Here is a 57,671-nt window from a genome sequence, read left to right as displayed (position 1 = left end):
GTGCTCGAGGCCATCTCGCAGCTGTCCGCGCTCGCGCCACTGCACAATCCGGCCAATGTGGTGGGTATCGAGAGCGCCCGCGAACTGCTACCGGGTGTGCCGCAGGTGGCGGTCTTCGACACCGCCTTCTTCCACGGTCTGCCCGCGGCCGCCAAGACCTACGCCATCGACGCGAAAGTCGCCGCCGCGCACGGTGTCCGGCGCTACGGCTTCCACGGCACCTCGCACCAGTACGTCTCCGGACAGGTCGCGGAATTCCTGGGCCGGGAGCCCGCGGAGCTGAATCAGATCGTGCTGCACCTGGGCAACGGCGCGTCGGCCTCCGCCATTCGCGGCGGTAAGGCGGTGGACACCACCATGGGCCTGACCCCGCTGGAGGGTCTGGTCATGGGAACCCGCTCCGGTGATCTGGATCCCGGCATCATCTTCCATCTGATCCGTACCGCGGATATGGATGTGAACGATGTGGATGCTCTGCTGAACCGGCAGTCCGGTATCAAGGGCCTGGCCGGGGTGAACGATTTCCGCGAACTCGGCCGTCTCATCGACACCGGTGACGCCGCGGCGCGGCTGGCCTTCGACGTCTACATCCACCGCCTGCGCCGCTATATCGGCGCGTATCTGGTGGAACTGGGCCGGGTGGACGCCATCACCTTCACCGCCGGTGTGGGCGAGAACGACGCCCGGGTCCGGGCGGCGGCGCTGGCCGAGTTGGAGCGCTTCGGCATTCGGGTCGATCCGGCGCGCAATACCGCCAAAGATCGCTCGGCGCGGTACATCTCGCCGGACGACGCGGAGGTCGCGGTGCTGGTGGTGCCCACCAATGAGGAGCTCGCCATCGCCCGCGCGGCCGCCCGCCTGGTGGGGTGAACCGCACCGCGCGGCTTCATGAAAACATCACGGAGGCGCTGCGAGAGTGGTCCCCGGATCCACTCCCGAAGGGACCCCGGAACCCGTGTCGCATACGCACAGCTGCGGTAGGTACTGACCGTCCCTCGCCAGTTCCTGCTACCTCTCGGCTGCCCCCGAAGGACAGCTGCGGCACGGGTATTTCCGGTGTCAGAACCAGGATTTGGCGCGCACCGCATTGGCCAGGTCGACCAGCGCGTAGCGATGGGTGCGCCCGGGCGCCGAGCGCGCCAGCCCGCGCAGTCCGGTCTCGATACCCCGGCGCAGCTCGCGTTCGTTGAACTGCGCGCCGAATATCTTGGCGTCCGAGGTTTTCGGGGTGTGCCCGGCTCGCAACCAGCCCAGCGCGGTCCCCAGCACCAGAATGCGCAACTGCGCCGTGCGGCTCTCCCCGGGTGGCAGCGCCTGTACCCGGGCCGCGGCCACGTGCAGGGTGGCCTCGTCGAGCTGTTCGACCGGGGCGCTGGTGAGCAGCATGAGCACCGCGGTCATCCGGGCCTCGGAGTAGTGCCGGGAGGCGGGCGGCACCTCGTCCAGCGCGTGCACCGCATCGGCGGTGCGCCCGGCCGCGGCCAGTTGCCGGGCCAAGCCGAAGGCGGTGCTGACCACGCCGCGGTCGGTGCGCCAGACGGTGGCGTAGTACTTCTCGGCGTAGGCGCGCCACTCCTCGGGTTCGGGGGAATCCCAGTGTTGCAGAATGAGTTCCGCGGTCGCGGCGAGCGCGAGTTTGGGTGCGATCTCGCCGGGGATGGCCTCCAGGACGGCGTCGAAGCGGGCGAAGGCGCGTTCGTAATCCTGCTCCAGCAGTTCGGCCATACCGAGATACCAGTCGGCGCGCCAATCCTCCGAGGGCGGCTGCTCGGTGCCGGTGAGCCGGCGCAGCAGCATGCGGGCGGCGGCCGGTTCCTCCAGATCCAGGTGGGCGCGGGCCTCGGCGAGGGTGACCTCCAGCTCGAAAGTCTCTGGCGCGCCGCCGGGTTCGGCCGCCGCACGCTGGCGGGCGTGCCGCAGTTCGTCGAGGGCGTGCCGGGCCTCGGGATGCGCCGCACCCGCCAGCAGCGGTGCGGAGGGATCGGTCGGATCGACCAGCGGCACCGGGAGCGCGGCCACCACGGCGCGCGGATCGAGCAGGGTGCCGCGATTGATGCCGTCGATGATGCCGTCGGTCTGCGCCACGAACTCCTCGGTGCCGAAGCTGGTGCGCGGCGGACTGAAAAGCGTTGACAGCTGCGGATGTTCATTCCCGGTCTCGACCGCGAGGATCTCGCGCAGCACACCGGTGAGCTGACCGCCCAGCAGTCGGGCCGAGGCGAAGCGGCGGTCCGGATCCGGATCGGTGGCGCGCAGCAGCAGCCGGTGGAAGAACTCGTGCCGGGCCAGCACCGGCTGATCCTTCGCCGCTGGAATGCCCTCGCAGTACGCGCCCTTCTCCATCGGCATGTTCAGCGTGAGCACGGCCAGGGTGCGCCCGACCGTATAGATGTCCGAGGCCACCGTGGGGCCGGTCCGCGGAATCTCGGGAGCTTGGAAACCCCTGGTGCCGTACAGGTTTCCGTACGCCTCGAAGGGCGAGGTCGCGCCCAGGTCGATGAGCTCCACCCGGTCGGTGGTGACCATGATGTTGTCCGGCTTGAGATCGTTGTAAGCCAGTCCCACCGAGTGCAGATAGTCCAGTGCCGGAAGGATTTCCAGTACATAGGCGATGGCCTCGGTGACCGGCATCCGCTCCGGGCGCACATGCTGTTCGAGCAGATCGCGCAGGGAGTGACCGCCGACGTACTCCATGACGATGTAGCCGACGGGGGAGCCGTCCGCGTCCGGATGTTCCACGAAATTGTGGATCTTGACGATGCTGGGGTGCACCACCTCGGCCAGGAATTGCCGTTCCGCCACGGCCACCGCCTGCGCTTCGGCGTCACCGGCGTGCAGCAGGCCCTTGAGCACCACCCAGCGGTCGCTGACATTGCGGTCGATGGCCAGATAGATCCAGCCGAGTCCGCCGTGCGCGATACAGCCCTGGATCTCGTACTGTCCGGCCACCCGATCGCCCTGATGCAGTGACGGCCGGAAATCATAAGGCGCACCGCAGGTTTCACAGGTGCCCGCGGTGGTGGCCGGATGCGCGGCGGTGGCGCGGCCGACCGGTTTCCCGCAGCGCCAGCAGAATCTGCGCCCCTCGGCCACCACCGGATCGGCGAGCACCTCCGCCTCCGGATCGACCGGTTCCACGGCGGGAATCGGCACCAGTCCCGCGCCGAGCCGCCGCACCACTGGTCGCGGCCGGGACATGCGCGCGGTGCGCTGGGACGGCCGGGTGGGTGTGCGCGTCTCGCCCTCGGATTCGCCCGAATCCCCCTGCGCCCCGCTCGATTCGGCGGCCTCGGGTGTGGCGGAGCCGCCGATCTCGAAGCGTTCGGTGGCCTCGGTGCGCGGAAACCCCTGCGTGCCGGGGACAGCGGCGGTCGCGGCGATATGCCCGGTCGCCTGGGTGGCGGGTCCGGCCACGCCCCGATCCTTCGACAAGCGTTCGGTGGCCTGGGTCCGGGTGCCCCCATCGCCCGTCCGCTCGGTGGCGCGGGTGGCGTCCGGTTCCTCGGGATCGGTCATCTCAGTCCTGGTACCTGGGCGGCGGCGGAATGGCGGCGTCGCCGAGTTCGGTTGCCAGCCAACGGTGATAGAGGCGGTTCCAGGTGCCGTCGGAGCGAATGCGCTCCAGTGTGCCGTTGACGAAGCGCACCAGATCGTCCGAGCCCTGGGAGATGCCGATGCCGTACTGCTCGGTGCTCAGATTCGGCCCCACCACCTCGGTGGCCGGATCCTGGACCGCCAGCCCCGCCAGCACCGTGTCGTCGGTGCTGATGGCGTCGACCTGCCGCTGCTGCAACACCACCAGGCAATCCGCCCAGCTGGGCACGGTGAGAACCGAGACCGCGGGCTGCTGGACGCGAATCAGATCCAGCGAGGTGGTGCCGCGCACCACGCACACCCGTTTGCCCGCCAGATCGGCGAGTCCGCCGATGCCGGAGTTGTGCACGGTGAGCACCCGCTGATGCGCCTGCAGATACGAGGTGGAGAAGGTGACCCGTTGCCGCCGTTCACAATTGATGGTCATGGTTTTCACCACGACATCGACGGTATGCTCCTGCAACGCCTTCTCGCGGTCCGCCGAGCCCAGGATCCGGTATTCGATGGAGTCGGGATTGCCGAGCAGATCGCGGGCCAGTTCCCGGGCGATCTCCACATCGAATCCGGCCAGCGCACCGGTGGTCGGATCGCGGAAGCTGAAGAGATTGCTTCCCGGATCCAATCCGACGAGCAGTCGCCCGCGCGCGCGAATGGCATCGAGATTCGGGGTGCTCGCACCCCCGCCCGGGCGCAGGCTCGCGGTCGGATCCCCGCAGTTCGCCGCGGCGGGTGGCAGCGGCGCGTTCGCCTGTGCCGTAATGGCTCCCGAGGGCAGCGGCGGTTCGACATAGCTCGGTGCGCGGGTGGAATGCGGTGCGGGCGCGTCCCCGTCGGCGCAGCCGGCCAGCGCCAGGGCCAGCACGCCCGCGACGGCGGCGGGCAGCAGTCGAATCAGGCCGCGGTTCATCGGTACTCCCGTAGTCGCGGCCACAGTCCCGCCGCCACCAGCACGGCCGCCGCGGTGCTCAGCACCAGTGCGCCCGGGGCGAGCAGATCCAGCGTGCGGGCGGCGTGAGAGGTGTTGCCGCGCAATTCGTCCCGGGTATCGGTGATGCCATTGCCGAGCGCGCGGTCCAGGGCGTCCACCTGGGCGGAGGCCTCGTTCGCGCCCGGTCCGGTGGCCACCGCGCCCGCACCGATGAAATCGCCCTTGGAGAGCGCGTCGTTCATGCGCTGATGCGCGGCCCGCCAGCGATCCAGGGCCGCGCTCGCGGTCTTCACCTCGCCCGCGCCCGGGGCGTCCCCGTCGTAGCCGGCGAAGATATCGCGCAGCCGGGCGGTGGCCCTGTCGTAGGTGTTGTCGTATTCGGTACTGGTATCGCGCCGCACCAGTTTCAGGGTTTCGGCGGTGCGGGCCTGCTGGGCCAGGATGCGGCTCTCGGTGAGCGCCGCGGTGGGGATACTGCCGCTGTCGCGGGCGTCGGTGGTGTCCACCGCGGAGATGAATCCGGCGACCACCGTCCAGCCCAGCAGCACCACCATGGTGCCGGTGGCCAGCAGCAGGCCGGGGTTGAGCACCCGATGCCAGCGCCGGGACAGGAACAACTGCGCCGCGACCAGCGCCGCCACCGCCAGCAACGGGGTCGCGATGGCCGACCACGGCGGGCGCACATGATTGCGCTGGGTGGCGGTGATGGCCGCCGAGCGGTGCTCCTGCAATTCCTGCGCCATGGGCAGCAGGGTGCCCTGCATGAGATTGGACGCCTCGCTGAGATAGGCGGCCCCCAGCGGCAGTCCACTGCGATTGTCCGCGCGCGCGGTCTCCACGATCCCGCAATAAACCGGAAGCCCGGTGGATATGCCGGTGCGCAGATGGGTATCCGCGTCGCCGCCACTGCGATTGGACTGGGTCACCAGTTCCGCCGCCGCCTCGCCGACGGCCTGGTTGTAGCGGTCGCGCACGGCCTTGGGCTCGAGTCCGCCGGAGATGAAGGCGGTGCCCGCTGAGGCGTCGGCCACCGACAGCGAGGTGTACAGCCGCTGCGCCGAGTACGCATCCGGCTCGGCCTGATCCAACAGCACGTCCAGGGCGTGCTGGCGGTTGTTCACCGCGTTCGCGGTGACCACCCCGGCGGCCAGGCACATTCCCAGCAAAACCAGTCCGACGGCTATCAGTTTGGCCGGTGAGGAGTGCGCGAACAGTCGCATCTCGGTGCTGGAGAGCCGTTCCCGCACCGCGGCCGCGGCAGCGCGGGGGGACAGCTCGTCGAGCCGCAACTGCTCGGTGCGAACCATTTCACCTCCCACTGACCGAAACCGAACGATCGACTTGTTGATGTCGAATGAGCTTATTGTGGACGTACCTGTGCCGTGACGCGGGAACACCCGGAGGTCTGTGCGGCGCGGTCCGAGGATGGGATCGAAAGTATGCGTGGTGACGGCGACGGCTGGGCGGAGAGCCCCGATGGCACCCGCCAATGGGGTCGTTTCGGAGCTGCCGGACTGTTGCTGCGCGCCCCGCTCGCCGATGGCGGGTCGGCGGTGCTGCTGCAGCATCGCTCGGCCTGGAGTCATCAGGGCGGCACCTGGGCGCTGCCCGGCGGGGCGCGGGATTCGCACGAGTCGAGCGTGCACGCCGCCGTCCGCGAGGCCGAGGAGGAGGCGGGCATCGTCGCCGGATCCATTCGGGTGCGGGCGCAGCGGGTGACCGCCACCGCGGCCAGTGGCTGGACGTACACCACGGTCATCGCCGACGCCCTCACCCGATTGCGCACCCGGGGAAATCCGGAGAGCACCGAATTGGCGTGGGTGCCCGAGACCGAGGTGGACGCCCGGCCGCTGCATCCCGGTTTCGCCGCCGCCTGGCCGCTGTTGCGCGCCACCCCCGCCCGGGTCAGCCTGGACGGTCTGGCGGATCCAGAGACGGTGGCGGCCGCATTGCCACGCACCCTGGAGATACCCGGCGCGGAGTTCCTCTGGCTGCGTTCGGACGGCAATGGCGATGCCCGCGCGGCCCGCATCGGGGCGGCCGAATCGACCCCGGATGTGGCCGGAAATGTGTTGTACCTCACCCTGGACCAGGTGTTGTCTTGAGGGCGTGAGCCAGCGTGAGATCCCCACGTACTGTCGAATCTGCGAACCGCTCTGCGGGCTGATCGCCACCGTCGAGGACGGGAAACTGGTGCGGCTGCGGGCGGACGGGGAACATCCGCTCTCCCGGGGCAACGCGTGTCCGAAAGGTATCGCGTTCACCGAGATCCAGAACGATCCGGATCGGGTGCTCTATCCTTTGCGTCGCACTCCGGACGGCTTCGAGCGGGTCACCTGGGATGAGGCGCTGGACGATATCGGTGCGCGGCTGCGCGCGATCATCGCCGCGCACGGGCGCGAGAGCCTGGGGTGGTATTTCGGCAATCCGTCCTCGTTCTCCTATTCACATACGTTGTGGCTGGTGGGTTTTCAGCTCGCCGCCGGACTGCGGCACGTGTACTCGGCGGGCTCGCAGGACATCAACAATCGCTTCGTGGCCAGCGAACTGCTGTACGGATCGCTGACCTCGGTGCCGGTCCCGGACCTGGACCGCACCGATTTCCTGCTCATGTTGGGCGCGAATCCCGTGGTGTCGCACGGCAGCGCGATGAGCGTGCCGCGAATTCGGGAGAAGCTCATGGCGATCACCAAGCGTGGTGGGCGCGTGGTGGTGGTGGATCCCCGGCGCACCGAGACCGCGCGACTGTTCGAGCATGTGGGCGTGCGGCCCGACCGTGACGCGTGGCTGCTGGCCGGCCTGCTCCAGGTCATCTTCGCCGAAGGGCTGGAGGATGCGCGGGCGCTGCGCGCGCAGGCCGCCGGTGTCCGCGAATTGCGCGCTGCCGTAGCACGATTCACCCCGGAGTCGACCGCCGTGCTGACCGGTCTGGAACCCGATGCGGTGCGGGCGCTGGCCCGCGATCTGGCGCGCGCGAACTCCGCCGCCGTCTACGGCCGCACCGGCACCTGCCTGGGCCGCCACGCCACCCTGGTCGCCTTCCTCATCGACGCGCTGGCCGTGGTCACCGGCAATCTGGATGCACCCGGCGGCTCGGTCTTCGGTAGGGAGCTGGTGGCGGTCTCGGAGTTGAACGCCCGCCTCGGCCTGATCAAATACGGTAAGAACCGTTCTCGCATCGGCGATTTCCCCGATGTGCTGGGCACCTTCCCCGCCGCGGTGATGGCCAAGGAGATCACCACGCCGGGCCCGGGTCAGCTGCGCGCCCTGTTCACCTCGGCGGGAAATCCAGTGTCCTCGGTGCCGAACGGCCGCGAATTGTCCACCGCCCTGGCGCAACTCGATCTCTACGTCTCGATCGACCTGTACCGCAACGATTCCAACAGCACCGCCGACTACATCCTGCCCGCGACCACCTTCCTGGAGCGCGATGACATCTCGCTGCCGTTCACCGCGCTCGCGCCGACCCCGTACACCCAGTACACCGAGCGCGTGCTGGAGCCGTACGGCGAGGCGCGCGAGGAGTGGCGCATCATCGATGCCATCGCCACTCGAATCGGCGTGCAGCCCTTCGTGATCGGGCCCAGGGCGGCAGGCCGTCTGCTGAGCCGCCTGCGCGGGGTTCCCGGTGGCCGCTCCGCGCGTCCCACACCGCCCCTGCTGGTCGATCTGGCCCTGCGCACCGGTCCCTACGGCGATCTGTTCGGGCTGCGCCGCGGCGGCCTGAGCCTGAGAATGCTCCGCCGTCATCCGCACGGCGTGGTGCTGGCCGACGCCATCACCACGGGCGTCCTGCGGGATGTGGTGCGGCACAAGGACAAACGAGTTCATCTCGCCCCGGCCGAAATCCTCGCCGAACTCCAGGATCTGACCGCCGCCCCGGTCGACCCGTCCTATCCGCTGCGCCTGATCGGTATGCGCGAACTCAAATCGCACAATTCCTGGATGCACAACTCCGAATTCCTGATGCGCGGCGACCGCGTGCAGGCTGCCCGCATCAACCCCAAAGACGCGGCGGTGGCGGGGATTTCCGACGGCTCCCGCTGCCGGGTGACCTCACCCCACGGTTCGATCGAGCTCACCGCCCACCTCACCTCGGATATGACCGAGGGCGCGGTGGCCATCCCGCACGGCTGGGGGCATACCGGCGGGTGGCGGCGGGCCAATGCCGCGGGCGGGGTCAACCCCAATGAACTCATGTCCACCGATCCGGCCGATATCGAACCACTCGCCGGAATGTCTCATCTCAACGGCGTCCCGATCCGCCTGGACCCGGTCCCGCCGGGCTGAGACCGCTCAATTCGCGAGGTTGTCCAGCACCCGCTGCTTGAGCGCACGCGCCGCCGATTCGGGGTCGCGGGCCTCGGTAATGGCCCGTACCACCACGATTCGGGTCGCGCCCGCCGCCAGCACCTCGGGCAGGCGCTGATCGTCGATGCCGCCGATGGCGAACCAGGGGCGCGCGGTATGCGATTCGGCGGTGGAGCGCACCAGGTCGAGGCCCGCGGGCTGCCGCCCGGGCTTGGTCGGCGTCGCGTACACCGGGCCGGTGCAGAAGTAGTCGATGTGCTCATCGATGGCGGCCAGTCCGGCCTGTGCGCGATTGTGCGTGGAGCGGCCGATCACCACCTCCGGGCCGAGAATATTGCGGGCGTACCACGGCGGCAGATCGCCCTGACCGAGATGCAGGACGTCCACACCCGCGGCCAGTGCGATATCGGCGCGGTCATTACAGGCCACCAGGGCCCCGTGCCTGCGCGCGGCGGCCTTCAATTCGGCCAGGGCCCCGAGTTCGGCCTTGGCCTCGAGCGGTCCGAATTCCTGCTCACCGGCCGAGCCCTTGTCCCGCAATTGGATGATGTCGACGCCCCCGGCCAGGGCGGCGTCGGCGAAGGCGGCGAGGTCGCCCCGGTCCCGGCGCGCATCGGTGCACAGGTACAGGCGCGCATCGGCCAATCGCTCGCGCGGTGTGGCGGGCCGGTTCACGTGGGAGGGTTGCACGCCCCCGACGCTAGTCGCGCTACCGTTGGGACGAAACGGGCGGTGCGGTGAATTCCCGCCGCACCCCGATCCGCGGCCTCCCGCGCCACGATCGGCTCGCGTCGGCCACGCGACCCACACCTGGCCGGACCGTCGACCCCGAAGTCCGCGTCCGCAGGCATGCGGCGTGGCACCGGGGAGTCCGGGCCGCGGCCGTGACGACCGTGACCCGGGCCGCGTGCGGCGGCACAATGAGATCGACCCCGCGCCGCGAAGAGCGGCGCAAGAGATGCAGTGCGAGGTGGAAACGGTGCGGACCCTGGCCGTCGTGGGCGGCGGTGTGATCGGGCTTTCGGTGGCATGGCGTGCCGCAGAGGAAGGCTGGACGGTCACACTGTTCGATCCGGCGAGCGGATCGGGGGCCTCCTGGGTCGCGGGCGGCATGCTCGCGCCGCTGTCGGAAGGCTGGCCGGGGGAGTCGGCCGCCCTGGAGTTCGGCGCAGCCTCCCTCGCCCGCTGGCCCGACTTCGCCGCCCGGCTGCAAGCGCTCACCGGCGCCGAACTCTTCACCGCCACCCGTACCCTCACCGTCGCCCTCGACGCCGCCGACGCCGCCGACCTGCGCACCATCGCCGATTGGTTGGACACCCAGGATGTGCCGTTCCTGCTCGGCGATCCGGGCGATGCCGAGGATCGGTTGCCGGTCCTGCTGGATCGGGCCGGAGTGCGCGCCGCCGAACCCGGGCTGGCGCGGACGGTCCGGGCCGGGCTGCTGTCCGCCGCGGAGCCCGCGGTGGACAATCGCGCGCTGGTGGCGGCCCTGCGTGCGGCGTGTGTGGCGGCGGGTGTGGAATTCCTTGCCGTACAGGTGGTTTCGTCGGAGTCATCGAGCGCTGCCGGGGAACGGTCCACGGAATCGGTACGGCGCCTGGGCGATCTCCGGCACGATCGCATCGTGCTGGCGGCGGGCGCGGCCACCGCCGAATTGTGGCCCGGTCTCCCCGTGCGGCCGGTGAAGGGCGAGATCCTACGACTGCGTCGCAGACCGAGCGCGCCCCCGCCGCCGCAGGGCGTGATTCGTGCCCGGGTGCACGGCCGCCCCATCTACCTGGTCCCGCGCAGCGACGGAATCGTGCTCGGCGCAACCCAATACGAGCAGGGCTTCGACACCACCGTCACCGTTGCCGGGGTACGCGACCTGATCAATGACGCGGAAGCCATCCTGCCCGGTATCGGCGAATACGAATTCGCCGAGGCCATCGCGGGCTCCAGGCCCGGCTCCCCGGACAACATGCCGTTGATCGGCTATCTCGACGATCGGGTGATCGTGGCAACGGGCCACGGCCGCAACGGAATTCTCGACACCCCCGTCACCGCCGACGCCGTCCTTGCCCTGCTCGCCGACACCGACCTCCCGCAGGCCCGGGCCGCCACCCCCGCCCGCTTCGGCCGCGATCCGCGCCCCCTCACCCCCGCCGAGACGCGGCGGTTGTCGCAGACCCGATATTGGACCGCTTCGCCCACAACGCTTCCCTCAGGAGGAGTCCGATGACCGCAGTTCCCGTTGGTATCACCGTCAATGGTGCGGACCATGAATTCGCCGAGGCGCCGACGGTGCGTCAGGTGCTGGAGCAATTGAATCTGCCGTGTCAGGGGGTGGCGGTGGCGGTGGATGGTGCGCTGTTCCCGAAGTCGCGGTGGGATGAGCCGGTCGGGCGGGGCTGGGAGCTCGAGGTGCTGACGGCGGTGCAGGGTGGCTAGCGCGACGGATCCGCTGGTGATCGCGGGCCGCGAGTTCGGGTCGCGGCTGATCATGGGCACCGGCGGGGCGGACAATCTGGCCGTGCTGGAGGAGGCGCTGATCGCCTCGGGCACCGAGCTGACCACGGTCGCCATGCGCCGGGTGGACGCCGCGGGCGGTACCGGTGTGCTGGATCTGTTGAAGCGCTTGGAGATCGCCCCGCTGCCCAATACCGCCGGATGCCGCACCGCCGCCGAGGCCGTGCTCACCGCGCAGCTGGGCCGCGATGCCCTCGAAACCGATTGGGTGAAACTGGAAGTCATCGCCGACGAGCGCACCCTGCTCCCGGATGCGATCGAATTGGTCAGCGCCGCAGAGCAATTGGTGGACGACGGTTTCACGGTGCTGCCGTACACCACCGACGACCCGGTCCTGGCCCGGCGCCTGGAGGACATCGGCTGCGCCGCCGTCATGCCACTGGGCTCGCCCATCGGCACCGGCCTCGGCATCGGCAATCCGCACAATATCGAGATGATCGTCGCGGCCGCCGGTGTCCCGGTCATCCTCGACGCCGGTATCGGCACCGCCAGTGACGCGGCCCTGGCCATGGAACTCGGCTGTTCGGCCGTCCTGCTCGCGACGGCCGTGACCCGGGCCCGTGAACCCGCGCTGATGGCGACCGCCATGGCCAACGCGGTCCAGGCCGGTTGGCTGGCCCGGCGAGCGGGCCGCATCCCCAAGCGCTTCTGGGCACAGGCCTCATCCCCGGCGCTGTGAACCTGGGTGCCCCCTCGGGGGCCGAGTCATCCTCGAGGGGTACGGGACGCGCGACCTCTGATCGATAGTGCGTCCGCACAACTCGAGGAAGACTGGTCCCATGATCGAACTGAGGGGCCTGACCAAACACTACGGGCAGACCGTCGCGGTGTCGGATCTGTCGTTCACGGTGCGTCCGGGGTTGGTGACCGGCTTTCTCGGCCCGAACGGGGCGGGTAAGTCGACCACCATGCGGATGATCCTGGGATTGGACGAACCGACCGCGGGCACCGCGCTCATCGACGGTAAGCCGTACCGCGATTTGAAGCGCCCGCTGACCGAGGTCGGCGCGCTGCTCGATGCCAAATGGGTGCATCCGAATCGCTCCGCGCGCTCGCATCTGCGCTGGCTGGCGGCATCCAATGACATTCCGGCGGCCCGCGTGGAGGAGGTGCTGCGCCTGGTCGGCCTCGCCGAGGTAGCCAATAAGAACGCGGGCGGGTTCTCGCTCGGCATGTCGCAGCGGCTCGGTCTGGCGGGTGCGCTGCTGGGCGATCCGAAGGTGCTGCTGTTCGACGAACCGGTGAACGGCCTCGATCCCGAGGGCATTCTGTGGATTCGCCGTTTCATGCAGCGGTTGGCCGCCGAGGGCCGCACGGTGCTGGTCTCCAGTCACCTGCTGTCCGAAATGGCCCAGACCGCAGAGCATTTGATCGTCATCGGGCGCGGCCAGCTGATGGCCGACACCACCACCAAGGATTTCATCGAGAAGGCGTCGGAACAGTCTGTGCGCGTGCGCAGTCCGCAGCTGGATCAGTTGCGCAGCCTGCTCACCGCCAACGGTATGACGGTGCGCGAGGCGGGCGCGGACGCCGAGGGCGCGGCCCTGGTGGTCGCCGGTGTCGCCTCCGACGCGGTCGGAAAGTTGGCCGGCGCCAATGACATAACGCTCTTCGAGCTGTCGCCGCAGCGGGCCTCGCTGGAGGAGGCGTTCATACAGATGACCGGTAGTGCGGTGGAGTACCACGGCGAAGGCTTCGACCAGGTGATGGGAGGTGCGCTCTGATGGGCGTGCTCGCGGCGGAACGAATCAAACTCACCTCGACCCGGTCGCCGTGGTGGTGCTCGGCAATCATCGTGCTGCTGGGTCTGGGCTTCGCGGCCTTGGTCGCGGCGGTGAATCGCTCACCCAGGGCCGATACCCCGCCCCTGCACGTGACCACCGTCGTGGGTGGTGTGAGCGGCTTCGGCGTACTGGTGCTGATGATCTTGGCGGCGCTGGCGGTAACGAGTGAATACCGCTTCGGAACCATTCGCAGCACATTTCTAGCAACCCCTGCGCGCGATAAAGTCCTGCTCACCAAAGCGCTGCTGATCGGCGCCTTCGGAGCGGTGCTGATCGGCGTGCTGACCCTGCTGGCATTCGTGCTGGCCAAGGTGATCAGCGGTGCGGAGGGCGGCGCCGATCTGGTGCTCACCAATGCCGACAACGCCCGCGCCATCTACGGCGTCCCGATCTACGCCTTCCTGTCCGTGGTGCTGGCCGTCGGGGTCGGCATGCTGGTGCGCCAGACCGCCGCGGCCATCTCGCTCATCATCCTGTGGCCCACCGTGCTCGAGTCGCTGCTCAGCGCATTCGGCAGCTTCGGCCGCAATGTGGGAGCATTCATGCCGTTCGCGAATGCCGGACACTTCTACTCGGCGTCGGCGTCGGCGGACGCGGCCGGATCGAACTGGCACTGGGGCCCGTGGGGCAGCCTGGTGTACTTCGCGGTGTTCGTCGGAATCGTGTTCGGAGCCGCGCTGTTCGTGGTGAACAAGCGCGACGCATAGACCCTGCCCGGGGATGCCGCCGGCCACTGCCCGGTTCGGCGGCGAGAATCGGCCCGATACGGAGCGATCCGTATCGGGCCGATGTCGTTTCCGAGGCCCCGGAAAACACTGTGTGAAATGTGTCAATTCCGTTCGGAAGCGCCTGGCGGACCCAACTGGTCATCTGTAGCATCGGCCCAGCAACCAAAACACTCATAACATCGGCGGGTCCAATGATGTGGCCGCTCGTACCGATCGGAAGGTGTCAGGTGGCAGTCATTAATCCATCCGGAGATCAAGCCCTGAGATACGCTCTGGGCGTGAGCGAACGACCCTCCGACGGCGGCGAGCGCGCATCCGACGCCTCCCGCTCGGAAGGATTGGGGACCGATCGCAACCGGTCGCGGGAGGCGAACGGGTCTCGTGCGCGTGAGTCGCGGGCACCCCGTATCGATCCCGACCTGGTGATCCCGCTGGTCCCGACCGAAATGGCCGACGAATCCGCGGACGAATCCGGTACCGCGCCCGGCCGCCGCCGCTTTCCCGGCGGGCAGCTCTCGGCGCTGGTCAATGCCGCGAATCAGCGCGGCGATCTGATCGGCCTGGTGCGCAAGGCGCGCGAAAACCTGCCCGGCGACCCGGCTTTCGGCGATCCGCTCTCGGTCACCGGACCGGGCGGGGCGCGCGCGGTGGCCCGGGCCGCCGATAAGTTCGTCGGCGATTCGCCCAGTGCCGCACGTGAATTGGGGCTGGGCGCGCTACAGGTCTGGCAGGCCATGCTGGAGCGGGTCGGCAAGGGCCGGGGCACCCAGGACGTGACCATCATGTTCACCGATCTGGTGGCCTTCTCCAGCTGGTCCCTGGCCGCCGGTGACGAACGGACCCTGGAACTGCTGCGCCGGGTGGCCAAGGCCATCGAGCCGCCGATCGCCGATCGCGGCGGTCAGGTCATCAAGCGCATGGGCGACGGTCTGATGGCGGTGTTCCCGTCCGCGGATCGCGCGGTGCGTGCGGCGGTGGCGGCCAAGGAGAATCTGACCACCGTGAATATCGACGGGTATCGCCCGCGGATGCGCGTGGGCCTGCATACGGGTACGCCCCGGGAGATCGGCGGCGATTGGCTGGGGGTCGATGTCACCATTGCCGCCCGGGTGATGGAGGCGGGCGGCAATGGCAACACCATGCTGTCCAATGCGACCCTGGACGCGCTCGGACCCGAGACCCTGGACGAGCTGGGTTTCGGGGTGAAGCCCTATCGGCGCAGTTTCTTCGCGGCTCCGCTCAGCGGGGTGCCGGAGGATCTGCGCATCTTCCGCCTCGAAGCCGAATAGGTCCGTAGGACCGGCTAGATGAGGTAGAGCACCGCGCCCGCGACCGCCAGCACCCCGGCAAGGCCGAGCGCGAGGGCGAGCGGGCGCATCGTCTTCCAGGTCGAGTAGGCCCCGCCGAGCAGGAATCCGGCCAGGGCTAGCAGAACGATCACGGCGACATCTTTGGACACGGCGATCATTTTGCCCGGTGAGCTCGGGGGCGGTGGATCCGACCGGCCAATTAACAAGCACGCAGGCTTGATTTTTTTCTGACCCGATGTGACCCTTGAGCGGACCGCAGCGAGGGCGCTGCGCCGCGCGGTGCACAGGAGGTCAGCAATGAGTCAGCTCGGCGAGGATCCGGAGCTGCTCCGGATCGGCAACTGCTCCGGCTTCTACGGGGACCGGATGAGCGCCATGCGGGAGATGCTCGAGGGCGGGCAGCTCGATGTGCTCACCGGTGACTATCTGGCCGAGCTCACCATGCTGATCCTGGGGCGGGATCGGATGAAGGACAGCACCCTCGGCTACGCCAAAACCTTTGTGCGACAGCTGGAGAGCAATCTCGGACTGGCCTTGGAAAAGGGCGTGAAGATCGTCGTCAACGCGGGCGGGCTCAATCCCGCCGGATTGGCGCAGCGGGTCGGCGAGGTCGCCGAAAAGCTCGGTCTCGCACCGAAGATCGCGTATGTGGCCGGTGACGATCTGCTGCCGCGCGCCGCCGAACTCGGACTCGGCGCACCGCTCACCGCCAATGCCTACCTGGGCGCGTGGGGTATCGCGGCGGGTCTGGACGCGGGTGCGGATATCGTGGTGACCGGTCGCGTCACCGACGCCGCCCTGGTGGTCGGCCCGGCCGCCGCCCATTTCGGCTGGGGCCGAACCGATTACGACGCGCTCGCGGGCGCGGTGGTGGCCGGACACGTCATCGAATGCGGTACCCAGGCCACCGGGGGCAATTTCGCCTTCTTCACCGAGATCGCCGATCTGAATCGGCCCGGCTTCCCGATCGCGGAGGTGCGCCGGGACGGCAGCAGTGTGATCACCAAGCACGAGGGCACCGGCGGCGCGGTCACCGTGGATACGGTCGAGGCCCAGCTCATGTATGAGATCCAGAGCGCGCGCTACGCCGGGCCGGATGTCACCACGCGGCTGGACAGCCTCACGCTCAGCCGGCAGGGTCCGGATCGGGTGCTCATCAGCGGCGTCACGGGCGAAGCGCCGCCGCCGCGGACCAAGGTCTCGCTGAACACCATCGGCGGTTTCCGCAATGAGATGGAGTTCATTGTCACCGGCCTGGATATCGAGGCCAAAGCCGAACTGGCGCAACGACAGCTGGAATCCTGGCTGCCGGTGCGGCCCGCCGAGATGGACTGGACCCTGGCCCGGCTGGACCGGCCGGACGCCGAGACCGAGGAGCAGGCCAGCGCGCTGCTGCGCTGTGTGGTGCGCGATCCGGATCCGAACAAGGTCGGACGCGGATTCTCCAGTGTGGCGGTGGAATTGGCGCTCGCCAGCTACGCGGGCTTCTCGCTGACCGCACCGCCCGGAAACGGCGGGCCGTACGGGGTGTTCTCGCCCGGCTACGTGGATGCGAAGCAGGTTCCGCATATCGCGGTGCTGCCCGATGGCACCACGGTGGACATCGCCCCGGCGGAGGAGACCCTCGAACTCGCCGAGGTGCCCGAACCCAGACTGCCGCAGCCGCTTCCGCAGGGCGAGACGCGCCGCGTCCCGCTCGGCACCATCGCCCTGGCGCGCAGCGGTGACAAGGGCGGCAATGCCAATATCGGCGTATGGGTGCGCACCGACGAACAGTGGCGCTGGCTGGTGCACGCGCTCACCGTGGACGAGCTGCGCCTGCTGCTGCCCGAGACCGCGAAACTGCCGATCACCCGGCACGTGCTGCCGAATCTGCGTGCGATCAACTTCATTGTCGAGGGTCTGCTCGGGGAGGGCGTGGCCTATCAGGCGCGTTTCGATCCGCAGGCCAAGGGGCTCGGGGAATGGCTTCGGGCTCGGCACATCGAAATTCCTGTGGAGCTACTGGCGTGAGCGGTCAGGGCTCGGAGGCCGGAGCTTGCGTAACCACGCGGAGCCCCCGGTCATGCCAGAAGGAGATACAGCCATGAGCACTGCCTTTGTGAACCCCTGGGAGACGCCGGAGCGTCGCGAATTGCGCGCCACCGTGCGCGGATTCGCCGAGCGCGAGGTGCTCCCGTACCTGGACGGCTGGGAGCGGGACGGTGAGATCCCGCGCGAACTGCACAAGAAGGCGGGCGCGCTGGGCCTGCTGGGAATCCAGTTCCCGGAGTCAGGAGGTGGTTCCGGCGGCGATCCCATCGACGCCGCCATCGTGTGCGAGGAGATGCATTACGCGGGCGGTTCGGGCGGGCTGTTCGCCTCGCTGTTCACCTGCGGAATCGCGGTGCCGCACATTATCGCCTCCGGAAACGCCGACCATATCGAGCGTTTCGCCAAGCCCACCCTGGCGGGGGAGAAGATCGGCTCGCTCGCCATCACCGAGCCCGGCGGCGGCTCCGATGTCGGGCATCTGCGCACCACCGCGGTGCGCGAGGGTGACGAGTTCATCGTCAACGGCTCCAAGACCTACATCACCTCCGGTGTGCGCGCGGACTATGTCGTGACGGCCGTACGCACGGGCGGTAGTGGCGCGGCGGGTGTTTCGCTGCTCATCGTGGAGAAGGGCACGCCCGGCTTCACCGTCAGCCGCAAGCTGGAGAAGATGGGCTGGCTGGCCTCGGACACCGCCGAACTCTCGTATGTCGATGTGCGCGTACCGGTCTCGAATCTAGTCGGTCCGGAGAACTCCGGATTCGCGCAGATCGCCAATGCTTTCGTGAGCGAGCGGGTGGGGCTGGCGGTGCAGGCGTACGCGCAGGCCCAGCGCTGTCTGGACCTGACGCTGCAATGGACCCGTGACCGGGAGACCTTCGGCCGTCCGCTGATCAGCCGTCAGTCGGTACAGAACACCCTGTCGGAGATGGCGCGCCGGATCGATGTGGCCCGCGTCTACACCCGGCAGATCGCCGAACGCTCCTCGCGCGGTGAGACCGATCTCATCGCCGAGGTGTGCTTCGCCAAGAACACCGCCGTCGAGACCGCGGAATGGGTTGCACACCAGGCGGTTCAGCTGTTCGGCGGACTCGGCTACATGCGCGAGTCCGAGGTGGAGCGGCAGTACCGCGATGTGCGCATCCTCGGCATCGGCGGCGGCACCAACGAAATCCTGACCGCCCTGGCGGCAAAGCGATTGGGGTTCCAGTCTTGAGTATTCTGCGCAGCACCGTGGATCCGAAGTCGGCCGATTATCAGGCCGCCGCCGAGGCGATGACGGCCAAACTCGACGAGGTCGAGGCCGAGTACGCCAAGAACATCGCGGGCGGCGGCCCGGACAAGATGGCGAGACATCGCAAGCGCGGCAAGCTGACCGCGCGCGAGCGCATCGAACTGCTCCTGGATGAGGATTCCCCGTTCCTGGAGCTGGCCCCGCTCGCGGCCTGGGGCAGTGACTTCCATGTCGGCGCGAGCGTCATCGCCGGTATCGGCATTGTGGAGGGCGTCGAATGCATGATCGTCGCGCCCGATCCGACCGTGCGCGGCGGCACCTCGAATCCGTGGACGCTGCGCAAGAACCTGCGCATGAACGATATCGCGCTGGAGAACCGGCTCCCGGTCATCGGCCTGGTGGAGTCCGGCGGCGCGGATCTGCCCACGCAGAAAGAGGTCTTCGTCCCGGGTGGTCGCATGTTCCGCGATCTCACCCGTTTGTCGGCGGCCGGAATTCCCACCATCGCACTGGTTTTCGGCAACTCCACCGCCGGTGGCGCGTACATCCCGGGCATGTCCGACTACACGGTCATGATCAAGGAGCGCTCCAAGGTGTTCCTGGGCGGCCCGCCGCTGGTGAAGATGGCCACCGGTGAGGAATCCGATGACGAATCCCTGGGCGGTGCGGAAATGCACGCCCGCACTTCGGGTTTGGCGGATTTCCTGGCTGTGGACGAACAGGACGCCATTCGACTCGGCCGCTCCATCGTGCGCCGGTTGAACTGGCGGAAGAAGGGCCCGGCCCCGCGCCCGGCCGCCGAGGTCATCGAACCGCTGTACGACCAGGACGAACTGCTCGGCATCGTGCCCGGCGATCTGAAGATCCCGTTCGATCCGCGCGAGGTCATCGCGCGCGTGGTGGACGGCTCGGATTTCGACGAGTTCAAGCCGCTGTACGGCTCCAGCCTGGTCACAGGATGGGCTGAGCTGCACGGTTATCCGATCGGCATTCTCGCCAACGCCCGGGGTGTGCTCTTCTCCGAGGAAGCGCAGAAGGCCGCGCAGTTCATCCAGCTGGCGAATCAGTCGAACACCCCACTGTTGTTCCTGCACAACACCACCGGCTATATGGTCGGCAAGGAGTACGAGCAGAAGGGCATCATCAAACACGGCGCGATGATGATCAACGCGGTCTCGAACTCCAAGGTTCCGCATATCTCACTGCTGATGGGCGCGTCCTACGGCGCGGGGCACTATGGCATGTGCGGTCGCGCCTACGATCCGCGCTTCGTCTTCGCCTGGCCCAGCGCCAAATCCGCCGTCATGGGCGGCGCGCAGCTGGCGGGCGTCATCTCCATCGTCGGCCGGGCCGCCAATGAGGCGCGCGGCATCCCGTTCGACGAGGAGGCCGACGCCGGTATGCGCGCCATGATCGAGGCGCAGATCGAGGCCGAATCGCTGCCCATGTTCATGTCGGGCCGCCTGTACGACGACGGCGTCATCGACCCGCGCGACACCCGCACGGTATTGGGAATGGCGTTGTCCGCCATCCACAATGCCCCGATCAAGGGCGCCGAGGGCTTCGGCGTCTTCCGAATGTGAGTGCCGGTATGGACATTACGAACGTTCTGGTGGCCAATCGTGGTGAGATCGCGCGGCGCGTTTTCGCGACCTGTCGTCGCATGGGAATCGCCACCACCGCCGTGTATTCCGACGCCGATGCCGCCGCACCGCATGTGGCGGAGGCGGATTCGGCCATTCGACTGCCCGGCAACACCCCCGGTGAGACCTACCTGCGCGGTGAGCTGATCATCGAGGCGGCGCTGGCCGCCGGTGCCGATGCCATTCACCCCGGTTACGGATTCCTCTCCGAGAACGCCGAATTCGCCAAGGCGGTGCTGGCCGCGGGGCTGACCTGGATCGGCCCGCCGGTCACCGCCATCGAGCAGATGGGCTCCAAGGTCGAGTCCAAGAAGATGATGGATGCCGCCGGTGTCCCGGTGCTGGCCGAGCTCGATCCGGCCGAGGTCACCGCGGAGATGCTGCCGGTGCTCATCAAGGCGTCCTCCGGTGGCGGCGGTCGCGGTATGCGCGTGGTGCGCGACCTCGCCGACCTGCACGAGCAGCTGGAAGGCGCACGGCGCGAAGCGGAATCGGCCTTCGGTGATCCGACGGTCTTCTGCGAGCGCTATCTGGAGACCGGCCGCCATATCGAGGTGCAGGTCATGGCCGATACCCGGGGCACGGTGTGGGCGGTCGGCGAGCGCGAGTGCTCCATTCAGCGCCGCCACCAGAAGGTGGTCGAGGAGGCTCCGTCCCCGCTGGTCGAGAAGATCGACGGGATGCGGGCACGGCTGTTCGAGGCCGCCAAGCTGGCCACCGAGGCCATCGGCTACGAGGGCGCGGGCACCGTCGAATTCCTGGCCGACGAGAAGGGCGACTTCTTCTTCCTGGAAATGAATACCCGTCTGCAGGTGGAGCATCCGGTCACCGAACAGGTCACCGGACTGGATCTGGTGCGCCTGCAATTGCAGGTCGCCGCCGGTCGGCCGCTGCCCGCGACGCAGCCGGGTATGCGCGGCCACTCCATCGAGGTGCGCCTGTACGCCGAGGATCCGGCGCACGACTGGCAGCCGCAGAGCGGCACCGTGCACAAGCTCGAAATTCCCGGCACCACCGGTGAATTCACCGTGCTCACCGAGCCCGGCGTGCGCCTGGACACCGGCGTGGTGGACGGCTCGGTGGTCGGCGTGCACTACGACCCGATGCTCTCGAAGGTCATCTCCTTCGCCGAAACCCGCGACGAGGCAGCGCATCTGCTCGCCTCGGCGCTACAGCGCGCCAAGATCCACGGCCTGGTCACCAACCGCGACCTGCTCGTGCGGGTACTGCGGCATCCGGCCTTCCTGGCCGGTGACACCGATACCGCCTTCTTCACCACGCACGGCCTGGACGTGCTGTCCGCCCCGCTGGCCTCGGAATCCGCTGAGGCGCTGTCGATCATCGCCGCCGCCCTCGCCGATGCCGCCGCCAATCGCCGGGCCGCCCGTGTCGGTTTCGGCCTGCCGAGCGGCTGGCGCAATCTGCCGTCGCAACCGCAGTCCAAGTCGTACGAGAGTCGCGTCACCGGTAAGCATGAGGTGCGCTACACCCTCACCCGCGCGGGTCTTCGGGTCGAGGGCCATCCCGGCCTCGAATTGCTCGAAGCCACACCGGATTCGGTCACCCTCCAGGTGTCGGGGGAACACGGTCCGGTGCGCCGCCGCTTCCAGGTGGCACGCTACGGCGATCTGGTGGCCGTGGACTCCCCGCTCGGCCCGGTGACCGTGCGCCGTCTGCCGCGTTTCGAGGATCCGGCCGATCAGGTGGCCGAGGGCTCCCTGCTCGCGCCCATGCCGGGATCGGTCATTCGGCTCGGCGCGGAGCTGGGCGGTCGAGTCGAGAAGGGCCAGCCCATTCTGTGGCTGGAGGCCATGAAAATGGAGCACACCATCACCGCCCCCGCCGCCGGTGTGCTCACCGAACTCACAGTCACCGCCGGCCAGCAGGTCGAGGTCGGCGCCGTGCTCGCCGTGGTCCAGCCAGAAGACAATCAGGAGTAAACGATGAGCTTCATCGAGACCGACGAACAGAAGGCGCTGCGCGACGCGGTGGCCAAACTGGCCGCAAAGTACAACTTCCGCGATTACGCCGGACCCAAGGCCCGCAAGGGTGAGCCGTTCGACGAATTGTGGGATGAGGCGGGCAAACTCGGCTTTCTCGGGGTGAATCTGCCGGAGGAGTACGGCGGTGGCGGCGCGGGCATCTACGAGCTGGCCCTGGTGCAGGAGGAGCTCGCCGCACAGGGTTGCGGTCTGCTGCTCATGGTGGTCTCCCCGGCCATCTGCGGCACCATCATCACCAAGTACGGCACCGAGGCGCAGAAGCAGCACTGGCTGACCAAACTGGCCGATGGCTCGGGCAAGATGGTCTTCGGCATCACCGAACCGGATGCGGGCTCGAATTCGCACAAGATCACCACCACCGCCCGCCGCGATGGCGACGACTGGATTCTCAACGGCCGCAAGATCTACATCTCCGGGGTGGATCAGGCCGAGGCGGTGCTCATCGTGGCCCGCAGCGAGAACGCCAAGACCGGCAACCTCCAGCCCGCCCTGTTCATCGTCCCCACCGACGCCCCCGGCTTCGTGAAGACGAAGCAGGAGATGGACATTATCGAGCCGGACAATCAGTTCACGCTCTTCCTCGATGATGTGCGCCTGCCCGCCGCCGCCCTGGTCGGCCAGGAGGACGCCGCCATCGCGCAGCTGTTCGCGGGCCTGAACCCGGAGCGCATCATGGGCGCGGCCATGGCAATTGGTATGGGCCGCTATGCCATTGACCGCGCGGTCGCCTACGCCAAGGAGCGCACGGTCTGGAAGGGCGCGCCGATCGGCTCGCACCAGGGCATTTCGCATCCGCTGGCGCAGGTGAAGATCGAACTGGAACTGGCCAAGGTGATGATGCAGAAGGCCGCGTTCCTGTACGACTCGGGCGACGACTTCGGCGCCGCCGAGGCGGCCAATATGGCGAAATACGCTGCGGCGGAGGCGAGTATCAAGGCGCTCGATCAAGCCATCCAGACGCACGGCGGCGCGGGCCTGACCTCCGATGTGGGTCTGGCGGGTATGCTCGCGGCCTCGCGTATCGCGCGCGTCGCCCCGGTCAGCCGCGAGATGATCCTCAATTTCGTGGCACAGCACTCGCTCGGCCTGCCCCGGTCCTACTGAGCCGTGTTCTCCTGAGCCGTAAGGAAATTCGATGAGTGACGCCACCCCCGATGCGCCGTTCGTGCGCTATGAGGTGCGGGACGGATTCGCCGTCCTGACCCTGGATTCCCCGCACAATCGCAATGCCCTGTCCTCGAAACTGGTGACGGAGCTGCTGGCCGGGCTGGAGAACGCGGCCGCGGACAGCGCGGTACGCGGGGTGGTGCTCACCCACACCGGCAATACCTTCTGCGCCGGAGCCGATCTGAAGGAGGCCCTGGACGCCGATCCGGCGGCCGCGGCCGATATTCGCACCGGCTGGATGGTGCGGGTGCTGCGCGACATCCTGGAACTGCCCAAACCCGTCATCGCCCAGATCGACGGCAATGTGCGCGCGGGCGGTATGGGCATTGTCGGGGCCTGCGATATCGCGGTCGCCGGGCGAAGTAGCAGTTTCGCCCTCACCGAGGCCCGGCTCGGACTCGCGCCCTTCGTGATTTCGCTGACCCTGCTGCCGCGGCTGACCTCCCGCGCGGCGGCCCGCTACTTCCAGACGGGCGAGACCTTCGATGCCGCCGAGGCCGAACGCAACGGCCTCATCACCATTGCCGCCGACGATCCGGACGCCGAGGTGAAACGCCTGATCAGCGAGTTGCGCAAGAGCTCACCGCAGGGTCTGGCGGAGAGTAAGCGGCTCACCACCGCCGCCACGCTCGCCGAGGTGGATAGGTCCGCGCTCGCCCTGGCCAAGCGTTCGGGCAGCTTCTTCGGGACGCCCGATGTGATCGAGGGCATGACGGCCTTCTTTCAGCGCCGGCCGCCGAGCTGGGCAGAATAGCTACCCATGGCCACACCCCACGAACCCAAGCAGGACCGCAGCCGGGCCACCCGGCAGCGGCTGCTGGAGGCGACCATCGACTGCCTGGCCGAGACCGGCTGGGCGGCGGCCACGGTCGCGGTGGTGGCCGAGCGCGCCGGGGTGTCGCGCGGTGCGGCACAGCATCACTTCCCGACCCGCGAGGATCTGATCACCGCGGCGCTGGAGTACATGTTCGAAACCCGGATGGCGCAATCACTGGCCGATGCCCAGGCCATCGGTGAGATCGCCGAGGGCGCGGGCCGCACCGAAGCCGTGGTGAGCGCACTGGTGGAGGGCTACACCACTTCTCTGTTCAAGGCGGCGCTACAGGTGTGGACCCATGCCGCCGCCGACCCCGCACTGCGCGAGCGCATCGTGCCGCTGGAGGCCCGATTCGGCCGCACCTCGCACCGTATGGCGGTGGAGGCGCTCGGCGTCGACGACTCCGATCCCGTTGCGCACCATCTGGTTCAGGCCACCCTGGACCTGGCGCGCGGTCTCGGCCTGGCCGATGTGCTCACCGATGATTCCCTGCGCCGCAAGGAGATCGTGCAGCAGTGGGCCGCCACTCTGCACACCGCGCTGAACGCCGAGCGCTGAGCTAGAAGCCGAAAATCTCGGCCATATCGATGGATTCGTCATCCCAGCGCTCCTCGATGCGCTCGCGTTCGCGGGCGGTGAGGTCGGGACGCCAGCCCGAGCGCCGCCAGAAGGCTTCCCGGCGTTCGGTACTGAGCAGGGCGGGGTGGTGGGCGAGTGGGTCGTTCATGCGGACAGTCCCTGGATCGGATTGTCGGGTGCCGATTCCAGGGTAGGGGAGTGGCGGGGGTCACAGTGGAGTTTTCGGGTGGTCGACATCTCGTCTGACCTGCGGCAATACGTGAACTACCTCATTGCTGGACGGTTGCCCAGCGGCCTAGTTTGGAGTTTTGTATCCGATCCCGATCCGCGAAGGACTTTGTCGTGCCCATTATCGATCTCGGCTCCGCCGCTCTGAATCTCGCGAATGTGGTCACCAGCATCGCGTCGAACATCACCTACCTGCTGCACGCGTGGGGCCTGGCCTGATTCGGTTGTAGCGCAAAGCAAGAGGCCGTCTCCGCTGTTCGCGGAGGCGGCCTCTTTCGGTGTCCGGGCTAGGAGGTCTTCGGTGCGGTCAGGTCGTAGAGGGTTACGCCGTCCACCTCCTGCGAGGTGAAATGGTCCTCGACCCACCGGGTGATCTCGGCGCTGTGTGAACCCGACCGGTTGGAACCGAAGCCGCCGCCGGCGATGAAGTAGTGGATATCCCCATTGGCCACATAGCGCTGGAACTGCTCCAGCGTCGGCGACGGATCACTGCCGTTGAACCCGCCCACCGGCATGACCGGCAGTTGGGTGGCGAGCTGGAACCCCGCGGCACTGTTCGAGCCGATGGCCGCGGCCACCCAGGTGTACTCGTCACCTTTGGCCGAGAGCAGTGCGGTGACCTTCGCGCCGGGCTTGCCGGCCATCATGAAATTGCCCGCGTCGCCACCTTCGCGGTTGCCCTTGCCGGTTCCGCCGGGGGTGTTCGCGCCGCCGGGAGCCCCGCCCCGATTACCGTGCGAACCACCCTCGTTACCGCCGTTCGGCCCACCCGGGGTCCCGCCATTCGGGCCGCCCTGGCCGCCATCGCCATTCATGCGTTGCGCGCCGCCCTCACCGCGCGGCCCGCCGGGGCCGAAACCGAAGCCGCCGCGCACATTCGGTCCGGCGCTGGGGATCGGTCCCTCATGTCCGATGGCCAGGGTGTCGATGCTGTAGGCCAGCGGTCCGGCCAGGCCGACGAGTACCGCCGCGGCGGCCGCCACGATCTCGATCCTGCGCGGCAGTCGCACCGGCAGCGCCACGGTGGCGGCGATCCCTGCGACGAGTACGGTCCAGCGCAGCCACGGTTGGAAGGAAGCACTGCGGGACAACAGCATCCACGCCGTCGCGACCGTCACGCCCAGTGCGAGTGCCAATGCCGCACGCGCCCAAAACTTCTCGCGCTCGCGCCACAGCAGGGTCGCGCCGATGCCGACCAGTGCCGCGATGGCCGGGGCCAGGGCCACCGTGTAGTACTGGTGGAAAATGCCCTTCATGAAGCTGAAGACCAGACCGGTCACCAGCAGCCAACCGCCCCACAGCATGAGCCCGGCGCGCTGCTGATCGGTACGAGCCGCCCTGCCGCGCGACAACAGTGCGGCCGCGAGCAGGATCAGTGCGGCGGGAATCAGCCAGGCGATCTGCCCGCCCTGCTGCGGTTCGAACATGCGGGTGATACCGGTGGAACCCCACATGCCGTTGCCGCCCGCGGGGAGTTCACCACCCGGGCCGACGCTGCCGGTCTCGTCACCGTTCAACCGGCCCAGCCCGTTGTAGCCGAGGGTCAGTTCGACAATCGAATTATGCTGCGAGCCACCGAAATACGGTCGATCATCGGCGGGCCAGAATTCGGCGATGAGCAACCACCACCCCGCACCCGCCAGCATGGCCGCCCCGGCGGCGAAGAGTTGTGCGATGCGCTTACCCAGTTTCGGCGGTCCGGCGACCAGATAGGTCAGCGCCAGCGCGGGCACCACCAGCAGCACCTGCAATTGTTTGGTGAGGAAGCCGAGTCCGATGAACAACCCCGTGTACAGCAGCCACCGCCAGCGGCCGTCCTCGACCGCGCGGGTCATGGCCCAGGTGGCGGCGATCATGAGCAGCACCAGCAGTGCGTCCGGATTGTTGAATCGGAACATCAGGGCCGCAACGGGAGTCACCGCGAGGGCGAGTCCGGCCAGCAGTCCCGCGCCCGGCCCGAACACCCGCCGCACCGTGGCCCACAGCAGCGCCACCGAGGCCACGCCGATGAGCGCCTGCGGCAGCAGCATGCTCCAGCTGTGCAGGCCGAAGAGGCGAACCGATATCTCCATGGGCCACAACGACAGTGGCGTCTTGTCGACCGTGATGGAGTTGGCGGCGTCGGAGGAGCCGAAGAAGAACGCCTTCCACGACACCGAACCCGCCTGTACGGCGGCGGCGTAGAACGAATTCGCCCAGCCGTTCACCGACAGATTCCACAGGTAGGCCACGGCCGTGCCGATGAGCAGCGCCGCCAGCGCCGGATACTCCCACCGCGTGTATCGCACGGTGGCGGCCGGCGGTGGCGAAACCGCGTGGCGCTCAGTGAATGTCGTGGTCATCGTGCACCTCCTCGGGCGTTGTGTTCGAAAGTGTGGCGACGGTGGGGTACGTCCAGCGGACCATCTCGCCATGGCCGGCCCATCGCGAAGCCGCTCCGCCATTCCGGGGTGGGGTCGTTACGTCATCCCGGCGTGCCGGTGGCCGGGATCCACCGAACCGATCGGGCGTGATCACCGGCTGCCCGCCGCATCGTGCGCCCCGGCCTTGCGGAACACCCAGCGCAGTCCGACGAATCGCACCAGGGTCGCAAGGAGATTCGCGATCACCAGCACCGCCAGTTCCAGGTGCACCGCCGCGCCCGGCGCCCAATGATGCAGTGCGAAAAGCGATCCGCTGGTAAGCGCGAGTCCGATGCCGAAGATGGTCAATCCCTGCAACTGATGCGATACCGCCTGCGCCGACCCTCGCACCCCGAAGGTGAAGGCCCGATTGGCGGCGGTATTGCCGATGGCGGTGATCAGCAGCGCCAGGAAGTTCGCCAGCTGCGCGCCCGTAATCGATTGCAGCAGAACGTAGAGCAGCAGATACGCGAGCGTGGACGCGATGCCCACCATGCCGAATCGCACTAGTTGTCCGACCATGCCGAGCGGTACGCCCTCCACCAGTGGTTCGCGTCCGATGGCGGCGCGTAGGTCGTTGATGGGCAGTCGGCCCGAGCCGAGCGCACGCCCGACCCGCCAGATGCCCCGTAGATCCTTGCGCGCGGTGTCGACGATATCGACGCGGCTGTCCGGATCGTCGATCCAGTCCACCGGCACCTCGTGAATGCGCAGTCCGATGCGTTCGGCGAGCACCAGCAATTCGGTGTCGAAGAACCATTCGCCATCCTCCACCAGCGGCAGCACCATGCGTGCCACCTGACTGCGCATGGCCTTGAAACCGCATTGCGCATCGGAGAATTTGGCCTGTAATGAGGTGCGCAGGATCAGGTTGTAGCAGCGCGAGATGATCTCCCGCTTGGGTCCGCGCACCACCCGTGACGAGGAGGCGAGCCGGGTGCCGATGGCCAGATCGGAGTGTCCGGAGACCAGCGGCGCGACCAGGGGCAGCAGTGCGTTCAGATCGGTCGAGAGGTCGACGTCCATATACGCGACGACCTGTGCGTCCGAGCCCCGCCACACCTCGCGCAGCGCCCGGCCGCGGCCTTTGCGGTCCAGATGCACCACCCGGACGCCGTCGAAGTCGGCGGCGAGCTGGCGCGCCACGCGCAGGCTGGCGTCGGTGGAGGCATTGTCGGCAATGGTGATTCGTGCCGTGAACGGGAAATTCACCATGAGGAAGGCGTGCAGTCTGCGCACGCACGGTCCGAGATCGACCTCTTCGTTGTAGACGGGCACGACCACGTCAACTACGGGCGCGGTCACGGACTCTGCGGGTTCCGCCGCCCGGACGGCGGTCACGGTGTCGGACATGATCACTACGGTCGTCCGGCACGCTGGGCCGGCCCTGCGGCGGAGCTGGGAGGTTCCTGGGAGCCCCGCAGACTTATAGGTCTGTTATTGCGATGACCGCAGGCGCCACAGCGGGGAGACCGGGCCGTGCCCCGCGCCCAGGTCGTAGGACGCCTCGAGGCAGCGGCGCGTCCATTCCTTGGCGAATCCGAACGCCTCGGGCACCGAATACCCGTGTGCGAGCGCGCTGGCCATGGCCGCGGCCAGGGTATCGCCGCCGCCGTGATCATTGCCGGTGGCAATGCGCGGTGCGGTGAGTTCGTGGAAGGTCTCGCCGTCGAAGAGCAGGTCGGTGCTGGACGAGGAGGTCCGCAGATGTCCGCCCTTGACGATGGCCCATTGCGGTCCGAGCGCGTGCAGCGCCTCGGCGGCCTTGTGCGCGGTGAGATCGTCGACCACCTCGATACCGGTGAGCAGTCGCACCTCGTCGAGGTTCGGGGTGATGACGGTGGCGAGCGGAATCAGGGTGTCGCGCAAGGCATCCAGGGCCGAGGCGTGCAGGAGCGGATCGCCGTGCATGGACGCGGCCACCGGGTCGACCACCAGCGGGATACTCCCGTCGCGGCCGATTCCGACCTCTTCGCACACCGCCGCGACCGCCTCGATAATGGCGGTGGAGGCGAGCATTCCGGTCTTGGCGGCCCCGATGCCGATATCGCCCACCACGGTGCGCACCTGCCCGGCCACGATCTCCGGCGGAATCTCATGGAATCCGCTCACCCCGAGCGTGTTCTGCACCGTCACCGCGGCCACCGCCACGCACGCGTGCACGCCGCACATGGCCATGGTGCGCGAGTCGGCCTGAATACCCGCGCCGCCGCCGGAATCGGTACCCGCGATAGTGAGCGCGCGGACGGGTGTCTGCCCAATCGGGGCCAGCGGCAAAAGCTTCACAAGCAGACCCTAGGTCTACTCACCGTGGGTGGGCCACCCCACCCTTCCGGGGTTAATGAAAACCGTTATCATTAACCCATGACCTTCGCCCAGCACCCCGCCCCGCTGCCCGTGACCGTGCTCTCCGGCTTCCTCGGGGCGGGTAAGACGACCCTGCTCAACCACATACTCGCCAATCGCGAGGGTCGCCGGGTCGCGGTGATCGTCAATGACATGAGCGAGGTGAATATCGACGCGGCGCTGGTCGCGGGTCAGGGGCACCTCGATCGCACCGAGGAGAGACTGGTCGAACTCACCAACGGCTGTATCTGCTGCACGCTGCGCGAGGACCTCATCGAATCGGTGGGCAGGCTGGCGCGGGCCGGGCGATTCGATCACCTGGTCGTCGAATCCACGGGTATCTCCGAACCCATGCCGGTGGCCGCCACCTTCGAATGGGAATTCGAGGACGGGTTCAAGCTCGGTGAACTCGCCCGGCTGGACACCATGGTCACCGTGGTCGACGCCTCGACCTTCCTGGCCGAAGTGGTGAAGGGTCAGGCGCTCGCGCAGCGGAATATGCAAGCGGCCGAAGGGGATGCGCGCACCATCGCGGATCTGCTGGTGGATCAGGTCGAGTTCGCCAATGTGCTGGTACTCAACAAAACCGATCTGGTGAGCGCCAAAGCCGTTGGGACGGTGGAGGCTACGCTCAAGCGCCTCAATCCGGCGGCCCGCGTGGTGCATTCGGCGCACGGCGTGCTGGATCTCGCCGAAGTGCTCGGCACCGGACTCTACGATCCGGATTCCGCCGCCCAATTCGACGGCTGGGATGAGGAACTCGCGGGCGGGCATACCCCGGAGACCGAGGAATACGGGATCAGCAGCATGACCTTCACCGCCGATCGTCCCTTTCATCCCGAACGCTTGGAGGCGGCGCTGGCGCAATTGCAAAGACTGTTGCGCAGCAAGGGACTCTTCTGGCTGGCCAGCCGCCCCGATCTCGCCGCCATCTGGTCGCAGGCCGGACCGAATCTCACCTTCGAGGCGGGCGCGTACTGGTCGGCGCTGGATCTGGCACCGGGGCAGGAGCTGGTCTTTATCGGAATCAAACTGGATCGCCCGCATGTGCGGGACCTGCTGAACTCGGCGCTGCTCACCGATGCCGAGTTGGAAGCCGGGCCGCAGGCGTGGCTGCGGTACCCGGATCCGTTCCCGCACTGGGGTGCTGCGCACGAGCACGCCTGATTCTCAATTGGAGATGCCGGGGCGTGCGCCGCACGTAGTTCGCGTCGGTGAGCTGTTCGATCAGGCTCCACGCGGCCGGTCGGGTCAGCTCAGCCGGGCGAAGAACTCCCGGATATCGGCCACCAGGATTTCAGTGGCCTCGTGCGCGGCATAGTGTCCGGCCGCGTCATTCGCGCTGGTCGAATGGACGGAGGTCACGTCGTAGGCGTGCCAGCTGATGATGTTCTTGTGGTCGCGCTCGGCGAAGCGGCGAATGGATTGGAAATCGCCCTTGAACATGGCCAGCCCGGTCGGCACGGTGGTCGGCTCGGCCGGCTGTTCGGCGTGGGCGTCCTCGTAGTAGAAGCGCAGCGCCGATCCGGAGGTGCCGGTCAGCCAGTAGATGGCCACATTCCCGATGACGAAATCATTATCCAGCGATTCGCCGAAAAGCTGTGCGTTCCAGGCCAATAGACCCGTCGGGGAGTCCGCGAGCGCGAACGCGATGGTCTGCGGCTGCTGGCTGTGCAGGGTGTTGAACGACATCTTGTTCTCGTAGAACCACTGCAGGTGCGCGAGTGCGGCCAGGTCCTCCTCGGACAGATCCGCCATTTCGGCCGGATCGCCGGAGGGGAACGAGAACAGCTGTGTCACATGGACTCCGAGCACCTGATCGGGTGCGATGCGGCCCATCTCCGGGGCGACCATGGATCCGGCGTCATTGCCGATGGTCCCGAATCGCCGGTAACCCAGGCGGTTCATCAGCTCCACCCAGGCGCGGGCGGTGCGGTAACGATTCCACCCGGTGCTGCGGGTCGGACCGGAGAACCCGAAACCGGGCAGCGACGGGATGACCAGGTGGAAGGCCGGATCCTGATCGGAGTCGGGTGCGGTGAGCGGGACGATGACATCCAGATATTCCAGGATCGAGCCCGGCCAGCCGTGCGTCAGGATCACCGGGGTGGCGTCCGCGCGCTCGGAGCGAATGTGCAGGAAGTGGATGTCCTCACCGTCGATCTCGGTGGTGAACTGCGGGTACGCGTTCAGCCTCGCCTCCAGGGCGCGCCAGTCGAAGCTCTCCAGCCAGTACCGCGCGAGGTCCCGAACGCGACCGTTGGGGACGCCGTAGGCATCGGCGACACCGGGAAGTTCGTTGGGCCACAGCGCCTTACGCAGTCGGTCGGCGAGCTCGTCGAGCTGGGTCTGCGGGACGTCGATGCGGAAGGGGCGGATGGCGCTCATCATTCTCTCCTTGTTGGAACGGAATGTTTCGTTCTGTTTCAAACGATAGCGGAACGGATGATTCCGTTCAAGTGCTATTCTCGATTCATGCCGAAGTCAGTCGAAGCCCCAGCTCAGCGCGGTCTGCCCGGACGTAAGGCGCAGGCCGCCCGCAATGACGAACTCATCCTGGCCGCCGCCCGCGATGTATTCCTGGCCGAACCGAAGGCCCCGATCTCCGCGGTCGCCGAGCGCGCCGGGGTGGGCATCAGCGCCCTGTACCGCCGCTACCCCAGCAAGGAGGAGCTGCTGCGCACGCTCTGCTACCAGGGATTGCATCGGTACAACGCAGAAGCCGAAGCGGCACTGGCGGATTCGGATGACTGGCGGGCGTTCACCGGTTTCCTGGAGCGGGTGGTGGACGCCGATGTGCATTCGCTGACAACACATCTCGCGGGCACCTTCACCCCGGATGAATCGATCCTGCCCGCGGTCATCCGCGCGGGTGAGCTCAATGCGGAACTGATGCGCCGTGCCCGCGAATCCGGTCGGCTGCGCGCGGGGGTCACCACCGCCGACCTGGGCCTGATCCTGGAGTCCTGCGCCGCCATCTCGCTGACCGATCCGCAACGCGCCGTACAACTGCGCCGCCGGGTGCTGGCCCTGCTCATCGACGGGCTCACCGGTTCGGGGGACCTGCCGGGTCCGCCGCCCGCGCCCGATGAATTCGCGCATCGGTGGCAGCCCGATAGCCGCTGATTCGCCGAACCTCCCGCGAATCCTTAGTTCTGCGTAGCGTTTACGGCCGTCGTGCCGAAGGTAAGTCGTACCCGACAGTCGTTCGCCCGATTCGACCCGAGGAGTTCCCGTGCGCCTGTTCCGCTCATTGCTCGCCCTCCCCGCCGCGGCCGCCGCCCTGCTCGCGGTGGCCGCCCCCGCCCAGGCCGACCCGGTCACCACCTTCACCCCCGCCAATACCGTGGGCGTCGGCGCCTTCCCCTGCTTCGGTCAGGTGCTGGCCTTCCACGATCCGCAGAACACCTTCTACGGCAAGCAAACCGTCTGGATACGAGCCGATTTCACCTTCCTGCCGATCCTCGCGCAGGGCTGCGGTGTCACCGCCACCCTGTCCTGGAAGAACCTCGACTCCGGCGCGTCGGGCACCTTCCCGCCCGTTCCCCTCGGCGACGGCACCCCCTTCGGCCCCACCGACGCCCTCTGGGTCCCCGAAACCCTCCCCACCGGCCCCGGCCGCATAGAGGTCACCATCGACACCAACCTCCCGCACACCCCCGGTAAGGGCACCTACTACTCGCCCGAATAGTCAGGTTCTCTACCCGCGGGGCACGCTCGCCATGACCAACGCCGGACCGGCTCCGCTCACCGGGGCCGGAACCAATGGCGGCCAGTTCTTTATGGTCTACGGCGATTCGACGCTTCCGCCCACCTACACCGTGTTCGGCACCGTGGATCAGGCCGGGCTGGCCGTGCTCGACCGGGTCGCGGCGGCCGGGACGGTCACCGGTGGTGTGGACGGCGAGCCGAAGCTCAGCGTCGAAATCGGTTCCATTGCCGCCGAATAGATTTCGGTATCACCGGCGGAGATCGAGGAGGCTCGGATGGAACTGCGGAGAAGTAGGAATGCCCTGTCCCGAGCGTGCACTTGCCGAGGCCGACCGGCGGAAGCCGCCCGATCGATGCGACAGGTGCACGCTGGGAGCGGATTACGAGACGACCGGCAGATAGACCTGGTTGCCCGCGGAGGCGAACTCGGCCGACTTCTCCGCCATCCCCGCCTCGATGGCGGCGACATCGGTCAATCCCTGCTTTTCGGCGTACTCGCGCACATCCGCGGAGATGCGCATGGAGCAGAACTTCGGACCGCACATGGAGCAGAAGTGCGCGGTCTTGGCGGGTTCGGCGGGCATGGTCTCGTCGTGGTACTCCCGCGCGGTGTCGGGATCCAGCGACAGATTGAACTGATCGTGCCAGCGGAATTCGAAGCGCGCCTTGGATAGCGCGTCATCGCGGTCCTGCGCGTGCGGATGCCCCTTGGCCAGATCCGCGGAGTGCGCCGCGATCTTGTAGGTGATCACGCCGACCTTGACGTCATCGCGGTTCGGCAGACCCAGGTGTTCCTTCGGCGTCACGTAGCACAGCATCGCGGTCCCCGCCTGCGCGATGATGGCCGCTCCGATGGCCGAGGTGATGTGGTCGTACGCGGGCGCGATATCGGTCGCCAGCGGGCCCAGGGTATAGAACGGGGCCTCCTCGCACAGCTCCTCCTCGAGCCGCACGTTCTCCACGATCTTGTGCATGGGCACGTGACCGGGCCCCTCGATCATCACCTGCACGCCATAGGATTTCGCGATCTTGGTGAGCTCGCCGAGGGTCCGCAGCTCGGCGAACTGCGCCTCGTCATTGGCATCGGCGATGGAGCCGGGCCGCAGTCCGTCACCGAGCGAGAAGGTGATGTCGTACTTGGCCAGGATTTCGCAGAGTTCGCGGAAGTTGGTGTACAGGAACGATTCCCGATGATGCGCCAGACACCACGCCGCCATGATCGACCCGCCGCGCGAGACGATGCCGGTCACGCGCTTGGCGGTCAGCGGCACATAGCGCAGCAGGACGCCCGCGTGCACGGTCATATAGTCCACGCCCTGCTCGGCCTGCTCGATCACGGTGTCGCGGTAGATCTCCCAGGTCAATTTGGTGGGATCGCCGTTCACCTTCTCCAGGGCCTGGTAGATCGGCACGGTGCCGACCGGGACCGGGGAGTTGCGCAGAATCCATTCGCGGGTTTCGTGAATGTTCTTGCCGGTGGACAGATCCATGATGTTGTCCGCGCCCCAGCGGGTGGCCCACACCATCTTCTCGACTTCCTCGGCGATCGAGGAGCTCACGGCCGAATTGCCGATATTGGCATTGATCTTCACCAGGAACTTCTTGCCGATGATCATCGGCTCGGATTCGGGGTGATTGTGATTGGCCGGAATCACCGCTCGGCCCGCGGCCACCTCCTCGCGCACCAGCTCGGGCGATACGCCTTCGCGGGCGGCGATGAAGTGCATCTCGGGGGTGATGATTCCCGCACGCGCCCAGGCCAGCTGGGTGCGCGGACCCGGAATATCCGGCTTGGTCCAGGAGTCGCGGGTGCGGGGCAGCCCGGCCTCCAGATCGATCACCGCGGTGTCGTCGGTGTACGGGCCCGAGGTGTCGTACAGATCGAAATGCTCACCATTGGTGAGGTTGACCCGCCGCACCGGAACGCGCAGCGTCACGCCGTCGGCCTCGACGATTTCGTAGTGTTTGACGCTGCCCTGGATCGGGCCGGTGGTCACGGTGTCGACGGGCGCGGAACTCCCGGTGGCACGTTTCGATGACATATGTCGAATCCTCCCTACGCCGGCATTACCCGGTCAGGTTCATACGGTCGACGGCCCTGCTCCGCCCGAATGGGCTAGCCGTCCTCTCAGCCCGCTGGTGCGAGCCCCCGTTGGCAAATGGTTGAATGCCGCCGCCGACCTTACCGGGTAGCCGAAATCCGCGAAGTGGGGATTCGTACAGTTCTGCGCGGTCTGTTCAGCGTTCGCGTGGTCCGATCGGCCAACCCAGTGCGCCGAATGCGGCGTTCAGGCTGATCTCGGTTTGGGTGGCGAGCGCGTCCAGACTGCCGAGCATGGTGATCACATTGTCGGTGCGGCAGCCCACCGGATCGGCCGCGCCGGGCGCGAGCCGGGTCTTGATCCAGTTGAAGGCGTCGGCCATGCCGAGCGTGGTCAGCGTGAGGTGTTCGCTGAGGTGATCGCGTTTGTAGTAGACCGAGGTTCCCCCGTCACACCACTGCCGCACCATGCGGTCGTTGGTGTACCACGGCACCGCCTCGTCGTAGACGCCCTGATAGACCATGGTCGGCGCGGTGGGCGGATTCGCGCCCAGCACAGTGGAATCGAAGACCTCCTTCACCTCGGGTAGTGCCAGGAAGTCCGCGATCGGAATGGTCAGCATGCGCTGATAGTCGGTGAACATCAGATTCAGCACATTGCGCACCAGGCACTGGTTGGCGGTGCGATCCATGACCGCCTTGCCCTCGGGCGTCATATAGCGGTCGACCGCATCCGCGAATTTCGGATAGGCGTTGCGCAGCGAGGCGATGCCGACGCCGATCAAGCTCGCGAACATTGAACCGTTCACGTGCAGTAGCGATTCCACATCCGAGACCGGTGCGCCCATGGCGATGCCCTTGATATTCAGCTCCGGCGCGTAACTCGGCGCCATCTCCGCCGCCCAGCCGCTGCCCATCCCGCCGCCGGAGTAACCCCACAGTGCGACAGGGGTATTCGCGCCGTCCAGGCCCAGCGGTTCGAAACTCTCGGCCGCGCGGACACTGTCCAGGATCATGTATCCGGGTTCCTCGGCGACCGCCAGATGCCCGTAAAGCCCTTCATAGTCGGGCACATTCACCGCATAGCCCTGGCTGATCGAGGCCGCCAGCTCCAGGTATTCGACCGTGGAGTGAATGCCCTCCAGTGCGGGCAGCCCGCCGCCCTGTTGCAGGACGTAGGAGGGCGCGCAATTGGGCGAGGTGCTGTCGTAGAAGAACTGATGCGAGACCAGCGGACGACCGTGCGAGGTGTCGGCCCCGTCCGGAATCGCCACCGTGGTCGCGGCGACCGTTGGCTGCCCGAACAGATCGGTGGTGCGATACAGCAGTTGCCAGGACCGCACATGCACCGGTAGCACGGTGAGCACCGCCAGCTGTACTTCCCTCGAACGCAGAATCGTCCCCGGGTCGGTCGACTCGAAACCCTCAGGCGCACTGTAGAACCGGTCCACATTCAGCGGTTGCGGCGCCGCGCTCGCCGGTGCGGCGGCCGCACCCCCCAGCAGCATCGTGATCGATGCCGTCACAGCCGTCGCGAGCGCGGCGGCGGTGAACCGCCGCCTTCCCCGTCGTCGGCGATCCCCATTGATAGCCACGTCCGTTTCCTTCCAATCGACGTGACGACGATTACAACACGGCATCCGATTACCAACAAGATGCCTTTCTGAAACGCGCACGACTATCGTGTGGGCATGACCCGCAGCAAACCGGCCGCGGCGCCGGAGCGGACCCCCGTGCGGCGTCGGATCCGCGGCCTCGACGCGGACGAGCGCAGCGCCCAGCGCCGCCGCCAACTGCTCGCCGCCGCCACCGAACTCTTTGCCCGGCAAAGCTATTCGGGTACCTCGATCGAGCAGATCTGCCAGGCCGCCTACGTCGGCACCAAGGGCTTCTACGATCACTTCGAGAGTAAGGAAGCCTGCTACACCGCACTGCTGGAACAGATCACCGCACAGATCCAGCAGCGGGTCGCGCAGGTCGCCGCCGAAACCGCCGATCAGGAGTGGTCGGCACGCCTGCCGATCCTGGTCGCCGCCTTCGTGCACGCCATCGCCGACGATCCGCGACTGGCCAAGGTCACCTTCGGTGAGGCCGGCGGAATCTCACCCGCGGTAGAGGCCAAACGCCGCAGCAATCGGCGCTGGGCCGCGGACTTCCTGAATCGGCAATGGCCGGTGGATGATTCGCTCACCGACCGGCAGGGGCTGGCGCTGTGCCTGGCCATCATCGGCGGCATGTTCGAACTCGTCGCCGACTGGCTGCACCATCACGACGACGGCGGCGATCCGGACTCGGTGGAGACCCTCACCGCCGACCTCGCGCGCTTGCTCATCGTGGTGGACGCCGGTCGCCGGGTCAGGTGAGCGCGGGCGTCTTCTCGCCGGCCGGTTCCCCGGCGGGCTCCTCCTCCAAGCCGATCCGCTTATGCAGTGCGGCAAGGGGTTTGGGAGCCCACCAGTTGCCGGTGCTCATCAGGCGCATGAGCGCGGGCGCGAGCAGACCGCGAATGATGGTGGCATCGGCGATGACCGCCAGCGCCAGGCCGATGCCGAACAGCTTCATGGCCGTCACGTGTGAGGTGGCCACCGCGAGCAGCACCACCGCCATCAAACCCGCTGCGGCGGTGAAGATCCGGCCGGTGCGGGCCACGCCGAGGGCCACCGATCGGGTATTGGCCTCGCGGCTGCGGTCCGAGGCCAGCCACTCCTCTCGAATGCGCGAGAGCAGGAAGACCTCGTAATCCATCGACATGCCGAAGGCCAGGCAGAACATCAGGATGGGCATGAAGATGTCGACGCTGCCGGTGGGGGTGAAGCCCAGGACGCCGGACAGATGCCCGTTCTGGAACATCCAGATCATCGCGCCGAAGGTCGCGGTCAGCGACAGCACATTGAGAATGAGCGCCTTCACCGGCAGCACCACACTGCCGGTGAACAGGAACAGCAGCACCAGCGTGATGGCCGCGATCAGTCCGGCCGCCAACGGAAGTCGGGTGAGGACCGAATCCATGGTGTCCTCATTGAGCGCCGCCGCTCCGCCGAACAGCACCGGGCCGGGCGCGGGCACCGCGCGCAATTGCGCCAGTTGCTCCTTGCCCGCCTTGGCGAAGGGTGCTTCCGTAGTGCCCACCGAGAGGTACGCCCCATCCGGTCCCGTCATCTGCGCGATGCCCGGAGCCATCTTCGCGCCCTTGACGAAGACACCGTCACCGGACATGACCGCCGGAATGCCCGGTACCTGCGACAGGGCCGCCGCGTACCCGCCGATCTCGTGGGGCGCGCCGTGGAATCCGGGCAGTACCACGACCGCACTCGAGGCCATATTGGCGGTGAAGTCCTGGCGTAGCGCGTCGCCGACCTGGCGGCTGGAGGCGAACGTGCCGATCATCCGATCGTCCGGTGTGCCGAAATGCGCTGACAGGAAAGGAGATCCGAGCAGCAGCAGGATGGCGGTGGTGACCAGCGCGAATGGCAGCGGCCACCGCATGACCGTGGTGACCCAGCGATACCAGCCGCTCCGCTCCGGCTGCACCGCCCGCGGTTCACCGCGACCCAGCATGCGCCGCAGCGGTTTACGCAGATCCCACGCGTTCACCCGATCCCCGAGCAGGATCAGCGCGGCGGGCAGCAGGACCAGCGACGCGCCGACCGCGGCCGCCACCACCGCGACACCGGCGTAGGCGAAGGATTTGAAGAACGGCTGCGGGAACACCGCCAACGCGGCCAGTGCCAGCGCCACGGTGAGACCGGAGAATACGACCGTGCGCCCGGCGGTGTGGACCGCACGGGCAATGGCGGCCCGGGTATCCAGGCCATTGCCGAGCTCTTCCCGATACCGGCTGACAATGAACAGGCTGTAGTCGATGGCCAGCGCCAGACCCAGCGCGCTCGTCATATTCAGCGCGAAGATCGACACTTCCATGAAGGTCGTCATCAATCGCAGAATGCCCAGCGTCGCCGCGATCGCGAAGAGTCCCACCACCAGTGGCAGGCCGGCCGCGATCACACTGCCGAAGACCAGCACCAGCAGCACTCCGGAGACCGGCACCGCGATGGATTCGGCGAGAATCAGATCCTTCTCGACCTGATGATTGATATCGGCGAAGGTGCCCGCCATCCCGCCGGCCCGCACCCGCACGCCGTCCCGATCACCGTTGAGTTCCTCGCTGAGCTTCACCGCCCGGTTCTGCACCTCGGTATCGGTGCCGGTGACCGTGGCCATGATGAGTCCGCGCTTACCGTCCTGACTCCGCAGCGCGGTCGCGAGGTCGGGGCGGGTGGCGGCGCTGGTCCAATACGATCGCACCCCGGTGATATCGGGGTCGTGACTGAGCAGATCGGTCACGCGCTGCGCCTCGGCCCTGGTCCGCGCATCGTTCACCCCGTCATCGGAGCTGACCATGACGATGAAATTCGGATTGCCGCCCGGGAAGTGCGCGTCGATGAAATCGTTGGCCCGCACCGATTCCAACTCGGGCGTGAGATAGCCGCCGCCGACCATATGCGATTTCGCGGTGGCCCCGAAACCGCCGCACACGATCATCAGCAATAGGGCGGCCACCAGGACGGCGCGCGGGCGCGACATGGCGAACCGGGCAAGACTGGTCAACATTGACGCGCATCCTCCGAGGTCTCAGACCTCGGAACGGTAGCGTTCCCGATCTCGCCACCGCGATGGACAGTGATCATGGTCATTGCCATAGCGTTCGGCTATCTATCGGCGATAGCGCGCCGTCCGATTCGGGAAAGTCAGCCCGCCACGCGGCCCCGGACCTCGCCCAGGCTCAGCCGTCCGCCCCCGGCCGCGGGCGCGGTGGCGGTGATGACGACTTCGTCGCCGTTCTCCAGGAAGGTGCGCTGGACGCCGTCCAAGGTGATGGGTTCGGTTCCGCCCCAGCTCAATTCCATGAAGGAGCCGCGTTGGTGACGCTCCGGGCCGGAGATGGTGCCGGAGGCGAAGAGGTCGCCGGTGCGGGTGGAGGCGCCGTTGGCGGTCATATGGGCCAGCATTTGCGCGGGGGACCAGTACATGCGGCGGAACGGTGGGGTGGAGACGCGTTCGCCGTTCCAGTGCACCTCGAGGTCGATATCCAAACCCCAGGGCGCGTCCTCGCGCAGATACGGGAGTGGTTCGGGGTCCTGTTCGGGCAGCGGAATCCGGGCCTGCGACAGGGCTTCCAGCGGTGTCACCCAGGCCGAGAGGGTGGTTGCGAAGGACTTGCCGAGGAACGGACCGAGCGGTTGCGCCTCCCAGCCCTGGATATCGCGCGCCGACCAGTCGTTGACCAGTGCCACCCCGAAGACGTGCTCGGCGAAGTCGGCGGTGCGGATGGGCGTGCCCAGCGGGGAACCCGCCCCGACCAGGAAACCCAGCTCGGCCTCGATGTCCAGGCGGCGACTCGGCCCGAAATCCGGTGCGCCGGAATCGGTTCGCCGCTGACCCTCGGGGCGGATGATCTCGGTGCCGGAGACCACCACGGTGCCCGCCCGGCCGTGATAGCCGACCGGTAGATGCCGCCAATTCGGCAGCAGCGCTTCACCATCGGGCCGGAAGATGCGGCCCATGGCGGTGGCATGGTCGATACTGGCGTAGAAGTCCACGTAGTCGCCGATCCGGACCGGCAGATCCAGCTGTACCGAGGCGACCGAATGCACTGCGGCGGCGGGCAATTCCCCCTCGGCGGCGGTGCGTACCAGCTCGCGCACCTCCCGCCAGCACTGCGGGCCCTGCGTCATGAAGGCGTTCAGGCTGGGCTGGGCGAACATCGGATCATCCAGGGCCACCGCCAGATCGATGAGATCATCGCCCAGTCGCGCGCCCACCCGCGGCTCCTCGCCGAGCGGGCGGAAAACGCAATACGGTAGATGCGCCGGGCCGAATCCGGAGCCCTCGGGGACTTCGATCCGCACTCGACTGTTCATATCCACCCTCTCAAATCCATTCCGACGGTCCGCGTCCCGACCAGGTCCAGGCGTATCCGGGGTCCTCACAGGCCAGTGCGGCCTCACCCAATTGCAGGGGGTGGAAGGTGTCGACCATGACGGCCAATTCGTCGAAGAACTCCAGCCCGATACTGCGCTCGTACGCACCCGGCTGCGGCCCGTGCGCGTAGCCGCCCGGATGCACCGACACCGAACCCTGCCCGATACCGGATCCCTTGCGCGCCTCGTAGTTTCCGCCGCAGTAGAACATGATCTCGTCGGAGTCCACATTGGAGTGGTAGTAGGGCACCGGAATCGACAGCGGGTGATAGTCCACCTTGCGCGGGACGAAATTGCAGACCACGAAGTTATTGCCCTCGAATGCCTGATGCGCCGGCGGCGGCTGATGAATCCGCCCGGTGATCGGCTCGAAGTCGGCGATATCGAAGGCGAACGGGTACAGGCAGCCGTCCCACCCCACCACATCGAAGGGATGCGTGGCGTAAACCATGCTGGTGCCGACGATTTCACCGGCGGGACGATGTTTGACCAGCACCTCGACATCGGTGCCGGTGGCCTGGAACGGTTCGGCCGGACCATGGAGGTCGCGCTCACAGTAGGGCGAATGCTCCAGCAGTTGCCCGTACTTGGACAGGTACCGCTTGGGCGGGGTGATATGCCCCGTGCCCTCGATAATATAGGCGCGCAACGGTTCCGGACCGTCCGGCAGCCAGCGGTGCGTGGTGGCGCGCGGCAGCAGCACCTGATGTCCCCGGTGCACGCGCAGCGTCCCGAACACCGTCTCGACGACCCCGCCGCCGGATTCGACATAGACGAGCTCATCGCCGATGGCATTGCGATACAGCGGCGATTCGCGCAGCGCCGCCACATAGGAAATACGCACATCGGCATTGCCCAGCAGCAGCCGCCGCCCGTTCACCATATCGGTGAGCTCCGGCTTGCCCTCGGGGAACAGTTCGTGCAATTTCAAATGCCGGTGCCGCAGTGGATGATTCGGATAGGTGCGCTGCTCGGGCAGTACCCACACGCTGGAATCCACTATGGCGGGCGGTAATCCGCGGTGATAGAGCAGCGAGGAGTCGCCGGAGAAGCCCTCTTCTCCCATCAGCTCCTCGTAGTAGAGCTTGCCTTCGGTGTCCCGGTGCTGGGTATGCCGCTTCGGCGGCACATCTCCCACCTGTCGATAGAACGTCATCGCCCGCCTCCCGCTGACTGATGGTCCGTTTTCCATCGTAACCACCGGATTGCCGGTGCGGCCGCGGAATTGCTCAGGCGTTCCTGAGCGCTCGATACACCGCCGCGCCGACGAATTCGCCGAGCGTGTCCGGGGTCCAGTCACCCGGTTCGGTCAGCAGTGTTCGCACCGCGCCCTCGCCCGCGGAGACCCATAATTCGACGAGTGCGGCGAGTTTGCGCTCGGCATCCTCGGTGCCCCAGGCCTTGAGCGTGGGTCGCAGCCGCCGGGTGCAGCGCTCCACCGCGAGCTCCCGGCCGCGCCCGAATGAACTCGCCACGGCCGGATCGGGATTGCCGTAGAGCAGTCGCCAGGCATCGGGTCGCGCGGTCGCGGTGTGCAGCAGGGCGCGGAAACCCTCCACGAAGACCGCCTCATCGGCCTCGACGCGGCGGCGCGGCAGGGCGGCCATCACTCCGGTCAGCATGAGGTCCTCCTCGCGGCGCAGCAGCGCCTCGATGAGTTCCACGCGATCGGCGAAACAGGCGTAGACCACCGGCCGGGTGACCTTCATCCGATCGGCGACCGCGGCAATGGTGACCGCCGCGATGCCGTCGTCGGCGGCGATCTGCAGGGCGGTGTCGAGCACCTGCGGGCGGCGGCGTTCGGGACCGAGATGCCGCGCGCGCTGGCGGGGTCGTACAGCCGATTCGGTGCCCATGAGCACCGACCATAGCAGCGTGCGCGGAGAGGGGAACGGCTGGTCGCGGCGGGTGGCCGGTATGTGAACTTCGTGCTCCGCGGCGGTCGGGAGAGCATTTCCTGCGTTCGTGAATAATAATGCTACATTAACGAAGGAAGCGTGCTTCGGCACCGAGGAAGACGAGATGACCGAGACCCTGTTCAACCCGAAGACCCGGCGACTGACGCGCGCCACCGGCCCGCTTTTTCCGGGGTGGTCGGTTCACTCGTAGCGGTGTCGGCGGGACAGGATGTGTATCACGCCGTCGGCAACCCGATACACAAGTCGGTGTTCCTGGGTGATGCGCCTCGACCGCCATCCGGACAGGTTGTGCCGCAATGGTTCCGGCTTCCCGATCCCTTCGGCTTCGCCGTTCGCGGTGATGGATGCGCCAGACCGGCGGCTTCGATCAGCCCGGCATCGTCTACAGGGCATACCGCCCGGCGGTCCGCCCGGTCTCGGCCATGCTGAAGAGCGATACGCTCAAAAATCCTTGTGGCCCAAGGCGTTCTGGGTCCCATGACGGCGCGGCTGCTGCGCGAGCGCATTGCCGCCGACGTCCCCGCCACCCCGGTGACAGTTACCCCGCAGCAAGCATGCACCCTCAACGGCCGCGCCGCCCGGCAAGGTGCATGATCACATCGGGTTTGTGACCCGCCCCACAATGTTGTGACATTCATGTTCGCGGCCCGCCCCGTTTCTGGACCGAGTGGAGCGGGGGAGCGCCGCACAGGAGCGGAGGGTGGGAAGAAGCGGTGCCAAGGGGCCCGTGAACCCGCCGGAGCGAAGCGGGGGCAAATATTTACAGCCTACGGTGGCGTAGCCGGACGGCCGTACGGCAAACTTCGCTCTGATCAAGAAGACCTAGGCGAGGAGGCCATTCCCGTGTCCCACTACAAGGCGAACCTACGAGATATCGAGTTCAACTTGTTCGAAGTGCTGGGAATCGGGGCGCTGCTCGATCAGGGCGCCTACGGCGATCTCGACAGCGAGACCGTCCGTGACATGCTCACCGAGGTGGTGCGCCTCGCCGAGGGGCCCATTGCCGAATCCTTCGTCGAGGGTGACCGCACCCCGGTCGAATTCGACGCCGCGAACCACACCATCATCGTGCCGGACCTGCTGCGCAAGACCGTCGCCGCGGTGAACGAGGCCGGTTACTCCGGTCTGGGCATGCCCGAGGAGATGGGCGGCGTGTACGCGCCGAACGCCCTCGTATGGGGCATCCAGGAGATGATCGTGGCCGCCAACAACTCGGCCAGCTTCTTCAATATGGGTCCGCTCATGCACAAGGTCATCTTCGAAGAGGGCAATGAGCAGCAGAAGCGCTGGGGCGCGTACGCCTGGGAGCACCGCTGGGGCGGCACCATGGTGCTCACCGAGCCCGATGCCGGCTCCGATGTCGGCATGGGCCGCACCAAGGCCATCGAACAGCCCGACGGCACCTGGCATATCGAGGGTGTGAAGCGCTTCATCTCCGGCGGCGACGTCGGCGATACCGCCGAGAACATCTTCCACCTGGTGCTGGCCCGCCCCGAGGGCGCCGGACCGGGCACCAAGGGCCTGTCGCTGTTCATCGTGCCGCGCTTCCACTTCGATCCCGAGACCATGGCGATCGGTGAGCGGAACGGCGCGCTGGTCACCGGCGTCGAGCACAAGATGGGCATCAAGTCCTCGCCCACCTGTGAGATCACCTTCGGCGGCGACGTCCCCGCCGTGGGCTACCTGGTCGGCGATAAGCACAATGGCATCGCGCAGATGTTCAAGGTCATCGAGAACGCACGAATGATGGTGGGCACCAAGGCCACCGGCGCGCTGTCCACCGGCTACCTGAACGCGCTCGAATACGCCAAGCAGCGCGTCCAGGGCGCGGACCTGACCCAGATGACCGATAAGGCCGCCCCGCGCGTCACCATTACCCACCACCCGGATGTGCGCCGCTCGCTGGCCACCCAGAAGGCGTACGCCGAGGGCCTGCGCGCGCTGTACATGTACTGCGCCTCGTACCAGAACGCCGATGTGGCACAGGCGAATTACGGTATCGACGCCGAATTGGCCGAGCGCGTCAACGATCTGCTGCTGCCGGTGGTGAAGGGCTGCGGTTCCGATCGCGCCTACGAATCGCTCACCGAATCGCTGCAGACCCTGGGTGGTTCGGGCTACCTGCAGGACTACCCGATCGAGCAGTACATCCGCGACTGCAAGATCGACTCGCTGTACGAGGGCACCACCGCCATCCAGGCGCAGGACTTCTTCTTCCGCAAGATCATTCGCGACAAGGGTGTGGCGCTGGCGCATGTGGCCGGGCTCATCCAGAAGTTCATCGACGGCGGACCCGATCAGTTCAAGATCGAGCGCGGACTGCTCGGCACGGCCCTGGCCGATGTGCAGGGCATGGCGGCGGCGCTGACCGGCTACCTGATGGCCGCGCAGCAGACTCCGGAGGAGCTGTACAAGGTCGGCCTCGGTTCGGTCCGATTCCTGTACGCCGTAGGCGATCTCGTCATCGGCTGGCGACTGCTGGAGCAGGCCACCATCGCGCAGGCGGCGCTCGATGCCGGTGCGGCGGAGAAGGACAAGAACTTCTACACCGGTAAGGTCGCCGTGGCGTCGTTCTTCGCCAAGAACAAGCTGCCGCTCATCACCGGCGTCCGCTCGGTCGTGGAGAACCTCGATAACGACATCATGAAGCTGGACGAGGCCGCTTTCTGACCTCTCCGAGATCTCCCGGCCCCCGCACCGAGGTGCGGGGGCCGGGGTGTGTCAGAGGGCGAGAAGCGTGTCTACACGGCGTGTTTGGTGACGCGCCGACATGACACGCATATTTCGTTTATGACCTGCTGTGATGTGTCGGTATAACCGGGTACAACTACGGCATGGTCTTCCCGGTGTCCTTCGGCTGGATTCAGATCCTGATTGCCGTGCTCGCGATCGGTGCGATCGCTCTACTCGTGACCGCGCTGTTCAAGGCACGCAAGGTGGGCTTCAAAGTCATCGCCGGCCGGGGCGCGGGCGCGGTGTCCCTGATTCTCGTTGCGGTGGTGATCCTTTGGATCACCACGCTGCTACAGACGTTCCTCGGCCTCACCGGTGAGATCAAGGCGGCGCATATCGTGACCACGCCCGTCGCCGGGCAGGAGCACATGATGGATGTCGACCTAACCCTGTACGGGGACAAGGACCATGACGAACAGCATCTGAAATACCAAGTCGAGGGCGATATGTGGGTGTTGCAGGCCAATATCGTCGAGCTGGAACCGTGGGTGAACGCGCTCGGCTTCAACTCCGGTTACAAGGTGACCCGGCTCTACGGCCAGCGCCTGGACGGTATCGCCACCAAGCAGAATCAGATCTTCCTCAATGGCGGCGACGGTGACTTCTTCAAGGATATGAAGGACCAGTCCTGGTACACCAAACCGTTCGTGCGCTCGGCCTACGGCAATGCCGTCATCGCCACCGGCGGCAGCTATGACGTATTCATCTCCCGGGATGCCATCAAGACCCGCCCGGCCTAGCGCTCAGTCCGCGAGGACCGCGACCACGGGCGCATGATCGCTGGCGCCCTTGCCCTTTCGCTCCTCGCGGTCCACATTCGCCTCGGTGACCCGGGCGGACAGATCCGGTGAGCCCAGAATGAAATCGATGCGCATGCCCTCCTTGCGGGGGAAGCGCAGCTGGGTGTAATCCCAGTAGGTGTAGACGCCCGGTCCGGGGTGGAACGGCCGCATCACATCGGTGAAGCCCGCCTCGGTCACGGCCTCGAACGCGGCGCGCTCGGGCTCGGAGGTGTGCGTCTTGCCCTCGAAGAACTCCGGCGACCACACATCGGCATCGGTGGGCGCGATATTCCAATCGCCGACCAGCGCGATCTGCGCGTTCGGATCCTCACTCAGCCACTTACTGCCCGCATCGCGCAGCGCCGCAAGCCATTCCAGCTTGTAGGTGTAGTGCGGATCGTCGAGCGCGCGACCGTTGGGCACGTACAGGCTCCACACCCGCACTCCGCCGCAGGTCGCGCCGATCGCCCGCGCCTCCACCACCGGCGCGCTCAGCAGTGATTCGCCCGCGTCCTTGTCGAAACCGGGCTGATCCGGGAAACCGATCTCCACGTCATCGAGCCCGACGCGCGAGGCGATGGCGACCCCGTTCCACTGACTGTGCCCCGCATGCGCGACCTCGTACCCGGCGGCCTCGAAGGCCTCGAACGGGAACTGCTCGTCCTTGCACTTGGTCTCCTGCATGGCCAGCACATCGATATCCGTCCTATCCAGCCACGCCAGCACCCGATCCTGCCGGGAGCGAATCGAATTCACGTTCCAGGTCGCGAGACGCACAGCAAAGCCTTTCGGAAATATGGACTTTCGGAAAATCCGGGGCCGATCAGGGTGCGGCGTACCGGTACCGGTGATGATCGATGAAGCCGAGCTCCCGGTACAGCGCCAGCGCCGGCGCATTATCGGCCTGCACCTGAACATAGGCGTGCGTGGCCCCGCGTGTCTGCCCCCAGCGGATCAATTCCGCGCACACCAGCGCGCCCAGCCCGTGCCTGCGATGTTCGGCCGCCACCGCGACGCAGGTCAGCCCGACCCAGCGCCGGCCATCGGGTGCGCCGGTGACGGCCGCGCGGCCGATGGCCAGCGGAGTGGGCAGACCCAGTGTGGCGAAACCCAATTCACCGTCCCGCACCGCGGTGAGCACCTGCACGGTCGGCGTCGAGCCGATCTCGGTATCACCGCCGCGATGCCGGTGCATGGACAGCCATGCGCCATCGGGCGTACCGGTGATGCGCACCATGGACGGTCCGGGCGGTAGCACCATGGTCGCGATATCGACCGCGAGCACCTGGGTCTCGTTCCAGGTGCGCCAGCCCGCGGGCGCCAGCGCCAGCCGATCCGGCAGCAGCAGTTGCAGCGGAAGCCCCCGCGCGGTGTACCACTCGCCGATCCGGTGCACGGTATCGGTGGAGGTCAGCGCAGGTCCGTCCGAACCACCCAGCGGTACAGCGGAATTCGCGCGCCCGGTATATCCCTCACCGGCGCGCAGCAGCCAGCCGTCGATCCAGGCGCGCTGGGTGCCCGGCCAGCCGTCGGCCGCCGCCGCCTCCAGCGCGCGGATCTCACTGGTCCGAATGGGCCTGGGGCCCAATTCCTTCCACGCCACCACCCGATCCCACGCCACCGACACCACCTGGCCGTCGCCGGTGCGCACGGTCAGCGGATCGGTCGCGATGAGTTCGCCGATCACATCGGTGAGCGGCTGCGGATACCCCTCGGGCAGGCGATAGCGCACCACCACCCTCCGGCCGAGGGGCGGCAGTGCGGCGGCACGGGAATGGGGGTCAGTCGTCATGCCCGAACGGATCCGGGACGGTGCCCGGAATCCAGCTCAAACCGGGTGTGCCCCAGCCGTTTCGCTTGATGGCCTTCTTCGCGCTGCGGGCATAGCGGCCCATCAGCACATCCACGTAGAGGAAGCCGTCCAGATGTCCGGTCTCGTGCTGGAGCATGCGGGCGAAGAAACCCTCGCCCTCGATCTCGACCGGTGCGCCGTGCTCATCGGTGCCGGTGACCTTCGCCCACTCCGCGCGCCCGGTGGGGAACTGCTCGCCCGGAACCGAGAGGCAGCCCTCTTCGTCGTCCTCGGGATCGGGCATGGTCTCGGGAATCTCGGAGGTCTCCAGCACCGGATTGATCACCGCACCGCGGCGCCGCACCACCGTGCCGTCGGGACCCTCGTCGGGGCAGTCGTAGACGAACAGTCGCAGCGGTACGCCGACCTGATTGGCGGCCAAACCGACACCGTGCGCGGCGTCCAGGGTTTCGTACATGTCCGCGATCAACTCGGCCAGTTCCTCGGGTGTCTGCGTGACCTTCTCGGTCGGGTTGTGCAGAACCGGGTCGCCGACGATGACGATCGGGAGAATAGCCATGTAGAACAGCCTACTGGGTGGTTGCGGAGCTCTTTCCGGGACCTGTGGACGCCGCGACACGCCGGGGTTTGTTCACCAAAACACGCCGAACGGTACGCGCCGCGATGTCTACGCCGCGTGGTTGAATGGGCGACGGACACAGCACCATATTCGTCTGGTGACCACTCGGCGAGGGAGCACTATGGACAGCGCAGCGGCCCGGAACATTTCCGCAAGCGGGGACGGCCCTTCCGTGAGCGCGGAGATCGCGGCCGACACCACCGCGCCGGACGCCGATGGCGCGCACGGCCTCTCACGACGCGAACTCGACATTCTCGATTTCGAGCGTAAATGGTGGAAGTACGCCGGCGCGAAGGAAGAAGCCATCCGGGAGCTGTTCGACCTCTCGGCCACCCGCTACTACCAGGTCCTCAATGCCGTGGTGGACCGGCCCGAAGCCCTGGCCGCGGACCCCATGCTGGTGAAACGCCTGCGCCGGTTGCGGGCCAGCCGTCAGAAGACCAGGGCCGCACGCCGTCTCGGATTCCAGGTGTGAACCGCCCGGACCCGTCGCAGCGATTAGGCTCCACGCCGTGAGCACTCCGAATTCGCCGTCCGGCGGCCCGCCGCTGCGGGCGCTGGCCATGGTGTTGATCGCGCTGGCCATCGTCTTCGCCGGAATCGGCGCGATGTCGCTGTCGAGCTCGGACTCCTCCGACGCCGAGGCTTCCAGCGCATCCTCCACCACTGTGGCGAGTGCCACTGTGGCGAGTGCCACTGCGGCACCGGCGGTTTCATCATCGATGCCGCCGGTGGTGGCCACCCCGCCGGTGAGCAGCGCCGCCCCGGCCGCCACCACGCCGGCCGCCACCACCCCCGCGCCGCCGACCACCACGGCCCACGCCGGTGTCGACAAGTCCGTTCCCGTACGGGTTTTCAACAACAGCATGGTCGCGGGCCTGGCCGCCAAGACCGCGAACGATCTCAGCGCCGACGGCTGGAATATCGCCGAGACCGGCAACTACGGCGCCGGTGTCATCCCGAAAACCACTGTGTACTACGGCAGTTCGGCCGCGGAGAAGGCGGCGGCACAGGCCGTCGCCGCACAGCTCGGCGTCGGCGCCGAGCCGCGATTCGCCGGAATCATGGACAGCCCGCCCGGAGTCATCGTCATCGTCACGGGCAACTGATCCGCTCGTGAGCGGCAACCGCCCGGCTGCCGAACACCCGGCCAGCCCCTGCGGGGGAGTGGGTCACGGCTCTGGCATCATCTTGTCCGAGTAGTAATCATGTCCACGCAGCTTTCTTTAAACTCGGACTCGTAAAGGAGTTCCCCGATGGCCCCGTCCACAACTCGTCGCCCGTCCTGGTGGACTGTGACCCCGGTGCTCGCGGTCGCGGTCCTCGGTATCGCAGGCTGCTCGAACGGCCAGGAATCGAGCGACGTCAAGGGGACGACCCCGCCGGTGTTCAGCGGCTCCCCCGCACCGGCAGGCACCGGACACGGTGGGCTCACCAACCCGCCGACCGACTCCGTCAGCGCCACGCTGAAGGACTCGAACGGCCAGACCGTCGGCACCGCCACCTTCGGCAAGATCGGCAACCACCTCGAGGTCACGGTCGAGGCGCACGGTCTCAAGCCTGGCTTCCACGGCCTGCACGTGCACCAGCTCGGCAAGTGCGAGCCCAACTCCGTCGCTCCCACCGGCGGCGCGGCCGGCGATTTCCTCTCCGCCGGTGGCCACTTCCAGTCCGGTGACCAGAACGCGCATCCGGCCAGCGGTGACCTCACCTCCCTCGAGGTCAAGCAGGACGGCACGGCCAAGCTGACCACCACCACCGACGCCGTCACCCTGGACGAGCTCAAGGGCAAGGCCCTGATCATCCACGCCGGTGCGGACAACTTCGGCAATATTCCGAGTCGCTACACCCAGGCCGGTGGCGCCGCCGGGCCGGACGCCGAAACACTGGCGACCGGTGACGCGGGCGCTCGCGTCGCCTGCGGCGTAGTCGCATAACCCATAGGTGAACCATGGCCGGGGCAGGCATTTCGAAGGTCCACTTCAACAGTTCGCCTCGGCCCACGCTCGGCGTGGAGTGGGAGGTCGCGCTCGTCGACAAGACGACGCGTGATCTCTCCAACAGGGCCGCAGCGGTTTTCGAGGCATGCGGTGATCTGCGCTCCTGGGACGGTCATCCCCAGATCACCAAGGAGCTGCTGCGCAATACCGTCGAACTCGTCTCCGGCAAGCACGACAATGTCGGCGAGGTCGTGGACGAGTTGCACGCCACCATGGACGCGGTGCGCCGCGCCGCGGACCCGCTGGGCGTCGATCTGTTCTGCGCCGGAACGCATCCGTTCGCGCAGTGGTCGACCCAACAGCTCACGCGCAGTCCGCATTACGACGAACTGATCGAGCGCACCCAGTGGTGGGGCCGCCAGATGCTGATCTGGGGCGTGCACGTGCACGTCGGAATCTCTCACCCGGAGAAGGTCTTTCCGATTCTGAACTCGCTGCTGCTGTCCTATCCGCATCTGCTCGCGCTGTCGAGCTCCTCGCCCATGTGGGCGGGTGTGGACACCGGCTACGCCAGTAATCGCGCCCTCATGTTCCAGCAGCTGCCCACCGCCGGACTGCCCTTCCAATTCGAAAACTGGACGCAGTTCGAGGCTTTCGCACACGACCAGATGAAAACCGGTGTGTTCGAACAGATCGGCGGCATGCACTGGGATATCCGGCCCGCACCCAAATGGGGCACCATCGAGGTGCGCATCTGCGACGGCACCCCCAGCCGCGCCGAACTCTCCGCCATCGTGGCGCTCATCCACTGCCTCATCGTGGATCTGGACCGCCGCGTCGAATCCGGCGAAACCCTGCCGACCATTCCGCCCTGGCATGTCCAGGAGAACAAGTGGCGAGCCGCCCGCTACGGGCTGGACGCCATCATCATCACCGATGCCGCCAGTAATGAACGCCTGGTCACCGATGATCTGATGGATCTGCTGAACCGCCTCGAACCCACCGCCAAGAGCCTGGGCTGCGAGAACGAACTCGCACTGGTCGCCGATATCCCCAAGCGCGGGGCCTCCTATCAGCGTCAGCGCCGGGTGGCCGCGGCCAATCAGGGGGATCTGGTCAGCGTCGTCGATTCCCTGGTTACCGAACTGGCCCGGTAGCCCCATTCGGGAACTCGCACAGTAGAACTCGGCCCATCCGCCGTTTCCGCGAAGTGTGATTTCGGTTACGCCGAGTTGAACGGCGTACGCACTGGCCAGGGGTGACCCGGCCGCGACCGGGGCGGCTGCCCCCGGACCCGGGGCCGGTGTTCAGCTCGCGCGGGGGCTCGCGTTCATACGACGTTTACTATGGCGTGGTGTTGCTCGACGGTCCGCGTTCCGAAGTGGTGGGTGGAGCACGCCGGACCTCCTGGCTGCCCTCGCGGCGGCTGCAGCTCGCGGCGTTGCTGACCGCCGTCCCGATGCTGCTCATCGGATTGCAGCTGATCGCCGCGCACAATCACTTCCTCGGGCCGCTGGAAAGCCTCTGGGCCGACTACGCGGGCACCCCGAAATCGGTCACCGTGCCGTGGGCCGGGCTCGGCCTGGCCCTCATCGGACTCACTTGGCGCAGGCGATTCCTCGCCGTCGCCGCGGCCGCGGGCATCGATCTGGTGTACCAGGTTATCCGCACCCTCGGTGGCGGACCGCTCGCCCTGGGCAACGGACCCGTCATCGTCCTCACCGGCCTGGTGCTGATCGCCAACTTCGGCTGGGAGGGCAAGGACAAGCGCAACGCCCTGCATGCCGCCGCGCTCGGCATTCTGCTCACACTCTCCAGCAAGGTCGCCGAGGTGTGGCTGGTCATCACCATGATGGCCGGACCGCAAGTGCTGGACGAACACGTCGTGCTGGTCGACCGCGCGCTCGGCAATCCATCCTGGGTCATGGGACAGGTGCTTGAAAGCCTCGGTCCGGTAGTCGAATTCATCCTGCACTGGGTCTATATCGAACTGCCCGTCGGCGCGATGATCGTCACCATCTGGCAGCTGCGCAATGTGGTCGAGACCGGCGTCTGGCCCGGCCACTACCTGGTGCGCACCTTCCTGGTGGTCGGCCTCATCGGCCCGATCTTCTACGTGATCTTCCCCGTGGTCGGCCCGGTCTTCGCCTACGGCGCGGACGGGCACGGCTTCACGCTCGGCAACTACTGGCCGAATGTGGTTCCGCCCATCGACCTTTCGCCCGGCGCGATTGCGTTCGGCACCATCGCACCGCGCAATTGCATGCCCTCCCTGCACACCGCGTGGGCGCTCTCGATCTTCATCCACTCGCGCCGCGATATCGACGGTTCGCCCGCACCGGCCTGGCTGCGCTGGGGCGGCACGTTCTGGCTGCTGGCCACGCTCTCGGCCACCCTCGGCTTCGGCTACCACTACGGTGCGGATCTGGTGGTCGGCGCGGTGCTGTGCATGACCATCGAATCCGCCCTGCGCGATCCGGTCCGCGGCTGGGACCGCATCCGGATCCAGCTCGTCGCGGGCGGTGCGGCACTGGTGGTGGCGCTGCTGCTGGGCTACCGGTACCTCTCGGTCGAGATCGCCCAGAATCCGGTACCCGCCGGAATCATGATTCTCGGACTGCTGGCGGGCTATGCCGTCGCGTTCTATCGCACCTGGTTCGCGACCCTGCCCGCTCCGGCCGCGGTCGGCGCGGCAGCTCACGCCTGAGTCGGCTCCGCACCGGAATCATTGGCATCGCCGGTATCGCCGCCCGGTTCGGTCGACGCGGAGCGATTGTGACGCAGGGCGTACAGGCCGCCGATACAGCCGATGACGATCAGGCTCGCCGTCCACCCGGGCGCGGACGTGTCCTCCGACACCACCGTGCACACCACGGCCTTGCTGGAGTCCTGCATGGCGTAGTGCCCGCGCGCCACATAGTCGCGCAGACCCAGCACCGCCGACGGAATGAAGATGATCATGGTGGCCAGCACCCGATTCGGCACGAAACGCGGGTTCGCCGAGGTCAATCCGTAGCCGACCAGCCAGGCCAGCGCGGCCGTGCCGCCGACCGTCAGAATCGCGCGATCGGAATTCGCGGTGATCGCGGTGAACAGCCCGAGCAGCAGAATCAGCACCAGACAGGTCATGGCCGCGCCGCGGCGGGTGCCGTACCACATGCCGAAGACCGTGATCGCCACCGCGACCGGAATCGTCCAGGCCGGCAGCTCCGCCGCCAGCGCCGCCGAACCCACGGCGCTCAAACCCACTGTCACCAGCACCAATTCACCATCGCGGCCGGGCAGCAGCATGGCCGCGATGAGTGCGGTGGCCACCGTGGTCACCACCGCCACCCCGATACCGGCGAAGGTGTCGCCGTGCCGTGCCAGCCACTCCGCGCTGGCGACGGTGACCAGCACCAGCACCACGCCCGCCAGAATCGGCGCCAGCGGCAGTTCGATCGAGGGCCGCTCCGCCGGTTTGCGATTGCGATTGAGCAGTGTGCCGATGGCCACCAGCACCAGGGCGAGCTCGAGCATCCATAGCGGCGGCATCTCCATGGATTCCCAGGCGCTGGGCCCGGATCCGTCCCTGAGCACACCGCCCAGATGCGGCATCGGGCTGACCGAACCGAGCAGCACACTGGTGATGATGCCGAGCGTCCAGCCGTAGGCGGGCAGTCGATGGTGCAGCACCGCCGCACCGAGCGCGCCCAATACCAGTCCGCCCGCGAGGGAATCGATGAAATTCAAGGTGGACAGCGCCGAGGACGGTTCGGTTTGATGGCCGAAGATATGGTTCACCGTCAATGCGATGAGGCCGCCGAGCGCGGTGGCCCAGGCGATGACAATGCTGCCCAGCGTGGTGATCAGAACGGCGGAGATCATAGCGACCAGTACGCCCGCGGCAATCGCGCGCGGTAGCGAGTACGCCATCAGATCCAATTGCAGTGCCGAGGTATTGGAGGTCCAGCCGAAATCGATCGGCATGGCTAGCGAAAGTCCAGCAACCGTCGTCGCGACCAGTGCCGTGATCGTCTCGGTCGCTACCTGATACGGCCTCACCTGGAGGAAATTACCGTGCCCGCGCGTACCGATCGGTTCGACTCGCCTAATTGATTTCGCCGCGGAGCGAATTCAGTTAACAAACCTGTCGGTCTCAATTGCGCGGTGGACGCCCCCGCGACGACTATCCGGAAGCCGCCCGCTGTGCCGCGAACAACCGCAGCGCCTCCACCTGGACCGGATCCAGCGACGGCCGAACCGCCGCCCGAGCGGCCGCGACATCCGCCGCGGTGACATCGGCGGCATCCACATCGCGGCGCATGGCCGACAGCGCCGATTCCCGCAGCAGCGCCGCACAATCCGCCGCCGAATATCCGTCCAAATCCTTGGCGAGTTCGCGGAGATCCACCTCTTTCTCCAGCGGCACCGATTTCGCCGCGGTGCGCAGGATTTCCGCGCGCGCGGCCGCATCGGGCGGCGGCACGAAAACCAGCCGCTCCATCCGGCCCGGGCGGGTCAACGCCGGATCGATCAATTCCGGGCGATTGGTCGCACCGACCACCACCACATCGCGTAACGGCTCCACACCGTCGAGTTCGGTGAGCAACGCGGCCACCACCCGATCGGTCACCCCCGAATCACTGCTCTGCCCGCGACGCGGTGCGAGCGCGTCCACTTCGTCCAGGAAAATCAGCGATGGCGCGGAATCGCGTGCGCGTTGAAACAATTCGCGCACCGCGCGTTCGGAGGAGCCCACCCATTTATCCATCAACTCCGCACCCTTGACGGTGTGCACACTCAATTGCCCGGTACTGGCCAGCGCGCGCACCAGGAATGTCTTGCCGCACCCCGGCGGGCCGTAGAGCAGCACCCCGCGCGGCGGTTCGATACCCAGGCGCGCGAACGAATCCGGATGCCGCAGCGGCCACAGCACCGCCTCGGTCAGCGCCTGTTTGGTCTCCACCATGTCACCGACATCGTCCAGACCGAGGCTGCCGATGGCCAGTTCCTCGGTGCCCGAACGGGACAGCGGGCGGATCACCTCCAGCGCCCCGAGCAGATCCTGCTGCCGCAGCATGGGCTCGGAATGCTCCCGGCTCGACCGCGAGGCCGCCCGCAGTGCCGCCTCCCGCACCAGCGCGGCCAGATCCGACACCACGAAACCCGGTGTGCGCGAGGCGATCTCATCCAGCTTCACACTGTCGGTGGGCGCCTTGCGGAGCAACTGCTCCAACAGCGCCGCGCGCACCGCCGCCCTCGGCAGCGGCAGCGTCACCTCGCGATCACACAGTTCCGGGGCACGCAGGCGGGCATCCACCTCGGTCGGATGCGAGGTCGTGGCCAGCAGCGCCACCGCCGGAGCGGCCACCGCCGCCCGCAACTGATCGAGGATCAGCGTGGCCACCGGTTCCGCCTCGGCGGGCAACAGCGCGTCGATATCGGTGATGAGCAGCACCCCGCCCGCACCCGAACAGATATCGGAGACAGCCATATTCACCTCGCGCAGCCGAGTGCCGCTCTCGGTCGCGCCCACCGACGGGCCGTCCAATTCCACCAATCGCCGGGGACCCGCCGGTCTACCCGCGGGGGTCGTGCGCGGAGCACTCGCCACCGCGCGCGCCAACGTGGTCTTGCCGACACCCGCGGGACCGGTGATCAGCACACCCAGATGTGAGGACGCCCCAAGGGTTTTCAGCAATTCCGGCTCATCGAGGGCCAGATTCAGCCATTCGGTCAGTTTGGCCGCCTGCGCCTGCACACCCGCCAGATCGGCCATCGCCACCACCGACGCCGGTGCGGTCGATTCCGCGCCCTCCGGCGGAACGGGGCGATCCCGGCGATCCGGGGCCTGCGCAGACACATCACCCGCGAGCGCACGCGGCGAATCCGTGGCGGCGATCCCCGGTCCCCACACCACAGCGCTATTGGGCTGCACGCTCACCGGTCCGGGGGCGGGGTCGGTCGCGGTCACGGTCAGCAACTCCGAGGTCCACGCGATTCCGAAGATGCGCGAAAGCGCCTGCGACGCAGCCGAAGTGCTCGTTCCCGGCCCCAGATCCCGGGGCAGCAGCGAGACCGTGTCCCCGATCGTGACCACCTTGCCCAACAGCGCCTGCCGCAGCGTGGTCTCCGGAATCGACCCGGTGGCCAGGGTGGAGCCGGTCACCGAGATCTGCCGCGCCCCGAAAACCACGGCGGGCGCGACCGTCACCGTCGTGTCCTCGCGCACCCCCGCGTTCGACAGCGTCACATCATCGAGCAACGCCACCCCGGTGGGCGTCCCCTTCGGCGCGATGGCCACCACCGCCGCGGTCCGCCGCGCCCCGATCAACGAGATCCCATCCCACTCCCGCAACCCCAGCGCCGCCAGCGCCTCGGGATGCAACCGCACCAACCCCCTGCGGGCATCGGCGGCGGAGATATTGAGTCGTGCGGTCAACGCGAGTTCGGGCACGGTGCCTATTTTGCCCTCCGCTTCGCTCCGGGCGGGCTCGGTGCTTATTTTGCCCTCCGCTTCGCTCCGGGCGGGCT

Annotated in this window: 49 protein-coding genes, 1 pseudogene and 1 riboswitch (1 of these 51 running past the window's edge); of the genes and pseudogenes, 28 read left to right on the top strand and 22 right to left on the bottom strand. The window is 67.4% G+C overall.

Going from position 1 to position 57,671, the window contains the following annotated elements:
• On the top strand, positions 1-870 hold the 3' portion of the coding sequence (locus NA10_RS23135) for an acetate kinase (RefSeq protein WP_067571393.1). 327 nt of this gene lie to the left of the window's left edge; 870 of the gene's 1,197 nt are visible here — the last part of the coding sequence; its start codon lies beyond the left edge, outside the window; it ends in the stop codon at positions 868-870.
• 189 nt (positions 871-1,059) lie between these two features.
• On the opposite strand, the gene NA10_RS23130 is transcribed toward NA10_RS23135, so the two are convergent.
• From NA10_RS23130 to NA10_RS23120, 3 genes are read right to left on the bottom strand one after another with little or no spacing between them, the layout of a single operon-like run.
• Positions 1,060-3,516 carry a serine/threonine-protein kinase gene (locus tag NA10_RS23130; protein ID WP_084515147.1) on the bottom strand — a complete coding sequence of 819 codons (2,457 nt, stop codon included), beginning with the start codon at positions 3,514-3,516 and terminating at the stop codon, positions 1,060-1,062.
• 1 nt (position 3,517) lies between these two features.
• Positions 3,518-4,501, bottom strand: a complete 984-nt coding sequence (locus tag NA10_RS23125) for a glutamate ABC transporter substrate-binding protein (protein WP_067571392.1) — start codon at positions 4,499-4,501, stop codon at positions 3,518-3,520.
• Complete coding sequence (locus NA10_RS23120; protein ID WP_067571390.1) at positions 4,498-5,829, bottom strand: GlnX family signal transduction membrane protein; 1,332 nt, start codon at positions 5,827-5,829, stop codon at positions 4,498-4,500. Before NA10_RS23120 ends, NA10_RS23125 begins: the two co-directional genes overlap by 4 nt.
• Positions 5,830-5,961: 132 nt before the next feature.
• On the opposite strand from NA10_RS23120, the gene NA10_RS23115 reads away from it, so the two are divergent.
• Both NA10_RS23115 and NA10_RS23110 read left to right on the top strand, forming a co-directional pair.
• Positions 5,962-6,627: an NUDIX domain-containing protein gene (locus tag NA10_RS23115; RefSeq protein ID WP_067571388.1), complete on the top strand. Its 666-nt coding sequence runs from the start codon at positions 5,962-5,964 to the stop codon at positions 6,625-6,627.
• Positions 6,628-6,631: 4 nt separating this feature from the next.
• Positions 6,632-8,812, top strand: a complete 2,181-nt coding sequence (locus NA10_RS23110) for a molybdopterin-dependent oxidoreductase (protein WP_067571386.1) — start codon at positions 6,632-6,634, stop codon at positions 8,810-8,812.
• 6 nt (positions 8,813-8,818) lie between these two features.
• On the opposite strand, the gene thiE is transcribed toward NA10_RS23110, so the two are convergent.
• Positions 8,819-9,523, bottom strand: a complete 705-nt coding sequence (gene thiE, locus NA10_RS23105) for a thiamine phosphate synthase (protein ID WP_067571384.1) — start codon at positions 9,521-9,523, stop codon at positions 8,819-8,821.
• A 268-nt stretch (positions 9,524-9,791) separates the two neighbouring features.
• Here thiE and thiO point away from each other — a divergent pair, with 268 nt between their 5' ends.
• The 6 genes from thiO to NA10_RS23075 all read left to right on the top strand — a co-directional run bounded on the left by thiO (position 9,792) and on the right by NA10_RS23075 (position 15,142).
• A complete protein-coding gene (thiO, locus tag NA10_RS23100; protein ID WP_067571382.1) occupies positions 9,792-11,054 on the top strand; it encodes a glycine oxidase ThiO in 1,263 nt (420 codons plus the stop codon).
• Entirely contained in the window at positions 11,051-11,263 is a 213-nt protein-coding gene (thiS, locus tag NA10_RS23095) for a sulfur carrier protein ThiS (protein ID WP_067571380.1), read from the top strand. The genes thiO and thiS overlap by 4 nt, the downstream gene beginning before the upstream one ends.
• The gene (locus NA10_RS23090; RefSeq protein ID WP_067571378.1) at positions 11,256-12,020 is read left to right on the top strand and encodes a thiazole synthase; all 765 of its coding nucleotides are present in this window, start codon (positions 11,256-11,258) and stop codon (positions 12,018-12,020) included. Before thiS ends, NA10_RS23090 begins: the two co-directional genes overlap by 8 nt.
• Positions 12,021-12,120: 100 nt before the next feature.
• Positions 12,121-13,065, top strand: a complete 945-nt coding sequence (locus tag NA10_RS23085; protein ID WP_067571376.1) for an ABC transporter ATP-binding protein — start codon at positions 12,121-12,123, stop codon at positions 13,063-13,065.
• On the top strand, positions 13,065-13,832 hold the full coding sequence (locus tag NA10_RS23080) for an ABC transporter permease (RefSeq protein ID WP_067571374.1): 768 nt from the start codon (positions 13,065-13,067) through the stop codon (positions 13,830-13,832). The genes NA10_RS23085 and NA10_RS23080 overlap by 1 nt, the downstream gene beginning before the upstream one ends.
• A gap of 467 nt (positions 13,833-14,299) precedes the next feature.
• Complete coding sequence (locus NA10_RS23075; RefSeq protein ID WP_067571439.1) at positions 14,300-15,142, top strand: adenylate/guanylate cyclase domain-containing protein; 843 nt, start codon at positions 14,300-14,302, stop codon at positions 15,140-15,142.
• A 14-nt stretch (positions 15,143-15,156) separates the two neighbouring features.
• Here the strand turns inward: NA10_RS23075 and NA10_RS37650 are convergent, their stop codons facing one another.
• Complete coding sequence (locus NA10_RS37650; RefSeq protein WP_507763262.1) at positions 15,157-15,321, bottom strand: CG2302 family histidine operon protein; 165 nt, start codon at positions 15,319-15,321, stop codon at positions 15,157-15,159.
• 139 nt (positions 15,322-15,460) lie between these two features.
• Between NA10_RS37650 and NA10_RS23070 the strand changes: the two genes are divergently transcribed.
• The 7 genes from NA10_RS23070 (at position 15,461) to NA10_RS23040 (ending at position 24,619) form a co-directional block, all read left to right on the top strand.
• Positions 15,461-17,176: an acyclic terpene utilization AtuA family protein gene (locus NA10_RS23070; RefSeq protein ID WP_067571372.1), complete on the top strand. Its 1,716-nt coding sequence runs from the start codon at positions 15,461-15,463 to the stop codon at positions 17,174-17,176.
• An 88-nt stretch (positions 17,177-17,264) separates the two neighbouring features.
• Positions 17,265-18,413 carry an acyl-CoA dehydrogenase family protein gene (locus NA10_RS23065; protein ID WP_067571437.1) on the top strand — a complete coding sequence of 383 codons (1,149 nt, stop codon included), beginning with the start codon at positions 17,265-17,267 and terminating at the stop codon, positions 18,411-18,413.
• Entirely contained in the window at positions 18,410-20,014 is a 1,605-nt protein-coding gene (locus NA10_RS23060; RefSeq protein ID WP_067571370.1) for an acyl-CoA carboxylase subunit beta, read from the top strand. The genes NA10_RS23065 and NA10_RS23060 overlap by 4 nt, the downstream gene beginning before the upstream one ends.
• A gap of 8 nt (positions 20,015-20,022) precedes the next feature.
• A complete protein-coding gene (locus NA10_RS23055) occupies positions 20,023-22,014 on the top strand; it encodes an acetyl/propionyl/methylcrotonyl-CoA carboxylase subunit alpha (protein ID WP_067571368.1) in 1,992 nt (663 codons plus the stop codon).
• A gap of 3 nt (positions 22,015-22,017) precedes the next feature.
• Complete coding sequence (locus NA10_RS23050; protein WP_067571366.1) at positions 22,018-23,181, top strand: acyl-CoA dehydrogenase family protein; 1,164 nt, start codon at positions 22,018-22,020, stop codon at positions 23,179-23,181.
• Positions 23,182-23,212: 31 nt separating this feature from the next.
• Complete coding sequence (locus tag NA10_RS23045) at positions 23,213-23,998, top strand: enoyl-CoA hydratase family protein (RefSeq protein ID WP_067571365.1); 786 nt, start codon at positions 23,213-23,215, stop codon at positions 23,996-23,998.
• 6 nt (positions 23,999-24,004) lie between these two features.
• Positions 24,005-24,619 carry a TetR/AcrR family transcriptional regulator gene (locus NA10_RS23040; protein WP_067571363.1) on the top strand — a complete coding sequence of 205 codons (615 nt, stop codon included), beginning with the start codon at positions 24,005-24,007 and terminating at the stop codon, positions 24,617-24,619.
• 1 nt (position 24,620) lies between these two features.
• Here the strand turns inward: NA10_RS23040 and NA10_RS37645 are convergent, their stop codons facing one another.
• The 4 genes from NA10_RS37645 to thiD form a co-directional block, all read right to left on the bottom strand.
• Complete coding sequence (locus tag NA10_RS37645; RefSeq protein WP_169812628.1) at positions 24,621-24,788, bottom strand: hypothetical protein; 168 nt, start codon at positions 24,786-24,788, stop codon at positions 24,621-24,623.
• A gap of 367 nt (positions 24,789-25,155) precedes the next feature.
• Positions 25,156-27,210: a glycosyltransferase family 39 protein gene (locus tag NA10_RS23035; RefSeq protein WP_067571361.1), complete on the bottom strand. Its 2,055-nt coding sequence runs from the start codon at positions 27,208-27,210 to the stop codon at positions 25,156-25,158.
• Positions 27,211-27,381: 171 nt separating this feature from the next.
• Entirely contained in the window at positions 27,382-28,623 is a 1,242-nt protein-coding gene (locus NA10_RS23030) for a bifunctional glycosyltransferase family 2/GtrA family protein (protein WP_067571435.1), read from the bottom strand.
• 84 nt (positions 28,624-28,707) lie between these two features.
• The gene (thiD, locus tag NA10_RS23025; RefSeq protein WP_067571359.1) at positions 28,708-29,556 is read right to left on the bottom strand and encodes a bifunctional hydroxymethylpyrimidine kinase/phosphomethylpyrimidine kinase; all 849 of its coding nucleotides are present in this window, start codon (positions 29,554-29,556) and stop codon (positions 28,708-28,710) included.
• A 78-nt stretch (positions 29,557-29,634) separates the two neighbouring features.
• On the opposite strand from thiD, the gene NA10_RS23020 reads away from it, so the two are divergent.
• Positions 29,635-30,783 (top strand): GTP-binding protein, encoded by a 1,149-nt coding sequence (locus tag NA10_RS23020; RefSeq protein ID WP_067571357.1) that lies wholly within the window; start codon positions 29,635-29,637, stop codon positions 30,781-30,783.
• Positions 30,784-30,867: 84 nt separating this feature from the next.
• On the opposite strand, the gene NA10_RS23015 is transcribed toward NA10_RS23020, so the two are convergent.
• Complete coding sequence (locus NA10_RS23015) at positions 30,868-32,004, bottom strand: epoxide hydrolase family protein (protein ID WP_067571433.1); 1,137 nt, start codon at positions 32,002-32,004, stop codon at positions 30,868-30,870.
• Between the two features lie 87 nt (positions 32,005-32,091).
• On the opposite strand from NA10_RS23015, the gene NA10_RS23010 reads away from it, so the two are divergent.
• From NA10_RS23010 to NA10_RS23000, 3 genes and pseudogenes are all read left to right on the top strand, one after another.
• Complete coding sequence (locus NA10_RS23010) at positions 32,092-32,742, top strand: TetR/AcrR family transcriptional regulator (protein WP_067571431.1); 651 nt, start codon at positions 32,092-32,094, stop codon at positions 32,740-32,742.
• A 109-nt stretch (positions 32,743-32,851) separates the two neighbouring features.
• Positions 32,852-33,307: a hypothetical protein gene (locus NA10_RS23005; RefSeq protein ID WP_067571355.1), complete on the top strand. Its 456-nt coding sequence runs from the start codon at positions 32,852-32,854 to the stop codon at positions 33,305-33,307.
• A gap of 25 nt (positions 33,308-33,332) precedes the next feature.
• Positions 33,333-33,566, top strand: a pseudogene (locus tag NA10_RS23000) (peptidylprolyl isomerase); the annotation flags it as partial.
• Positions 33,567-33,707: 141 nt separating this feature from the next.
• On the opposite strand, the gene thiC reads toward NA10_RS23000, so the two are convergent.
• Together thiC and NA10_RS22990 are read right to left on the bottom strand one after the other, a co-directional pair.
• A complete protein-coding gene (gene thiC, locus NA10_RS22995; RefSeq protein ID WP_067571351.1) occupies positions 33,708-35,369 on the bottom strand; it encodes a phosphomethylpyrimidine synthase ThiC in 1,662 nt (553 codons plus the stop codon).
• Positions 35,364-35,490, bottom strand: a riboswitch (TPP riboswitch). Its footprint overlaps the gene before it by 6 nt.
• Positions 35,491-35,565: 75 nt before the next feature.
• Positions 35,566-36,963: a lipase family protein gene (locus NA10_RS22990; protein ID WP_169812627.1), complete on the bottom strand. Its 1,398-nt coding sequence runs from the start codon at positions 36,961-36,963 to the stop codon at positions 35,566-35,568.
• Positions 36,964-37,059: 96 nt separating this feature from the next.
• Here NA10_RS22990 and NA10_RS22985 point away from each other — a divergent pair, with 96 nt between their 5' ends.
• Complete coding sequence (locus NA10_RS22985) at positions 37,060-37,731, top strand: TetR/AcrR family transcriptional regulator (RefSeq protein ID WP_067571347.1); 672 nt, start codon at positions 37,060-37,062, stop codon at positions 37,729-37,731.
• On the opposite strand, the gene NA10_RS22980 is transcribed toward NA10_RS22985, so the two are convergent.
• The 5 genes from NA10_RS22980 to NA10_RS35870 all read right to left on the bottom strand — a co-directional run bounded on the left by NA10_RS22980 (position 37,724) and on the right by NA10_RS35870 (position 43,661).
• Positions 37,724-39,979, bottom strand: a complete 2,256-nt coding sequence (locus NA10_RS22980; protein ID WP_067571345.1) for an MMPL family transporter — start codon at positions 39,977-39,979, stop codon at positions 37,724-37,726. The two genes, NA10_RS22985 and NA10_RS22980, sit on opposite strands and share 8 nt — an antisense overlap.
• 137 nt (positions 39,980-40,116) lie before the next feature.
• A complete protein-coding gene (fahA, locus tag NA10_RS22975; protein ID WP_067571343.1) occupies positions 40,117-41,289 on the bottom strand; it encodes a fumarylacetoacetase in 1,173 nt (390 codons plus the stop codon).
• A 10-nt stretch (positions 41,290-41,299) separates the two neighbouring features.
• On the bottom strand, positions 41,300-42,505 hold the full coding sequence (locus tag NA10_RS22970) for a homogentisate 1,2-dioxygenase (protein WP_067571341.1): 1,206 nt from the start codon (positions 42,503-42,505) through the stop codon (positions 41,300-41,302).
• 73 nt (positions 42,506-42,578) lie between these two features.
• Complete coding sequence (locus NA10_RS22965) at positions 42,579-43,205, bottom strand: TetR/AcrR family transcriptional regulator (RefSeq protein WP_067571339.1); 627 nt, start codon at positions 43,203-43,205, stop codon at positions 42,579-42,581.
• Positions 43,206-43,448: 243 nt separating this feature from the next.
• The gene (locus NA10_RS35870; RefSeq protein WP_084515144.1) at positions 43,449-43,661 is read right to left on the bottom strand and encodes a Txe/YoeB family addiction module toxin; all 213 of its coding nucleotides are present in this window, start codon (positions 43,659-43,661) and stop codon (positions 43,449-43,451) included.
• Between the two features lie 450 nt (positions 43,662-44,111).
• Here NA10_RS35870 and NA10_RS22960 point away from each other — a divergent pair, with 450 nt between their 5' ends.
• Positions 44,112-45,938, top strand: a complete 1,827-nt coding sequence (locus tag NA10_RS22960; RefSeq protein WP_067571337.1) for an acyl-CoA dehydrogenase — start codon at positions 44,112-44,114, stop codon at positions 45,936-45,938.
• Positions 45,939-46,102: 164 nt separating this feature from the next.
• Entirely contained in the window at positions 46,103-46,741 is a 639-nt protein-coding gene (locus NA10_RS22955; protein WP_067571335.1) for a hypothetical protein, read from the top strand.
• 3 nt (positions 46,742-46,744) lie between these two features.
• On the opposite strand, the gene NA10_RS22950 is transcribed toward NA10_RS22955, so the two are convergent.
• Genes NA10_RS22950 through NA10_RS22940 form a run of 3 tightly spaced genes read right to left on the bottom strand, consistent with a single transcriptional unit; the run spans position 46,745 to position 49,155 of the window.
• Positions 46,745-47,560, bottom strand: a complete 816-nt coding sequence (locus tag NA10_RS22950) for an exodeoxyribonuclease III (protein ID WP_067571333.1) — start codon at positions 47,558-47,560, stop codon at positions 46,745-46,747.
• Positions 47,561-47,606: 46 nt separating this feature from the next.
• Positions 47,607-48,575 carry an N-acetylglutamate synthase, CG3035 family gene (locus NA10_RS22945; RefSeq protein WP_067571331.1) on the bottom strand — a complete coding sequence of 323 codons (969 nt, stop codon included), beginning with the start codon at positions 48,573-48,575 and terminating at the stop codon, positions 47,607-47,609.
• Positions 48,565-49,155, bottom strand: a complete 591-nt coding sequence (locus NA10_RS22940; protein WP_067571329.1) for a peptide deformylase — start codon at positions 49,153-49,155, stop codon at positions 48,565-48,567. Before NA10_RS22940 ends, NA10_RS22945 begins: the two co-directional genes overlap by 11 nt.
• A gap of 181 nt (positions 49,156-49,336) precedes the next feature.
• On the opposite strand from NA10_RS22940, the gene napA reads away from it, so the two are divergent.
• From napA to NA10_RS22915, 5 genes are all read left to right on the top strand, one after another.
• Positions 49,337-49,690 (top strand): nucleoid-associated protein NapA, encoded by a 354-nt coding sequence (napA, locus tag NA10_RS22935; RefSeq protein ID WP_067571327.1) that lies wholly within the window; start codon positions 49,337-49,339, stop codon positions 49,688-49,690.
• 37 nt (positions 49,691-49,727) lie between these two features.
• Positions 49,728-50,324, top strand: a complete 597-nt coding sequence (locus tag NA10_RS22930; protein WP_067571324.1) for a LytR C-terminal domain-containing protein — start codon at positions 49,728-49,730, stop codon at positions 50,322-50,324.
• A gap of 147 nt (positions 50,325-50,471) precedes the next feature.
• Positions 50,472-51,152, top strand: coding sequence for a superoxide dismutase[Cu-Zn] (gene sodC, locus NA10_RS22925; protein ID WP_067571322.1), 681 nt, complete (start codon positions 50,472-50,474; stop codon positions 51,150-51,152).
• A gap of 14 nt (positions 51,153-51,166) precedes the next feature.
• Positions 51,167-52,312: a glutamate--cysteine ligase gene (locus NA10_RS22920; RefSeq protein ID WP_067571320.1), complete on the top strand. Its 1,146-nt coding sequence runs from the start codon at positions 51,167-51,169 to the stop codon at positions 52,310-52,312.
• Between the two features lie 194 nt (positions 52,313-52,506).
• On the top strand, positions 52,507-53,862 hold the full coding sequence (locus NA10_RS22915) for a phosphatase PAP2 family protein (RefSeq protein WP_245677659.1): 1,356 nt from the start codon (positions 52,507-52,509) through the stop codon (positions 53,860-53,862).
• On the opposite strand, the gene NA10_RS22910 is transcribed toward NA10_RS22915, so the two are convergent.
• Positions 53,853-55,199, bottom strand: coding sequence for a hypothetical protein (locus NA10_RS22910; protein ID WP_157556689.1), 1,347 nt, complete (start codon positions 55,197-55,199; stop codon positions 53,853-53,855). The two genes, NA10_RS22915 and NA10_RS22910, sit on opposite strands and share 10 nt — an antisense overlap.
• 124 nt (positions 55,200-55,323) lie before the next feature.
• On the bottom strand, positions 55,324-57,594 hold the full coding sequence (locus NA10_RS22905; RefSeq protein WP_084515148.1) for an AAA family ATPase: 2,271 nt from the start codon (positions 57,592-57,594) through the stop codon (positions 55,324-55,326).
• Positions 57,595-57,671: the final 77 nt, after the last annotated feature.

It is taken from the genome of Nocardia acidivorans NBRC 108247 (genome assembly GCF_001625085.1).
Taxonomy (GTDB): Bacteria; Actinomycetota; Actinomycetes; order Mycobacteriales; family Mycobacteriaceae; genus Nocardia; species Nocardia acidivorans.
The sequence above is the reverse complement of the archived record's forward strand: the minus strand, read 5'-3'. Positions and strand labels throughout refer to the sequence as shown.

Coding starts and splice junctions, on each gene's coding strand:
- NA10_RS23130 (WP_084515147.1), bottom strand. CDS start 3,516: ATGACCGATCCCGAGGAACCGGACGCCACCCGCGCCACCGAGCGGACG.
- NA10_RS23125 (WP_067571392.1), bottom strand. CDS start 4,501: ATGAACCGCGGCCTGATTCGACTGCTGCCCGCCGCCGTCGCGGGCGTG.
- NA10_RS23120 (WP_067571390.1), bottom strand. CDS start 5,829: ATGGTTCGCACCGAGCAGTTGCGGCTCGACGAGCTGTCCCCCCGCGCT.
- NA10_RS23115 (WP_067571388.1), top strand. CDS start 5,962: ATGCGTGGTGACGGCGACGGCTGGGCGGAGAGCCCCGATGGCACCCGC.
- thiO (WP_067571382.1), top strand. CDS start 9,792: ATGCAGTGCGAGGTGGAAACGGTGCGGACCCTGGCCGTCGTGGGCGGC.
- thiS (WP_067571380.1), top strand. CDS start 11,051: ATGACCGCAGTTCCCGTTGGTATCACCGTCAATGGTGCGGACCATGAA.
- NA10_RS23085 (WP_067571376.1), top strand. CDS start 12,121: ATGATCGAACTGAGGGGCCTGACCAAACACTACGGGCAGACCGTCGCG.
- NA10_RS23080 (WP_067571374.1), top strand. CDS start 13,065: ATGGGCGTGCTCGCGGCGGAACGAATCAAACTCACCTCGACCCGGTCG.
- NA10_RS23075 (WP_067571439.1), top strand. CDS start 14,300: ATGGCCGACGAATCCGCGGACGAATCCGGTACCGCGCCCGGCCGCCGC.
- NA10_RS37650 (WP_507763262.1), bottom strand. CDS start 15,321: ATGATCGCCGTGTCCAAAGATGTCGCCGTGATCGTTCTGCTAGCCCTG.
- NA10_RS23070 (WP_067571372.1), top strand. CDS start 15,461: ATGAGTCAGCTCGGCGAGGATCCGGAGCTGCTCCGGATCGGCAACTGC.
- NA10_RS23055 (WP_067571368.1), top strand. CDS start 20,023: ATGGACATTACGAACGTTCTGGTGGCCAATCGTGGTGAGATCGCGCGG.
- NA10_RS23050 (WP_067571366.1), top strand. CDS start 22,018: ATGAGCTTCATCGAGACCGACGAACAGAAGGCGCTGCGCGACGCGGTG.
- NA10_RS23045 (WP_067571365.1), top strand. CDS start 23,213: ATGAGTGACGCCACCCCCGATGCGCCGTTCGTGCGCTATGAGGTGCGG.
- NA10_RS23040 (WP_067571363.1), top strand. CDS start 24,005: ATGGCCACACCCCACGAACCCAAGCAGGACCGCAGCCGGGCCACCCGG.
- NA10_RS37645 (WP_169812628.1), bottom strand. CDS start 24,788: ATGAACGACCCACTCGCCCACCACCCCGCCCTGCTCAGTACCGAACGC.
- NA10_RS23035 (WP_067571361.1), bottom strand. CDS start 27,210: ATGACCACGACATTCACTGAGCGCCACGCGGTTTCGCCACCGCCGGCC.
- NA10_RS23030 (WP_067571435.1), bottom strand. CDS start 28,623: ATGTCCGACACCGTGACCGCCGTCCGGGCGGCGGAACCCGCAGAGTCC.
- NA10_RS23020 (WP_067571357.1), top strand. CDS start 29,635: ATGACCTTCGCCCAGCACCCCGCCCCGCTGCCCGTGACCGTGCTCTCC.
- NA10_RS23015 (WP_067571433.1), bottom strand. CDS start 32,004: ATGAGCGCCATCCGCCCCTTCCGCATCGACGTCCCGCAGACCCAGCTC.
- NA10_RS23010 (WP_067571431.1), top strand. CDS start 32,092: ATGCCGAAGTCAGTCGAAGCCCCAGCTCAGCGCGGTCTGCCCGGACGT.
- thiC (WP_067571351.1), bottom strand. CDS start 35,369: ATGTCATCGAAACGTGCCACCGGGAGTTCCGCGCCCGTCGACACCGTG.
- NA10_RS22985 (WP_067571347.1), top strand. CDS start 37,060: ATGACCCGCAGCAAACCGGCCGCGGCGCCGGAGCGGACCCCCGTGCGG.
- NA10_RS22980 (WP_067571345.1), bottom strand. CDS start 39,979: ATGTTGACCAGTCTTGCCCGGTTCGCCATGTCGCGCCCGCGCGCCGTC.
- fahA (WP_067571343.1), bottom strand. CDS start 41,289: ATGAACAGTCGAGTGCGGATCGAAGTCCCCGAGGGCTCCGGATTCGGC.
- NA10_RS22970 (WP_067571341.1), bottom strand. CDS start 42,505: ATGACGTTCTATCGACAGGTGGGAGATGTGCCGCCGAAGCGGCATACC.
- NA10_RS22965 (WP_067571339.1), bottom strand. CDS start 43,205: ATGGGCACCGAATCGGCTGTACGACCCCGCCAGCGCGCGCGGCATCTC.
- NA10_RS35870 (WP_084515144.1), bottom strand. CDS start 43,661: ATGCCCTGTAGACGATGCCGGGCTGATCGAAGCCGCCGGTCTGGCGCA.
- NA10_RS22955 (WP_067571335.1), top strand. CDS start 46,103: ATGGTCTTCCCGGTGTCCTTCGGCTGGATTCAGATCCTGATTGCCGTG.
- NA10_RS22945 (WP_067571331.1), bottom strand. CDS start 48,575: ATGACGACTGACCCCCATTCCCGTGCCGCCGCACTGCCGCCCCTCGGC.
- NA10_RS22940 (WP_067571329.1), bottom strand. CDS start 49,155: ATGGCTATTCTCCCGATCGTCATCGTCGGCGACCCGGTTCTGCACAAC.
- napA (WP_067571327.1), top strand. CDS start 49,337: ATGGACAGCGCAGCGGCCCGGAACATTTCCGCAAGCGGGGACGGCCCT.
- sodC (WP_067571322.1), top strand. CDS start 50,472: ATGGCCCCGTCCACAACTCGTCGCCCGTCCTGGTGGACTGTGACCCCG.
- NA10_RS22920 (WP_067571320.1), top strand. CDS start 51,167: ATGGCCGGGGCAGGCATTTCGAAGGTCCACTTCAACAGTTCGCCTCGG.